Origin of the sequence: Hydrotalea flava, from assembly GCF_001623405.1 — a bacterium.
Lineage (GTDB): Bacteria > Bacteroidota > Bacteroidia > Chitinophagales > Chitinophagaceae > Hydrotalea > Hydrotalea flava.
This window is the reverse complement of record NZ_LUHG01000041.1, coordinates 57672-115342: the sequence shown is the minus strand read 5'-3', so window position 1 is coordinate 115342 and position 57671 is coordinate 57672. Positions and strand designations below refer to the sequence as shown.

General features: G+C 35.7%; 52 protein-coding genes, 1 tRNA gene and 1 other RNA gene (2 of these 54 cut by a window edge). 32 read left to right on the top strand and 22 right to left on the bottom strand.

What is annotated here, in order from left to right; genetic code table 11:
- Window positions 1–3106 carry the 3' portion of a sensor histidine kinase gene (locus A0F92_RS04045; protein WP_167516794.1) on the top strand. It extends 656 nt beyond the left edge of the window, so the window shows 3106 of its 3762 coding nt (coding positions 657–3762); its start codon lies beyond the left edge, outside the window; the stop codon is at window positions 3104–3106.
- Here the strand turns inward: A0F92_RS04045 and A0F92_RS04040 are convergent.
- The 4 genes from A0F92_RS04040 to rplU all read right to left on the bottom strand — a co-directional run bounded on the left by A0F92_RS04040 (window position 3103) and on the right by rplU (window position 5757).
- Complete coding sequence (locus A0F92_RS04040) at window positions 3103–4785, bottom strand: DNA polymerase/3'-5' exonuclease PolX (RefSeq protein ID WP_068241941.1); 1683 nt, start codon at window positions 4783–4785, stop codon at window positions 3103–3105. The genes A0F92_RS04045 and A0F92_RS04040 overlap by 4 nt on opposite strands.
- A 90-nt stretch (window positions 4786–4875) precedes the next feature.
- Window positions 4876–5052, bottom strand: coding sequence for a hypothetical protein (locus tag A0F92_RS15490; RefSeq protein ID WP_167516793.1), 177 nt, complete (start codon window positions 5050–5052; stop codon window positions 4876–4878).
- A gap of 68 nt (window positions 5053–5120) precedes the next feature.
- Window positions 5121–5387 carry a 50S ribosomal protein L27 gene (rpmA, locus tag A0F92_RS04035; RefSeq protein WP_068241935.1) on the bottom strand — a complete coding sequence of 89 codons (267 nt, stop codon included), beginning with the start codon at window positions 5385–5387 and terminating at the stop codon, window positions 5121–5123.
- Window positions 5388–5451: 64 nt separating this feature from the next.
- Window positions 5452–5757 (bottom strand): 50S ribosomal protein L21, encoded by a 306-nt coding sequence (gene rplU, locus A0F92_RS04030; protein WP_068241933.1) that lies wholly within the window; start codon window positions 5755–5757, stop codon window positions 5452–5454.
- A 175-nt stretch (window positions 5758–5932) separates the two neighbouring features.
- On the opposite strand from rplU, the gene A0F92_RS04025 reads away from it, so the two are divergent.
- The 4 genes from A0F92_RS04025 to ssrA all read left to right on the top strand — a co-directional run bounded on the left by A0F92_RS04025 (window position 5933) and on the right by ssrA (window position 10625).
- Window positions 5933–7426, top strand: coding sequence for a GH3 auxin-responsive promoter family protein (locus A0F92_RS04025; RefSeq protein ID WP_068242014.1), 1494 nt, complete (start codon window positions 5933–5935; stop codon window positions 7424–7426).
- A 124-nt stretch (window positions 7427–7550) separates the two neighbouring features.
- Complete coding sequence (locus A0F92_RS04020) at window positions 7551–8711, top strand: 1-deoxy-D-xylulose-5-phosphate reductoisomerase (RefSeq protein ID WP_068241931.1); 1161 nt, start codon at window positions 7551–7553, stop codon at window positions 8709–8711.
- A gap of 92 nt (window positions 8712–8803) precedes the next feature.
- Window positions 8804–10171 carry an RIP metalloprotease RseP gene (gene rseP, locus A0F92_RS04015; RefSeq protein WP_068241929.1) on the top strand — a complete coding sequence of 456 codons (1368 nt, stop codon included), beginning with the start codon at window positions 8804–8806 and terminating at the stop codon, window positions 10169–10171.
- An 81-nt stretch (window positions 10172–10252) separates the two neighbouring features.
- Window positions 10253–10625: a transfer-messenger RNA gene (gene ssrA / locus A0F92_RS04010) on the top strand.
- Between the two features lie 286 nt (window positions 10626–10911).
- Here ssrA and A0F92_RS04005 read toward each other — a convergent pair.
- Window positions 10912–11280, bottom strand: a complete 369-nt coding sequence (locus A0F92_RS04005) for a hypothetical protein (protein ID WP_068241928.1) — start codon at window positions 11278–11280, stop codon at window positions 10912–10914.
- Window positions 11281–11320: 40 nt separating this feature from the next.
- The gene (locus tag A0F92_RS04000; RefSeq protein WP_068242013.1) at window positions 11321–11902 is read right to left on the bottom strand and encodes an RNA polymerase sigma factor; all 582 of its coding nucleotides are present in this window, start codon (window positions 11900–11902) and stop codon (window positions 11321–11323) included.
- 71 nt (window positions 11903–11973) lie between these two features.
- Here A0F92_RS04000 and A0F92_RS03995 point away from each other — a divergent pair, with 71 nt between their 5' ends.
- Window positions 11974–12741, top strand: a complete 768-nt coding sequence (locus tag A0F92_RS03995; protein ID WP_068241926.1) for a C40 family peptidase — start codon at window positions 11974–11976, stop codon at window positions 12739–12741.
- 24 nt (window positions 12742–12765) lie between these two features.
- Here A0F92_RS03995 and A0F92_RS15485 read toward each other — a convergent pair whose 3' ends face one another.
- The 8 genes from A0F92_RS15485 to A0F92_RS03960 form a co-directional block, all read right to left on the bottom strand.
- The gene (locus tag A0F92_RS15485) at window positions 12766–12924 is read right to left on the bottom strand and encodes a hypothetical protein (RefSeq protein ID WP_167516792.1); all 159 of its coding nucleotides are present in this window, start codon (window positions 12922–12924) and stop codon (window positions 12766–12768) included.
- Window positions 12925–12992: 68 nt separating this feature from the next.
- Complete coding sequence (locus A0F92_RS03990) at window positions 12993–13379, bottom strand: DUF1634 domain-containing protein (RefSeq protein WP_068241924.1); 387 nt, start codon at window positions 13377–13379, stop codon at window positions 12993–12995.
- 3 nt (window positions 13380–13382) lie between these two features.
- Complete coding sequence (locus A0F92_RS03985) at window positions 13383–14219, bottom strand: sulfite exporter TauE/SafE family protein (RefSeq protein ID WP_068241922.1); 837 nt, start codon at window positions 14217–14219, stop codon at window positions 13383–13385.
- A 51-nt stretch (window positions 14220–14270) separates the two neighbouring features.
- Window positions 14271–14813, bottom strand: coding sequence for an inorganic diphosphatase (locus tag A0F92_RS03980; protein WP_068241920.1), 543 nt, complete (start codon window positions 14811–14813; stop codon window positions 14271–14273).
- 18 nt (window positions 14814–14831) lie between these two features.
- Entirely contained in the window at window positions 14832–15236 is a 405-nt protein-coding gene (locus A0F92_RS03975) for a DUF4878 domain-containing protein (protein ID WP_167516791.1), read from the bottom strand.
- Window positions 15237–15464: 228 nt separating this feature from the next.
- Window positions 15465–18155, bottom strand: coding sequence for a TonB-dependent receptor domain-containing protein (locus A0F92_RS03970; RefSeq protein ID WP_068241916.1), 2691 nt, complete (start codon window positions 18153–18155; stop codon window positions 15465–15467).
- Between the two features lie 124 nt (window positions 18156–18279).
- Window positions 18280–18921 carry a DUF445 domain-containing protein gene (locus A0F92_RS03965; protein WP_167516790.1) on the bottom strand — a complete coding sequence of 214 codons (642 nt, stop codon included), beginning with the start codon at window positions 18919–18921 and terminating at the stop codon, window positions 18280–18282.
- A 13-nt stretch (window positions 18922–18934) separates the two neighbouring features.
- Window positions 18935–19008 (bottom strand) — tRNA-His (locus A0F92_RS03960).
- A 169-nt stretch (window positions 19009–19177) separates the two neighbouring features.
- Here A0F92_RS03960 and A0F92_RS03955 point away from each other — a divergent pair.
- The 6 genes from A0F92_RS03955 (at window position 19178) to A0F92_RS03930 (ending at window position 24934) form a co-directional block, all read left to right on the top strand.
- Window positions 19178–21319, top strand: a complete 2142-nt coding sequence (locus A0F92_RS03955) for a carboxy terminal-processing peptidase (RefSeq protein ID WP_068242009.1) — start codon at window positions 19178–19180, stop codon at window positions 21317–21319.
- 119 nt (window positions 21320–21438) lie between these two features.
- Window positions 21439–21957 carry a UpxY family transcription antiterminator gene (locus A0F92_RS03950; protein WP_253810126.1) on the top strand — a complete coding sequence of 173 codons (519 nt, stop codon included), beginning with the start codon at window positions 21439–21441 and terminating at the stop codon, window positions 21955–21957.
- A gap of 20 nt (window positions 21958–21977) precedes the next feature.
- Window positions 21978–22469 (top strand): KdsC family phosphatase, encoded by a 492-nt coding sequence (locus tag A0F92_RS03945; protein ID WP_068241910.1) that lies wholly within the window; start codon window positions 21978–21980, stop codon window positions 22467–22469.
- Between the two features lie 9 nt (window positions 22470–22478).
- On the top strand, window positions 22479–23501 hold the full coding sequence (locus A0F92_RS03940) for a Gfo/Idh/MocA family protein (RefSeq protein ID WP_068241908.1): 1023 nt from the start codon (window positions 22479–22481) through the stop codon (window positions 23499–23501).
- Between the two features lie 187 nt (window positions 23502–23688).
- On the top strand, window positions 23689–24153 hold the full coding sequence (locus A0F92_RS03935; RefSeq protein WP_068241906.1) for an acyltransferase: 465 nt from the start codon (window positions 23689–23691) through the stop codon (window positions 24151–24153).
- 46 nt (window positions 24154–24199) lie between these two features.
- Window positions 24200–24934: a tyrosine-protein phosphatase gene (locus tag A0F92_RS03930; RefSeq protein ID WP_068241903.1), complete on the top strand. Its 735-nt coding sequence runs from the start codon at window positions 24200–24202 to the stop codon at window positions 24932–24934.
- A gap of 3 nt (window positions 24935–24937) precedes the next feature.
- Here A0F92_RS03930 and A0F92_RS03925 read toward each other — a convergent pair whose 3' ends face one another.
- Together A0F92_RS03925 and A0F92_RS03920 are read right to left on the bottom strand one after the other, a co-directional pair.
- The gene (locus tag A0F92_RS03925) at window positions 24938–26071 is read right to left on the bottom strand and encodes a glycosyltransferase (RefSeq protein ID WP_068241901.1); all 1134 of its coding nucleotides are present in this window, start codon (window positions 26069–26071) and stop codon (window positions 24938–24940) included.
- Window positions 26047–27150, bottom strand: coding sequence for a glycosyltransferase (locus A0F92_RS03920; protein ID WP_253810124.1), 1104 nt, complete (start codon window positions 27148–27150; stop codon window positions 26047–26049). The genes A0F92_RS03925 and A0F92_RS03920 overlap by 25 nt, the downstream gene beginning before the upstream one ends.
- A gap of 203 nt (window positions 27151–27353) precedes the next feature.
- Here A0F92_RS03920 and rpsO point away from each other — a divergent pair, with 203 nt between their 5' ends.
- The 7 genes from rpsO to A0F92_RS03885 all read left to right on the top strand — a co-directional run bounded on the left by rpsO (window position 27354) and on the right by A0F92_RS03885 (window position 34016).
- Window positions 27354–27623: a 30S ribosomal protein S15 gene (gene rpsO / locus A0F92_RS03915; RefSeq protein WP_068241899.1), complete on the top strand. Its 270-nt coding sequence runs from the start codon at window positions 27354–27356 to the stop codon at window positions 27621–27623.
- 159 nt (window positions 27624–27782) lie between these two features.
- Window positions 27783–29939: a polyribonucleotide nucleotidyltransferase gene (gene pnp, locus A0F92_RS03910; protein ID WP_068241897.1), complete on the top strand. Its 2157-nt coding sequence runs from the start codon at window positions 27783–27785 to the stop codon at window positions 29937–29939.
- A 77-nt stretch (window positions 29940–30016) separates the two neighbouring features.
- Window positions 30017–30832 (top strand): 50S ribosomal protein L11 methyltransferase, encoded by an 816-nt coding sequence (prmA, locus tag A0F92_RS03905; protein WP_068242002.1) that lies wholly within the window; start codon window positions 30017–30019, stop codon window positions 30830–30832.
- Window positions 30833–30987: 155 nt separating this feature from the next.
- A complete protein-coding gene (gene plsY / locus A0F92_RS03900; protein WP_068241895.1) occupies window positions 30988–31635 on the top strand; it encodes a glycerol-3-phosphate 1-O-acyltransferase PlsY in 648 nt (215 codons plus the stop codon).
- A gap of 190 nt (window positions 31636–31825) precedes the next feature.
- Entirely contained in the window at window positions 31826–32665 is an 840-nt protein-coding gene (locus A0F92_RS03895; protein ID WP_068242000.1) for a M48 family metallopeptidase, read from the top strand.
- Between the two features lie 130 nt (window positions 32666–32795).
- On the top strand, window positions 32796–33485 hold the full coding sequence (locus A0F92_RS03890) for a YdeI/OmpD-associated family protein (RefSeq protein WP_068241893.1): 690 nt from the start codon (window positions 32796–32798) through the stop codon (window positions 33483–33485).
- 3 nt (window positions 33486–33488) lie between these two features.
- A complete protein-coding gene (locus tag A0F92_RS03885) occupies window positions 33489–34016 on the top strand; it encodes a class IV adenylate cyclase (RefSeq protein WP_068241892.1) in 528 nt (175 codons plus the stop codon).
- A gap of 1 nt (window position 34017) precedes the next feature.
- Here the strand turns inward: A0F92_RS03885 and dnaG are convergent, their stop codons facing one another.
- Window positions 34018–35946, bottom strand: coding sequence for a DNA primase (dnaG, locus tag A0F92_RS03880; RefSeq protein ID WP_068241890.1), 1929 nt, complete (start codon window positions 35944–35946; stop codon window positions 34018–34020).
- Between the two features lie 84 nt (window positions 35947–36030).
- On the opposite strand from dnaG, the gene A0F92_RS03875 reads away from it, so the two are divergent.
- The 4 genes from A0F92_RS03875 to A0F92_RS03860 all read left to right on the top strand — a co-directional run bounded on the left by A0F92_RS03875 (window position 36031) and on the right by A0F92_RS03860 (window position 42330).
- On the top strand, window positions 36031–36777 hold the full coding sequence (locus A0F92_RS03875) for a DeoR/GlpR family DNA-binding transcription regulator (RefSeq protein ID WP_068241888.1): 747 nt from the start codon (window positions 36031–36033) through the stop codon (window positions 36775–36777).
- A 279-nt stretch (window positions 36778–37056) separates the two neighbouring features.
- Window positions 37057–40137, top strand: a complete 3081-nt coding sequence (locus A0F92_RS03870) for a SusC/RagA family TonB-linked outer membrane protein (RefSeq protein ID WP_068241886.1) — start codon at window positions 37057–37059, stop codon at window positions 40135–40137.
- Between the two features lie 17 nt (window positions 40138–40154).
- Window positions 40155–41435, top strand: coding sequence for a RagB/SusD family nutrient uptake outer membrane protein (locus A0F92_RS03865; protein ID WP_068241884.1), 1281 nt, complete (start codon window positions 40155–40157; stop codon window positions 41433–41435).
- A 205-nt stretch (window positions 41436–41640) separates the two neighbouring features.
- A complete protein-coding gene (locus tag A0F92_RS03860) occupies window positions 41641–42330 on the top strand; it encodes a DUF4197 domain-containing protein (protein ID WP_068241998.1) in 690 nt (229 codons plus the stop codon).
- Window positions 42331–42346: 16 nt separating this feature from the next.
- Here the strand turns inward: A0F92_RS03860 and A0F92_RS03855 are convergent, their stop codons facing one another.
- The 5 genes from A0F92_RS03855 to A0F92_RS03835 all read right to left on the bottom strand — a co-directional run bounded on the left by A0F92_RS03855 (window position 42347) and on the right by A0F92_RS03835 (window position 47591).
- Window positions 42347–42988 (bottom strand): J domain-containing protein, encoded by a 642-nt coding sequence (locus A0F92_RS03855; RefSeq protein ID WP_068241882.1) that lies wholly within the window; start codon window positions 42986–42988, stop codon window positions 42347–42349.
- Between the two features lie 52 nt (window positions 42989–43040).
- Window positions 43041–45266 carry a patatin-like phospholipase family protein gene (locus A0F92_RS03850; RefSeq protein ID WP_068241880.1) on the bottom strand — a complete coding sequence of 742 codons (2226 nt, stop codon included), beginning with the start codon at window positions 45264–45266 and terminating at the stop codon, window positions 43041–43043.
- Window positions 45267–45352: 86 nt separating this feature from the next.
- A complete protein-coding gene (locus A0F92_RS03845) occupies window positions 45353–45916 on the bottom strand; it encodes a hypothetical protein (protein ID WP_068241878.1) in 564 nt (187 codons plus the stop codon).
- Window positions 45909–46739, bottom strand: coding sequence for an N-acetylmuramic acid 6-phosphate etherase (gene murQ, locus A0F92_RS03840; RefSeq protein ID WP_068241876.1), 831 nt, complete (start codon window positions 46737–46739; stop codon window positions 45909–45911). The genes A0F92_RS03845 and murQ overlap by 8 nt, the downstream gene beginning before the upstream one ends.
- Window positions 46740–46748: 9 nt before the next feature.
- Window positions 46749–47591: an N-acetylglucosamine kinase gene (locus A0F92_RS03835; RefSeq protein ID WP_167516788.1), complete on the bottom strand. Its 843-nt coding sequence runs from the start codon at window positions 47589–47591 to the stop codon at window positions 46749–46751.
- Window positions 47592–47693: 102 nt separating this feature from the next.
- On the opposite strand from A0F92_RS03835, the gene A0F92_RS03830 reads away from it, so the two are divergent.
- The 9 genes from A0F92_RS03830 to A0F92_RS03790 all read left to right on the top strand — a co-directional run.
- Complete coding sequence (locus A0F92_RS03830) at window positions 47694–49274, top strand: S41 family peptidase (RefSeq protein WP_068241874.1); 1581 nt, start codon at window positions 47694–47696, stop codon at window positions 49272–49274.
- Between the two features lie 77 nt (window positions 49275–49351).
- Complete coding sequence (locus A0F92_RS03825) at window positions 49352–49576, top strand: GYF domain-containing protein (protein WP_068241872.1); 225 nt, start codon at window positions 49352–49354, stop codon at window positions 49574–49576.
- A gap of 52 nt (window positions 49577–49628) precedes the next feature.
- A complete protein-coding gene (locus tag A0F92_RS03820) occupies window positions 49629–50540 on the top strand; it encodes a dihydrodipicolinate synthase family protein (RefSeq protein ID WP_253810122.1) in 912 nt (303 codons plus the stop codon).
- Window positions 50541–50594: 54 nt separating this feature from the next.
- Window positions 50595–52070: an aldehyde dehydrogenase (NADP(+)) gene (locus tag A0F92_RS03815; protein WP_068241871.1), complete on the top strand. Its 1476-nt coding sequence runs from the start codon at window positions 50595–50597 to the stop codon at window positions 52068–52070.
- 109 nt (window positions 52071–52179) lie between these two features.
- Window positions 52180–53181, top strand: coding sequence for a 4-hydroxyproline epimerase (locus tag A0F92_RS03810; RefSeq protein WP_068241869.1), 1002 nt, complete (start codon window positions 52180–52182; stop codon window positions 53179–53181).
- Window positions 53182–53208: 27 nt separating this feature from the next.
- Window positions 53209–54459: an NAD(P)/FAD-dependent oxidoreductase gene (locus tag A0F92_RS03805; protein ID WP_068241867.1), complete on the top strand. Its 1251-nt coding sequence runs from the start codon at window positions 53209–53211 to the stop codon at window positions 54457–54459.
- A gap of 276 nt (window positions 54460–54735) precedes the next feature.
- Complete coding sequence (locus A0F92_RS03800; protein ID WP_068241864.1) at window positions 54736–55473, top strand: phosphoadenylyl-sulfate reductase; 738 nt, start codon at window positions 54736–54738, stop codon at window positions 55471–55473.
- 20 nt (window positions 55474–55493) lie between these two features.
- The gene (cysD, locus tag A0F92_RS03795; protein WP_068241862.1) at window positions 55494–56411 is read left to right on the top strand and encodes a sulfate adenylyltransferase subunit CysD; all 918 of its coding nucleotides are present in this window, start codon (window positions 55494–55496) and stop codon (window positions 56409–56411) included.
- 23 nt (window positions 56412–56434) lie between these two features.
- Window positions 56435–57671, top strand: the 5' portion of a protein-coding gene (locus tag A0F92_RS03790; protein WP_068241860.1) for a sulfate adenylyltransferase subunit 1. Its footprint extends 5 nt past the window's final position; only the first 1237 of its 1242 coding nucleotides appear in the window; it begins with the start codon at window positions 56435–56437; the stop codon falls past the right edge of the window.

The window sequence follows — 57671 nt, the reverse complement described above, 5'->3', positions numbered from 1 at the left end:
TATTTTACGAACCCTGAGTATCATACTCTTATTATTTTTTTTAAACGCTATTGCTATTGAATTGGCTGGCAATCAAAAAGATTTACTGGGTTTTATAATTTTATCAGTTACCGTTTTGGTATTGAGAATACTCAGTTACTATCTTCCTTTTCCCTTTAATTTTTCTCAATTACCGCTTTTTGATCCGGCTATCTATGCATCCAATGCCATCCATCCCTCATTAGGCGATTTATTAATTAATGTAGTGATATTATTCTGGCTGATTAATTTTTACAAGAACAATTTGCACCTACAGTTAAAACTTCATTTTTCTGAAACTGTTATAACCATAGTTGCATATGTGCAAATCATTGTTCTGGGTGCTATTTGCTTTCTGTTTGCAGGTATTATTAAAAGTCTGGTACTTGATTCTAAAATTTCATTTGATGTAGCAAACTTCTTTAGTCTGGATATATATACCGTAGTTAGTTTTGCCATTTTATGTTTACTTACGCTTTCATTTTTTTCTGTTGCTCAATTATTATTAGGAAGGGTGTATGCCAGAAAAATTCCACTGAATATTCAATTGTTTATTACAGCAGTAGAGGGTTTATTATATGCAAGTATAAAAATTGGGGGATCATCTACCATTACCAATATTGCAGTATTAGCCTGGTTATTGGTTTTTTTTATTATTTTCTATTACCGGCAACATGATATTGACAGACCATTGTATCACACTACATTCTTTATTTTTTGGGTAATGTTTTTTGCTGCATCGGTTGCAGCTATGGTCATGTATCAAAATAAACTGGTTGAATTAGAGCAAAGAAAACGTATTGCAGAAAAATTAGCATCGCAGGCCGATCCATCCGGAGAAAATTTGTTGAATATTGCCATGACCAATTTTGATGACCGGTTTTTATTACAAAATTTTGATCGGTTAGATTCTGATTTTACCAATAAGTATTTAAAAGATAGTCTTATCAGTAGTAATTTCTCTGGCTATTTAAATAAATATGAAACACACATCTATACTTACGATAGTTTATTCCATCCATTGTATAATGATGATTCAACCAACTATGCAACCATCCGCACCATTGTATTGCGCAGGGCAAAACCTACTTCTATTCCGGGTTTGTATACTTACACTACAAATGGCAATCGGTTAGGCTATCTTTTTGAAAAAGATATTAAATCATCTGAAAATAATGTGCTTGGTTATTTCTTCGTAATTGTGATTCCCAAAAAATTTGCCAGTGAAGCATTATATCCGGAATTGTTTACACAAATAGATGATTTTTCCAATGAATTAAATGGAAATTATGCCTATGCAGTGTACAACAATGGAAAAATAGTGAGTAGTTATAATGATTACAGTTTTCCTATACAGGTCAATAAACAAATGAATAGTTTGGCGCAGTTTAATGTAATCAATAAAAATGGTTATAATGAATTATGGTATAATGCCGAAAATGGCAGGCAGGTACTCATTGTTCGGAAAAATGAATGGATATTAGAATCACTCACACTATTTGCCTACCTGTTTTGTTCATTTTTATTATTAATATTTTTATTAAATACCGTTCAGTTTCTGTTGTTAAAAAGGTTTAGCTGGAAGGAAATTAAAACATCATTTGTTTTCGATATTCGTTCTCAAATCAACCTTACCATTATTTCTATTAGCCTGTTTTCATTCATTGTAATAGGTGCTGCCACCATTTCATTTTTTATAAACCGTTTTAATAAAAATAAAGAGGATAAACTGTTTAAATCGGTACAGCTCATCGGTACTGAAATTCAAAATAAAATAAATGCTGAAATGGTGTTTGATGATGGTGTGGGCGTGAATGATTTTACTACCGGTGGTGTGCGTGAAAAAAAGATTATTGACATTGCGGAAATGCATAATGTAGATATAAATTATTATGATGCTGCAGGAAATTTAAAAGCATCTACACAACCTTACATATACAATAAGCATTTATTAAACAGCAAAATGAATCCACTTGCTTATTATGAATTGCATCATCTAAAAAAATCTCGATTTGAACAAGATGAGCATATTGGCACCCTCAATTTTTTAAGTGTGTATACTCCCATTATTGATGAACAGGGCAATACCTATGCTTATTTAAATATACCATACTTAAATTCACAAGCTGAATTGAAGCAGGAAATCTCCGGTTTTTTAGCTACACTGATTAATTTGAATGCATTTATATTTTTAGTAGCCGGAGCCATTGCATTTTTAATTACGAATAGAATAACTGCCTCTTTTTCATTGATTGCTGATAAAATGAAGGCTATATCGCTTGGGAAAAAGAATGAAGAGATAACCTGGAAAAAGCAAGATGAATTAGGCGTTTTAATTCAGGAATATAACAGAATGGTGCACCAGTTAGAGGAAAGTGCCGATGCATTGGCTAAGAGTGAACGGGAGGGAGCATGGCGTGAAATGGCAAGGCAGGTTGCACATGAAATCAAAAATCCTTTAACCCCCATGAAACTAAGTATTCAGTTTTTGCAAAATGCCATTAGCGATAAACAACACGATCCGGTGCAACTGAATAGTTTAACCAATCGGGTTACGCAAACTTTAATTGAACAAATTGATCAGTTATCTAAAATTGCCGGCGATTTTTCACAATTTGCAAATATTGGTAATGTACAATTAGAAAAATTTGATGTTTCAGATGTGTTGCGCAGTTTGGTGCAATTACATAGTGCAGATAACTATGTAAAAATTTCATGGAAAAAAGAAATGGGTAATTATGAGTTGTATGCCGATAAAACGCAAATACAACGATTGTTTACTAACCTTATCAAAAACGCATTTGAAGCAGTAGAAGGTGTCTCCAACCCAACGGTGCACGTGTATCAGGCAAATGTTGCCAACCATATTTTAATTTCTGTAACTGATAATGGTTCCGGAATTCCGGATGAGTTTATCGGGAAAATATTTTCTCCAAACTTTACCACAAAATCATCCGGTACCGGATTAGGCCTGGCTATTTGCAGAGGTATTGTAGAAAAAGCAAATGGTAAAATTTGGTTTGTAACCAAACAAGGCATTGGTACTACGTTTTATGTTCAAATTCCTATTCATGCAGCAACAGATTAGCCATTTCTTTTTTTGTGTTGTTGTGCAATAAAACTTTCAAACTGTGCTAAAGAAAAACTACTTAGATTCTGTGCATGAGTTAATCCGGCTTTTTGTGCAACCAATACCCCATATTTACAATCATCAAAACCTTCAATTGCATGCGCATCAGGATCAATTGATATCAAAACGTTTTTTTGCAACGCTGCATCTATGTACCTCCAATCAATATCCAATCGTCTGGGGTGTGCATTTAATTCAATGGCTACCTGGTGCTTCGCACAGGCATCTATAATGGCAGCATGATTCACCGGATACCCCTTTCTGCTTAATAATAACCTGCCCGTTAAATGCCCTAAAATACTGGTGTATGGGTTTTCAATGGCCTTCAATAAACGGCTCATTGCTTTTTCTTCCGTCATTTTTAAATTAGAATGAATGGATGCAATTACAATATCAAAAAGTTGCAGAATGTCATCTGAATAATCCAATGATCCATCATTCAGGATATCGCTTTCAATACTTTTAAAAATTTTAAATGGTGCTAATGATTGATTTAAAACATCAATGGCTGCGTGTTGCGCCCGAACACGTTCTTCCTGTAATCCATTGGCATAAAATGCAGATTTTGAGTGGTCGCTAATTACCAAATATTCATACCCTTTTTCTTTGGCAGCAATGGCTATCTGCTCAATGGTATGTTGCCCATCACTCCAATTGCTATGGCTGTGTATAATACCTTTAATGTCATTGATCTGTATAGGTGTTGCAATTTTTGTGGTTTTATATTGTTGGATAATTTCCGGAAGTTCTCTTTGATAAACTGGTATTACTGCAATACCGGCTGCTTCAAATATTTCATTTTCATTTTCATAGTATTTGTCATCTTTCCATACAAATTGTTTTCTCCATTCCACTAAAAATTCATTACTGCAACTGGTAATAAAATAATGGTAGGTGAGTTGTTGCTTAGAAGTTAAATAAAAAATTAATTTTATATTTTCGGTTCCTTTAAATATTAATTTATCGGGTGTGTCAACCTCAATGGTATATTGGTTTGTTACAAAAAAATTTTTTAAGGCATCGGGTTTTGTTGTAGTAACCCATTCTGCGGCATCAATGGTTTCTAATTGCCGTTTGAAAGCGCCGGTTAGTACAAATGAATCTTCTGGAAATACTTTAGTTAATTTTTGATGATAAGCCTGAATATAAGTTTCAACTTGTTGATACAAAAAATTACCCAGATTATTTAAATAATAATTGATGTTTTCTTTAATACTTTCCTGCGTTTTTGCGCCAAAGCCTTTTAATAAGGTTAGTCTGTTTTCGTTGCATGCATACAACAATTCACCAATAGTTTCTATTTCTAAATTTTTCCAGATGCTGTTAATTTTTTTTGGTCCCAATCCTTTTATTTGCAGCATTTCAATAATGCCGGGCGGTGTTTTTTGAATATATTCCTGTAAAATTTGTAATGATCCAGTTGTTAATTGTTCCTGAATTTTATTACCAATGGCTTCACCAATACCTTTAATATTGAATATTTTATTGGCAGGTAATTGAGAGAGTTGTTCGGGTAATTTTTCTATTACAAAAGCTGCATTGGCGTACGATTTTGATTTGAAACTGTTTTCTCCGTGTATGTCAATTAATTTAGAGAGTAAGGTAAAATTATCTGCTATGGCATAGTTGTCTAACATGAACTGAGTAGTTAAAAATGAGTGATAAATGTAATAAAAAAAGTCCCGATTTATCGGGACTTGTTAGTTGTTACTTCTTTTACAAGAAGATTACTTCTTTTTTGCAGCGGCCTTTTTAGGAGCGGCTTTTTTTGCAACTGCTTTTTTAGGAGCAACTTTTTTTGCAACGGCCTTTTTAGGGGCGGCTTTTTTTGCAGCAGCTTTTTTAGGAGCGGCTTTTTTTGCAGCAGCTTTTTTAGGAGCAGCTTTTTTTACAGCTTTTGCCATAAGTTGAAATTTAATGGTTAGTTAATAACCTAAAATTAACAACTATTCTGGTATTGCAAAATTTTTTTTTATGCAGTAGCTTCTACAGGCAAAACTGAAATGATGGTTTTGTTATTTCTAGACTTTTTAAATTCAACAATTCCATCTGTTAATGCAAAGATGGTAAAGTCTTTTCCAACACCAACATTTTTTCCGGGATGGTAACTGGTACCGCGTTGACGTACGATGATGTTTCCGGAGATAGCCGGTTGACCACCAAATATTTTTACCCCTAGGCGCTTACTGTTCGAGTCGCGACCATTTTTTACACTGCCTTCACCTTTTTTGTGTGCCATAACTTTTTTGATTTTGAAAATTAAAACGGCATCAGATTATGAAGTCTGAAATTGTTTTAACAATTTAAGCAATACTTTCAATTTTAATTTGAGTATAGTGGGTACGGTGACCATGCTTTTTACGAAAACCTTTTCTTCTTTTCATTTTAAAAGCAATAATCTTATCTCCCTGCACCAATTCATTTATAATTTCAGCTTTAACTACAGCATTCACTGCATTACCTACTGAAAGTGTGCCTGCATTATCTACCAGTAAAACGTCTTTAAATTCAACTTTATCACCGGTTTTGGCTGCTAAGCGGGGAACATACAAACTATCTCCTGCTTGTACTTTAAACTGTTGACCTGCGATTTTTACAACTGCTAACATAACTATCCAAAATTAGGACGGCAAAGGTAATGTTTCAATACCAAAAATTGCAAATTTTTTCAAAATAATTGTTCTTCAACCCTTATTTTCTGATAAAATTAATACCTTCTTTGGTAGAAAGGTGTTGTATAATGCTATTTTTGTGCTTTTTATAGTAGATGCATATCCCTCCATTATGAATTTAAAATCGTTATTAGCTCGCCCGTTTGCTTTTCATATTCATAAAACCATTCGTAAAAGTATGCTCAGTGCTGTGGCTGATCAGGAAGCCATTTTCAAAATGCTTTTAAAAGTGGGCAAAAACACCAAATTCGGTAAAGATCATCAAATGCAGGAAATTAATAGCTATGCCGAATTTGTTGAAAAAATTCCGATTCGGGATTATGAGCAGTTTAAACCCTACATCGAAAAAATAAAAGAAGGTACCCAAAATGTTTTGTGGAAAGGCAAGCCTATTTATTTTGCAAAAACCAGTGGCACTACCTCGGGAATTAAATATATTCCCATTACCAAAGATTCTATTCCTAACCACATTAATACTACCCGTAATGCTTTATTATATTACATGGCCGAAACCGGAAATTTTGATTTTGCAAAGGGAAAGATGATTTTTTTAAGTGGTTCGCCGGTTTTGGAAAGGGTAGGCGGTATTCCTACCGGCCGGCTAAGCGGTATTGTAAACCATCATGTACCCAGGTATTTAAGAGCCAATCAATTACCCAGCTTTGAAACCAATTGTATTGAAGATTGGGAAATGAAATTAGATAAAATAGTAGAAGAAACCCTGCATGAAAACATGACACTGATTAGTGGTATTCCACCGTGGATGCAGATGTATTTTGACAGGCTCATTGAAAAAACAGGCAAACCTATTGCTGAAATATTTCCCAACTTCAGTATTATGATTCAGGGTGGGGTAAATTTTGAACCTTACAAACAAAAATTGTACAACAGCATTGGTAAATCCATTGATTGTTTGGAGTTATTTCCAGCCAGTGAAGGTTTTTTCGCTTTTCAAGATGATCCACATACTCCCGGTTTATTGCTGAACACCAATAGTGGCATATTCTTTGAATTTGTTCCGGCCAATGAAATTTTCAATGAAAGGCCTACCCGGCTTACCCTTGCTGATGTAAAGATTGGTGAAAACTATGCTTTAATTATTAGCAGCAATGCTGGATTATGGGCTTATAATATTGGTGATACGGTTAAATTTATCAGTACCAATCCATATAAAATTTTAGTAACCGGACGTATTAAACATTTTATCTCTGCTTTTGGGGAACACGTTATTGGAGAAGAGGTAGAATATGCTTTAATGGAAGCAGCCAATGAAGAAGGAATAAAAGTTATTGAATTTACAGTTGCGCCCAACATTGCAAAAGAAAAAGGCAATAGTTTTCATGAATGGTATATTGAATTTGAAGAAACGCCGAAAGATATGGCGGCATTTGCCTTAAAAGTTGATAATAATTTACGCGCCAAAAATGTATATTATGATGATTTAATTAGAGGAAATATTTTGCGTACATTAGAAATAAAGCCCTTACAAAAAAATGCATTTATTGATTATATGCGTTCCATTGGAAAACTGGGAGCGCAAAATAAAGTGCCGCGTTTAAGTAATGATAGAAATATTGCAGATGCATTACAAGCTTTTGTAAAATAGAAAAATCATTTGCTAAACAACGGTATGCACCAAAATATAGATACACAAAATGCCTGTTAGTGCATATTTGTGGTAAATACCTTATTTTGTACTTCTTTGTGTACTGTTTTAATTCTAAAATTCAATGACAATAAAAAAACGAATTGCTTTATTTGGCTCAACAGGCTCAATTGGTACACAGGCATTAGAAGTGATTGCAGCTAATCCTGATAAATTTTCTGTTGAAATATTAACTGCCCAAACCAACGATACATTATTGGTGCAACAGGCAATTCAGTTTAATCCAAATTGTGTAGTAATAGCTGATGAAAGAAAATATATTGCAGTGAAAGAGGCATTGGCACATACTCCAATAAAGGTTTTTGCAGGTGAAAAAGCTTTGGAAGAAGTGGCAGCCATGAATTGTTATGATATGATGTTGGCTGCTATTGTGGGTTATGCAGGATTAAAACCCACACTCACAGCCATTAAGTATCAAAAAGCCATTGCACTGGCTAATAAAGAAACATTGGTAGTAGCAGGAGACATCATCATGCAAAAAGCATTAGAAAATAAAGTGCCTGTTATTCCGGTTGATAGTGAACATTCAGCTATTTTTCAATGCCTTATTGGCGAAGGAAGAAATAAAATTGAAAAAGTGGTGCTTACTGCAAGTGGTGGCCCTTTTTTGGGAAAAAAACCAAATTTTTTGGTGAATGTAAAAAAAGAACATGCATTGCAGCATCCTAATTGGTCAATGGGTGCAAAAATCAGTATCGATTCTGCAACTTTAATGAATAAAGGTTTGGAAATGATTGAGGCAAAATGGCTCTTTAATTTAAATGCCGACCAAATTCAGGTAGTTATACATCCCCAAAGTATTATTCATAGTATGGTGCAGTTTGAAGACGGGAGCATCAAAGCGCAGATGGGCCTGCCCGATATGAAACTACCTATTCAATACGCATTGGCATTTCCGCAACGAATTCCCAATAATTTTCCCCGTTTTGATTTTAAAAAAGCAGCAACACTTCAATTTGAAGAGCCTGATTTACGCACCTTCCGCAATTTGGCATTGGCAACGGAAGCACTATTTAAAGGCGGTAATCTTCCCTGTGTAATGAATGCAGCCAATGAAATTGCAGTATATGCTTTTTTAAGAAACAGGATTGGATTTTTGGATATTACTGAAATGATTGAGCAAACCATGAATAAAATTACCTTCATTGCCCAGCCCACCCTGAACGAATACTTTGACAGTGATGCCGAAGCGCGTAATTTTGCAGCTTCTTTAATTCAGATGTAATGGAACTTATATAAAAATAGGTTCAAATAATCAACTGAATGGCAATCGTTTTGTTGTATAAAAATTAAAAGTCAACTAAATATTAAAATTGAATGAGTTTTTTAGTAATTGATTGGAGTGTAGCGGGAATTAAAGCAGGACAATTTATCCTGTCGTTTTCTATCCTTGTTATTTTGCATGAATTGGGGCATTTTTTACCTGCACGTTGGTTTAAATGCAGGGTTGAAAAGTTTTTCCTTTTTTTTAATCCCTGGTTTAGTTTATGGAAGAAGAAAATAGGTGAAACGGAGTACGGTATTGGTTGGGTACCTTTTGGAGGCTATGTAAAAATTGCCGGCATGATTGATGAGAGTATGGATAAAGAGCAAATGAAAAAACCACCTGAGCCTTATGAATTTCGTGCAAAGCCCGCCTGGCAACGGCTTATTATTATGCTGGGTGGCGTAACGGTGAATATTTTATTGGCCATTGTTATTTTCGTAGGAATTATGTATACCTGGGGCGAAAAATATATACCTGCTCAAAATTTAAAATATGGGGTGTATGTAGATAGTCTTGGGAAAAAAATTGGAATGCAGGATGGCGATAAAATAGTGGCTGTTGCAGGTAAGCCCGTTGAAAAAGTAGGAACTGTAGGTTCATTAATTATTCTCAACCAGGCCAAACATATTACCATTGAAAGAAATGGAAAAGATACCATTTTAAATCTACCCTCCGGATTTATTGAACATTTAAACAAAAACAAACTGGGTGGGTTTACTTATGTACGTATCCCATTATTGGTAGATACTGTGCTTCCCGGTACTAAAATAAACAGTAATGGATCAATACACAAAGGCGATAGGGTTATTGCCATTAATCAAATACCTGTTTCGTATAACAACCAGGCATTTGATGTTTTGAAAGATTTAAAAAATAAAGATTCCATCCATTATACGCTGGTTCAAAACAACCGCGATACCATTCAGGCAACTATTGTAAATAATATCAAACCTAAAATTAAAGCCGGTATTGGCTTTCAGGCACCGGATGAAGTATTGGGTACCGTGCAAATTAAATATTCATTTTTACAGGCTATTCCAGTTGGCATTGAAAAATGCTACAGTACGCTCATTAATTATATTAGCAATCTTAAATTATTATTCACTTCTAAAGAAGTAAAAGTAAACGATTCTTTAGGAAGTGTAATAAGTATTGGTAGTATATTCCCTGGTGTGTGGGACTGGCAGTCGTTTTGGACATTAACTGCCATTTTTTCAATCATCCTTGCATTTATGAACGTGTTACCCATACCGGCTTTAGATGGCGGCCATGCCTTGTTTACATTGGTAGAAATGATTACAGGAAGAAAGCCGGGCGATAAGTTTATGGAGTATGCGCAGATGGTTGGCATGATTTTGTTGTTAAGTTTAATGGCTTATGCACTTGGCTTGGATTTTTTACGAATTTTTAGTCATTAAAATTTTAAATAGCAGGTGTTTACAGAATAAAGTACCTTTGTATATGAAATTGAATAAGTTCTTTGATTTTTTCAACTACCCGGGCCTGTATTGGTTTCGACAGCATAGGTTACGGTAAGTGGAAGCATGCAGTGCGTTGGGTAATTAGCACTTAAATCTGAATACTCAAACTTTAAATGGCAATACACAGTATGCCATGGCTGCCTAATTAGTAATTAGTCAGTCATTCGGGCCGCCGCACAGGTTTACCTGTTACCAGGTGCCGCCGCCGACTCAAAACAAACACAGGTTGCTGCAATAGAAGGCTGTGACTATTGCAAAAGAATATACAGCTAAGCATTGAATTGGTTTGTTCATTTCCGGTTCATTGCCGACAATTAATAATGAAATAAGCATGTAGAAGACTTATGGTAAATATGTTTGGACAGGAGTTCGATTCTCCTCAGGTCCACCTGAGGCGGTTTTTGCGAAGAAATCGCCTTTTTTTTGAATATCAAGTAGGTTTTTTTCCTTGAGTATCAATGAGTTATGAGCGAACAATGGCATAATCCAAAAAGTTCGATAACACCCCTGAAAATAGTGTAGTTTTCTATCGAACAATTTATTTATGAGCTGTTGCTTCTCAGGCAGAGCTGCTGATTGGTATACATAATTTAAGTCGGTACATTTTTCAATATTGTTGTTTAATATGAAATATGATTGGTCTAAATTACCGGTTAACTTATTGATACGGTCACTGACTATTTTAATAACGGGTGAAGCTTTAAAAAATGAACCACAACAACGCCAAGAAATATTAATAATAGTAATGCTACAATAAGGATGATGTTCTGAAACTGATGTTGTTGGAAAAGCTGGTATCTTTTTTTTCTGGTATGCTCTGTTCTTCTTCGTAATTGTTTTTGTAATTGTTTTACTGATGCTCTTAACGCTTTTTTATCAGTAAAAGTTTCTAAACCTTCTATGGCTTCTCTTAAAAAAGCTGAAGATTCCATTTCTTCTTCAAATGCATGCATGGCCTCATCTGAAAGATTGCCTTCAAGATAGTGAAGAATTGTTTCTTCAGTAATTGGGAGCTGGTTATTTGTTTTAGTTGTTTTTTGTGTCATGGTATCGCATCTTTAAATGAAATCAGCTTTTGGTAAAATACTATTCAGGCTGTTTTCCCGATGGTGTATGTTGTTTTTTTTCAACCAATAATTTTAAATTTCTTTTCCCATTTTGTATATGGCTTTTTACTTGTAATATGCTGTATCCGGTTATTGCGGCAATGGTTCTGTAACTTTTCTTTTCCAAATAAAAAAGGGTTATGCATTTTTTTTGTTCTTCATTTAAATCATCTAACGCATTTTCAATGCATTGCAATAGTTTTTCTTTTTCTAATAATTCAGCCAAATTACCTTCAGCTTCAAGTAGTGGTGCTTCTTCCTGTAGTGTATAAGTAATTTTTTTATCTCTTAATTGCATCAGGCAATAATTTCGGGCAATCATGTATATCCAACTTTTAAAATATTGTACTTTATATTTTGGCATTTCTGTCATCACTTTCAAAAATATTTGCTGAACAGCATCTTTAGCTGCTTCCTGATTTTTTAAATATTTCATACAGGTACCCAGTAAGAGTATGGTGTACCGTTCTAATAAAATACCTATCCATTCTGTATTGCCATCAGCATAAAACTCTTGCAGCAAAGCTTCATCGTTAATATGTTGGTATTTATTCAACTTCACAATTTTAAAATAAGCATTTTTATTTAGATGCGCATTTATCTTTAATCCATAAATTGCAAAAAATTGATTCAATGAGTTTTGCAGTTTGTATAGTAGCCATTGCACCTGTAAGAATAGAACCTACGCATAAAAGTGAGATGGTAACTGAGTTGTTATTTTTAGAATCTGTTACGGTGTTAGAACGATTACAGGATTTTATAAAAGTGAAATGCCATTATGATGGGTATGAAGGTTGGTGCCAGCAAATACAGTTGGTTGAAACAGCATTTTTACCCGAAACATACGGATGGCATCATCAACCTATTAATGAGGTAATCATCAACAATCAGTTAACGAGAGTGAGTATGGGTACACCCTGGAATGATACAAGTATATCCTTACCTCCGTTTGATATTTCATTTAAAGAGGCAAAACCACCCGCTCATTTTGATTTTACGGAACAAAATATTCAACGAATTACCCGTGCTTTTTTGGGAACACCGTATTTGTGGGGTGGAAAATCTGTTTTTGGAATTGATTGCAGCGGATTTACCCAACAGGTGTTTAAGCTTTTCAATATAGTTTTACCGAGAGATGCCTATCAACAAGCAGCATTGGGTAAAAGTATTGGTTTTTTGGAGGAAGCCAATTGTGGTGATCTCGCATTTTTTGATAATGAAGAAGGGCATATTACCCATGTTGGTATTTTATTTAATACACACACTATCATTCATGCATCGGGTTATGTAAAAATTGATGCAATAGATGCGATGGGAATTATATCAACACTACATTCAAAACGCACTCACCGTTTGCGATTAATTAAACGTTTTAAGGAAAAATTCCCTTGCCTGTTATAAACAGGAATTGCAGTATAAAAAAATTTATATGATATCTAAAGCTTTTACAAAAAATGTTAAAACCAAAGGCAAGGCTAACCAGAAATAGGGGCGTACATCCGGAGAAATTAGCATAAAAATAATCAACACCAAAGAGAGTAAAAATAATATCCAGTATTTTCCGGTTGAAGTTTTATTTTCCATTTTGATGAATTTTTAGCAAAAATAAGGTTTCAGGAATTTATAAATCAAAAAGATTCTTTTACTTTTTTTCATACAATATTGGTACCGGCTAATAAACTAAAGGTGATAATTGCAAGTACAATAAGAGTGAGTAACATGTATAGCAAATCTTTTTCAATTAAAAAACCGATAAAAGAAAAAACAATTCGTGCAATCGGTGTAAAAATCAATACCATAATGCCTAATTGTATAATAGCCTGCCCTTTCCATTCTTTTAGACCCTTAAATATTTTTGTAACTGCATTAAACATGCTTTTATCACCTGTAAAAGTTGCATACTCAGGAATTTGCATACCATGTTTGTATAAGTAAATGATACCTCCAATTACAACAATGATGGATGAAATAATTACGCCCAATCTTAAAAGATTACCCATTGCAAATTCCAAATCATCATCTTGTAGAATCTTACGCATGGTTTAAAATTTTTTTGTAAAGCCGTTGTATAACATTTCCAGCGCAATGGCAATAATTACAAAGGCAAAAATATTTCTTAATCGGCTGGTTTTGGCGTTTGTTAAAAATCTTGAGCCAATCCATGCGCCACCTAATACACCCAATGTAACGGGTAAACAAAGACCCGGATCAATATAGCCTCGGTACAAATAAATGCCGGCGCTGGCTGCAGCAGTTACACCAATCATAAAATTACTGGTGGTGGTAGATACTTTAAAAGGAATACGCATAATATTATCCATCGCCAATACTTTTAATGCGCCAGAACCAACACCTAACAACCCTGATAGTAAGCCTGCACCAATCATTGTAAAAAAACCGCCAACTACATTGGCTACAGTATATGCAATTTCGCCTTCAGGTGTAGGGTAGGTGCCATTTAATTTAAAAGTTCTGGCTAATTTACTTTTATCAGTTTGTTGTATGGCTTCACTTTTCTTTTGTAAAGAAACATATGCTGAAAAAATAAGGATACATCCAAATATAATGGCGATTGTATTAGTAGGTGTATACACTGCAACATAAGCGCCTAAAACGGCTCCGGTAGTAGTGGCAATTTCAAGAAACATGCCCAGTCTGATATTGGTAATGCCTTCTTTAACATACGCAGCAGCTGCACCTGATGAAGTTGCAATAACTGCTACTAACGATGCGCCAATGGCATACCGTATATCTACACCAAATAAAAGTGTTAACATGGGGATGATGACAAATCCACCACCCAAACCGGTAAGTGAGCCCAGAAAGCCTGCCAATAATGATCCTAAAAAAATAAGTAAGGTAAAGGTTAAAATAGTCATTGAATGCACATGTATGATTAAGCGATAGAATTAAGAAAGTGAAAAGATGGGTTATTTACCGAATTTAATCTTATAACCTTCTATCGCTTCTTCAATTACTTTTAGTGCTTTGGTTTTATCGCCAAATTCCTCTACTACTACTGTTTTATTTTCTAATTTTTTATATTCTTCAAAAAAGTGGCGGAGCTCATCAAAAAAATGCCGGGGTAATTCTTCAATGTTGTTATAATGGTTTACACTTGGATCGTTGGCAGCAACGGCAATGATTTTATCATCCGCATCACCACTATCAATCATTTGCATTACACCAATCACTTTAGCTTCCATCAATGTTAATGGGGTAACAGGTAGCGAGGTAATGACCAGAATATCTAATGGGTCTTTGTCGTCGCCATAAGTTTGTGGTATAAATCCGTAATTGACAGGGTAATAAAATGAAGAATAAATTACCCGGTCTAATTTCAATAAACCGCTGGACTTATCTATTTCATATTTACATCTGCTGCCTTGTGGAATTTCAATCACTGCAGTTACAACTCTGGGTGCATTTTCTCCATAATGAACGCCATGCCATGGGTGAAGTACTGTCATCATATTCAATGGTTATCTTTTTTATAAATTGCCGTCAAGTGTATATTTTAAATCAACCTGCCATTTCCCGTCTTTTAAAATCACTTTTACTTTATGCGCAACATTATCGTACGAGTTGGCATAATTAATAATGGTTTCTGTGGGCGAAACATCTTCTATGCTATTTATATTAATTGAAGCAGTTTGATATTGGTTCCTGATTTCAGTAGACTTATTTTTGTATGTTATTTCAACTTTTTTTAGGATAGCAGTGTTTTCAGCATCCTGCAGCATGTAAAAATTAGCCCTTTTAAAATCACCTTTTAAATAAGCATCAATAAATTCTCGGCCCGCATCAAAAGCATTTTCTGCTGCGGGGTAATTTTTATTGGAATTGGATTGGCAGGATATCAATACCAATGTAAAAATGAATAATAAATATTTCATATTGATTGAATGCTGTAAAGGTATGGTTTGATTTGCATACAAAATTAGTAGGGCATTCCGTTTCTGAGCAAAGAAGCAGAATTTTAACCTATTGAAACTTGAGAATTGAATAGGAGATATCCGGTTTTCAAAAATTAATCATGTTTTTATTCTACAGAATTGATAGTACATACAAGAGGCTGCAATGAAGCAGCCCCTTGTATACATTTCGATTGGTAGTGGAATTATTTAGTTGCCGCCACCCATCATATCCATGCTGCCGGTATCGGGGGTTGATTTCAAGTTTTTTCTTTTAAACAGGCTGGCATCAAATTTGCCGAAGCGATAACTGAATGTTAAACGCAAAATTTGCGGGTTGCTGATGCGTCTGTTATCCTGATTAAATAAACCGGTTTGTTCTGAAAATGATTCCTGATAGTTTGTTCTAAATATATCATTCATACCCAGTGTTAAAGAGCCGCTTTGCCCTTTTTTCCAAGTCCAGTCTTTTCTAATGGCAGCATCCATGCTCCAGCGTGGTAATAAATAGCCTTGCGCTGTTGTTTGAACCTGGTTAAATGGCCCACCGCCTCCACCATTATTACTTTGGGGCAAAACAGTTTTTGACTGATAGTTGCCACTGATTTGAAGAGAGTAACCTTTTCCTAATTTAAAATTATTGTTTATTTTAGCAAAATAGCTCAATATAGAATTGGTAGCTAATGCCACTTCGCCACTGCCATTATTGGCATTTATATTATTGGCATTAATTTTTGAATTGAATAAATTTAGATTCAGCAACAAATCCCACCACTTGGTTACAGGCATATTGTTGGTTAATTCCAAACCATAAGATATACCGCTATTGGCATTAATGTAGGTTGAATAATAAATACTGTCGGAAGTATTGGGGTTTAACTGGTCTTTGCCTCTGTATATGTATTGCGTAATTAAATTGGTGGTGTATTTAAAATAAGCTGTTGCCAGAAAATTGGCTTTTGGTTTGTAAGCATTGTTATAAGATAACTCCATTGAATTGGTGAATTCAGGGTTTAATACCGGGTTACCCACACTTACAGAAACAGGATAATTACTGTAATTAGGGAATGGAATTAACTGAAAGAAGTTGGGCCTGTTCACTCTTCTGGAATAATTAATTTGTACATCCTGCTTATCTGTTAATTTGTAGGTTAAGAAAGCACTGGGGAATAAGCTAACCGGATATTTAACAGAAAAATTAGAAGAATCTGCGCCATTTACGTTTAATAAAGTTCCGGTGTAACTGGAGCTTTCCGCTCTCAAACCAATTTGATAGCCTAATTTGTTGATTTTGCCTTTGTAATTAACATATGCGGCATACACTTGGTCATTGAATTTATAATTGTTGCTGATACCGGGTAATTTATCATAATTGCCGGTATTGTTGTTGTACTTTAACTGGGTGCTATTGTTTCCAAAGTCTCTGATAGCTGCTCTTAAGCCTGCTTCAAACTTTTTGCTGTCTGAAATTGGATTCTCATAATCTGATTGTATAGTATAATATTTCTGAGAACCATCTGTTAGGGTTTGCTGCAGCAATGGTGGTTGTTTTTGTGTAGTTGTATTTGGGAAATAAGTATAGATATTATTATTCGAATTACTATAATTGGTGCTCGCATTGTAATTTAAATCAGCAGTCAGGTTTTCTCCATTTTTGGCAAAATTGTGTTTATAGCCTAATTGTGCACCTTTGTTTTCAAAACTACGGTCTGCATTACTGATGCCTTGGTTATTGGCGGCATAAATAGAACTAATTGTAGAGTCTAAATTTAGAGTAGTATTCGAATTGAATTGGCCTCTTACATAGTTACCTGCAATGGTAATGGTATTTCTGTTATCGGCTAAATAATCAAATCCACCGCGAATAAACTTAAATTCACCATTGTTTACAGCATCCTGAGTGGAGTATACATTACTGGGAGGATTGAAGAAATTATTCTGATCAGTGGTGCCGTTTGATTTGAATTTTCTCTGGTTATAACTAAAATTCACGAAGGCATTAATTTTACCCTGACGAACATTTAAATCACCACCTCCGTTAAATTTACCATAAGAGTCTGCACCTGCTCTAATTCCGCCATTATATCCGGTTTTTTTATTCTTTTTCAAAATAATATTTATAATACCGGCATTGCCACCGGAAGCATCATATTTAGCAGAAGGGTTGGTAATAATTTCAATTTTATCAATAATGTCAGCAGGTATTTGATCTAAAGTAAGTGTAGTGGGCCTGTCGTCTATAAAAATGGTTGGTGTAGCATTTCTTAGGGTAACATTTCCATCAATATCTACATTTACAGAAGGTATATTTTTCATTACCTCTGTTGCGGTTTGCCCGGTGCTTTCTAAGTTTTTATCTACATTAAAAATTTTGCGGTCAATACCCAGTTCAAACTGTTGTTTAAGAGGAGCGGAAACGGTTACATTGCCCAAATCGTTTGATTCAGATTCCATTTTAAGGTTACCCAAATCTTTATCTACCATACCCAGCATTTGTTGCATAAAGTTGGGATCCTGAGTAGCACCTCCTGCTGGAAATTTAATATCAAATGATAAATTTTGTGATAAGGCTTTATAACCAATTGCAGTTGCTGATAATTTAAAAGTTCCAAAAACTGGTAAATTTTCTAAGCTAAAATCGCCATTTGGTTTGGCTAGTACAGTTGCCAAAATTACTTCCTTCATTTTTTTAGTAACTGTATCAAATTTGTTTCCAATCAATTGTACGGTTGCATCTGCAATGGGTTTATTGGTCTTGGCGTCTACAAGTTTTCCATAAAAATGGCCAATATTTATATTTTGGCCGCCCATTCGTCCGCCACCTGGCCTGCCTGCCGGAAACTGGCTGTATGCAATTACAACAATAATAATGAAGCTAAGTGTTAAGGTAATTTTCCTCATGGTGTTTGTAAATTTCAATTGCAAATTTCAATTACGTTTTTATATAAAATGTGCTAAGTATATATAAACGGTAATAAGACAATTTTGAATGGAATAAGTTCAACACAGTTACCGATGAAAAGCCTTAATGTACCGATGAAATGCTATAAAGCAGCAAAAGTTGGATACAGCCGATCAAAAAACCACTTATCATTCCCCACCACTGAAAAACTGCAACAACAGGTGTATTTTTACGAATCGCCATTTCTATTGTTTGGTTGTCCATCTTTTTGAAATATTCCTGCAATAGTTGTGTTAATTGTTCTTTATGATTGAACTGTTGCATGTACTTCGTTATCATGGCAGGCAGCAGGGTGTTTAGCTCATCAATAAAAATGTTTTTCAATTCGTTAATTAATCGGTCGCTGACAAACATTAACAGCATGGGCATTTTCTCCACTAATTTTTTTCTTAAAAATTCATCAATGGCACTTTCAGCCAAAGGCATCATGTTTTCAATACTTTCTTTCGATGTACTTTTTTTTATAATGCTTTCTATGGGTAATCGTTCAATAATATGCTGGGCTAATAAAACGCATATTTTTTCTTTTTTTGAAGGCAAAATGCCTTGTATGGAAAAGAAAAGTACCTTTTTGAGTTGGTAAGGTCTAAATAAATATTTTAATAAAATGCTATTAATACACCAACCGGTTAGTGCAGTAATGATAGGAAGCAGGTAATACCAGGTATGCATCGTATTGTTTTCAAAATAAAAACCCTCCTTCATGGAAGGAGGGTTGGGAGAACGATGGGTCTCGAACCCACGACCTACAGTGCCACAAACTGTCGCTCTAACCAACTGAGCTACGCTCTCCGTTTTATTGGGCTGCAAAAATAAGATAATTCAGCATTTCACAAAACACATTTTTTATTTCATGGAAAGTTTTAGATTCCAAAACCTTTGTTAATAGGGAAACGTTACTTTTACCACAGTTGTAATTCACCTATTTTTGAAGATTAATATGCAAAATTTTATAAAATTTATGAAGAGTCCTAAAGGAGTATTAGTAGCATTATTGGTTTTATTCGGTGCTTCTTTTGTAGCATTTACTACATTAAGCGCAAAAAATGACCTCACTATTAATCAAAAGCAAAAATTATTAGTAACAATTGGGCAACTGTTAGAAACGGAACATTACAGTCCGCAAAAAATCAATGATTCATTCTCCGTAAAAGTATTTAATAAGTATTTAACTGATATGTGGGCTGATGATGATAAAAGCATTTTTCTTCAAAAAGATATTGAAGCATTAAAAAAATATTCCACCATCATTGATGACGAAATTCATGGTGCACCCATTGCATTTGTACCAGCTGTGTCTGCCATTTATAATACCCGTGTGGCTGAAACTGTAGAATTATACAAGTCAATTTTATCACATCCATTCACTTTTACTAATCAGGATTCTATTATTACCAATGTAGATCAGTTAGATTATCCCCGAAATGAAGCTGATAAAAAAGAAAGATGGTATAAAAAATTGAAATATATTACGCTTAACCGGTTTTATGATTTGCAAAACCAGCGCCAAAAAGCTGTGGTTGATTCTATTAAAAATAAAACCGACCACCAGTTGGAGGCCGAGGCCAGGCAAAGTGTGTTGCGAACTGAAAATAAAATTTTTGAGCGTATTAAAGTTAAATTTAACGATGATGAACGGTTTAATTTATTTCTGAACACCATCTGCAACCTGATGGATCCGCATACTGATTATTTTCCCCCAATAGAAAAAAGAGAGTTTGATGAAATGATGAGCAACCGGTTTTTTGGCATTGGTGCGCAGCTCACAGAATCAGATGGAAATATTAAAATTGTAAATATTCAAAATGGCGGTGCAGCCTGGAAAAGCGGTCAGTTGATGGCCAATGATATTATTTTAAAGGTTGGCCAGGGCAATGCAGAACCGGTTGATATTGCAGGTTATGATGTTACAGATGCTGTTAAATTAATTAGAGGCGATAAAGGAACTGAAGTAAGATTAACTGTGAAACATCCGGACGGGAGTATTAAAGTGGTATCATTAATCAGAAGTGAAGTTGTATTAGATGAATCATTTGCCAGAAGTTTAGTTATCAATCAAAATGGAAAAAAAATAGGATATATTTATTTGCCGGAGTTTTATGCAGATTTTGAACGTGCAAATGGTGCTCGTAGCTCGGAAGATGTGGCCAAAGAAATAAAGAAATTAAAAGACCAGCATGTTGATGGTATTGTGATGGATTTAAGGTTTAATGGCGGTGGTTCTTTGTATGAAGTGGTGCAAATGGTGGGTTTGTTTATTGGTCAAGGCCCTGTTGTTCAGGTACGGGATAAAGATGGCAGCTCAACAGTATTAACTGACAGAGATAATTCCGTTTTATACGATGGCCCATTGGCTGTTATGATTAATGAAGGAAGTGCTTCTGCCAGCGAAATTTTTGCCGCAGCCATTCAGGATTACAAAAGAGGTATTATTATTGGAAGCCGCTCTTATGGAAAAGGTACCGTTCAAAAAAATGTTCCGTTGGGTAAACCATTGGATAATTTTTCGGGCAGAACTGAAAATGGTGCAGTGAAATTAACTTTTCAGAAATTTTACAGAATTAATGGTGGCTCAACACAATTAAAAGGTGTTACACCCGATGTAATCATCCCTGATTTGTATGATTATATGAAAATGCGTGAAAAAGATAATCCATCTGCATTGCCATGGGATGAAATTGCAAAAGCTGCTTTTCAAACCTGGCAGGAGAATTATGACCGCAATGCGCTTATCCAAAAAGAAAATGAGGCTATCCAGGCCAATAAAATATTTAGTTTAATCAATAACAATACAAAATGGCTGGCACAAAAAACAGATGCGCCGGTTGAGATGAATTATGAGGTATTTAAAAAAGATCAGCAACAAATTATTGCAACTGCAGAACAAGACAATAATTTATTGAAATTAAAAGCGCCAATGGATTTGCAGGTACTTCCATCTGATAAGGATATGTATTACAACAATTCCGATACAGCCAAAGGGAAAAGATACCAGGAGTGGTTAAAAGATCGTACAAAAGATATGTACATCTACCAGTCAGCAAAAGTAATTGCAGATATGATTGATGCCGGAAAGGCACAAACAGCCATGAAGCAACATTAAAACACAAAAAAATATTTAGGGGGTTGCTATTCAACAGCAGCCCCTTTCTTTTTAAAACATTCAAGGAATTGTTGGATAGTAGTGTTTGAAAAAAGAACTAATCTTACATTTGTAATTGAATGCAAAGCACTATGTTATCCAGAGAAAGAAAATGGTATGCAGTGTATACTAAACCCCGGTGGGAAAAAAAATCAGATAATATTTTATTACAGAAAGGAATTGAAAGTTGGTGCCCGGTGCAGAAAGTAGAACGGCAATGGTCGGATAGAAAAAAAATTATAGAAGTGCCATTATTCCGCTCTTATGTGTTTGTCAGGATTAATGAAATGGAACGTATTGCTGTTTTAGATACAGATGGCATCATCAATTTTATTCATTATTTGGGCAAACCTGCCATAATAAGAGATGAGGAAATAGAAATCATCAAACAATATTTATTGATGCCCGGAACAACCATTCAGGTAACCGGAATACAGGCATTAAAAGAAAAAACAAGGGTAAAAATTAAAGGCGGTGTTTTTATGGATAATGAAGGCGAAGTATTACGAACCGGCAAGAAAAAAGTATATGTTCAGTTAGATACACTTGGACAGGTTTTGGTGGTTGAATTTCCAATTGAATACCTGTTGCCCATATAATAATGCATTAAAAATATTTTATGTATAAAAAAATTAAGTTGTTTTTGTCAGATGTAGATGGAGTAATGACTGATGCCGGCATGTATTATACTGAAAGTGGCGATGAATTTAAAAAATTCAATACCCACGATGGGATGGGTTTTAATTTGTTAACCAAGGCGGGTGTTAAAACAGGCATTATTACTACCGAAGCAACTAAAATTGTAGAACGCAGGGCCGCAAAATTAAAGATTGATTATGTTTATCAGGGTAGAGGTTTCGGCAATAAATTAGATGCAGCTTTAGAAATATGTGAAAAAGAAGGTATTTCCATGAAAGAAACTGCTTATGTTGGTGATGATATTAATTGTATTGAACTCTTGAAAGCAGTAGGAGTAGCAGCATGCCCCGCTAATGCAGTCGAGCAGGTTAAAAATATAAAAGGCATTATTCATCTCGAGAAAAAAGGAGGTGAAGGTGCTGTAAGAGAATTCATAGAAATGTTGTTTAAGCAGGGTTTAATCGACGCTTAATTTTTTATCATGACATCTGTAAAGTTTATTTTGGTTGGATGCGGAAATATTGGTGTTCGGCATGCTGCTCTGATGCATCAGTTTGGTAAATTGGAAGGCGTTTGTGATGTGGATGAAAGCAAAGCCAAACAACTCGCAGAACAATATCATTGTAAGGCATTCGGTTGTTTGAATGATTTGCTTACAGCATGTAAAAATGCAGCAGTATTGGTAATCTGCACGCCGAATGCTTTACATGCTCCTCAGGCAATACAGGGCTTAGATGCAGGGTTTCATGTACTGGTAGAAAAACCGATGGCACTTTCTGCTATGGATTGCCGTGCAATGATTGATGCAGCTTCTAAGGCAGGAAAATTGTTAATGGTGGTAAAGCAAAACCGCTTTAATCCACCTGTGTTAGCAGTTAAACATGCCATTGAACAGGCACTATTGGGTAAAATTTATTCTGTTCATTTAAATTGTTTATGGCATCGGGACGAGGCGTATTATATGCAAAGTAAATGGCGCGGAACAAAACAATTAGATGGTGGAATTTTGTTTACACAGTTTAGTCATTTTATTGATATTTTATTGTGGTTTATGGGTAGTGATGTGAAAGTTGTAGCCGCATCAGCAGCCAATCTGGCACATCAAAACATCATTGAGTTTGAAGATACCGGTGTTGCGCAGTTGCAGTTTGCCAATGGTGCACTGGGCAGTATTCATTACAGTATTAATGCTTTTCAGCAAAATGCCGAGGGCTCCATATTACTGAATGCAGAAAACGGTATTATTAAAATTGGTGGAAAATATTTAGACAATATTGCATTCCAAACCTTGAAGCATGGAGATATTGCCTGCACTGAAACATCTGCCGAAGCGAATGACTATGGAAGTTATCAGGGTTCAATACGTAATCATGATAAAGTGTATGCCCATTTTAGAGAAATATTACTGCACAATAAAGCATCCATCATACAAAATGAGGAAGCCATGCAAACAGTTGCATTAATAGAAAGCATTCACCAATCCATTCAGCATAATTCTTTTTAAAACAAATCTTTTTAATGCATTGCTATACTATTCAAGGGGTGATTGCTAAAAATAGGATGGTGCATGAACTTTATAAAATACCTGATTGTGTTTCTTTTTATAAAAAAATAGGCTATAGCTGTATCTTATCATTAATTTTCATTACAGTAACTTTAAAATTATAAAGCAAGTAGAAACTTACAGATATATGCCATTTATTGCTAAAAAAGTTGCCATTCGCAATGTTCAGTTTGGAAGAAATGTTCAAATTGTAGAGCCTTGTAATTTATACAATTGTTTTATTGGGGATGATTGTTTTATAGGGCCATTTGTGGAAATTCAGCAAAATGTAATAGTAGAACACAGCACAAAAATTCAATCGCATAGTTTTATCTGCGAAATGGTAACAATAGGTCATCATTGTTTTATAGGGCATGGCGTCATGTTTATTAATGATGTTTTTGTAAATGGCCGGCCAGCAGAAGGCAATAAAAATTTATGGAAAAAAACGAATATTGGTAATCATGTAGTTATTGGCAGCAATGCCACTATATTACCGGTATCTATTTGTGATGGCGTAGTAATCGGTGCAGGTGCAGTGGTAACAAAATCTATCACCCGCCCGGGTGTGTATGTAGGCAATCCTGCTAAGAAATTAAAAGACATCACTTAAATTTGAAAGATCAATCAAGCTATTATTCTCTTTTTACAACGCTGTTATGTTTTCAATATTCAAAAAAAAGGTTTTGGGCGATTTTTCTTTTCTGCAAACTGATTTGCACAATCATATTTTACCGGGGGTAGATGATGGTGCAAAAAGTATCAACGATTCTATTGAACTACTGCAGCAAATGCAGCAGTTGGGATATAAAAAAATAATTTGTACCCCTCACATTTTAGGAAATATATATCCTAATAATCCAACTACCATTTTACCTGCATTGGAGAAAGTGAAGCGTGTATTGAATGAAAACAATATTGCTATGCAGGTAGAAGCTGCAGCAGAATACATGGCCGATGAAAATTTTGTAGAAGCAGTTGAAAAAAAGAAACCATTTCTTTGTTTTGGCGAAAAAAAATTTATTTTAATTGAAATGAGTTATTTAGCGCCATCCCCTTATCTGGAACAATGTGTATTTCAATTAATTCTGGATGGTTATCAACCTGTTTTGGCGCATCCTGAGCGATACAATTATTATCATAAACAAATGAATAAATATGAACAATGGAAAGAAAAGGGTTGTTGGCTACAGTTAAATGCACTTTCACTAACCGGATACTATGGTAAGCATGTAAAGCAAACAGCAGAAAAATTGTTAACCGCTCAATTAATAGATTTATTGGGTACTGATTTGCATCATGCACAACACATGGCTGCGTTACATTATTTATGTACCACCCCTTATTATAAAATGCTTAGTCAGTATCCGCATTTTAAAAATGCTACTATTTAATGCTTATTTTCCCCAAATCCATGCTACCTGTTGTTGTGCGTTTTGGGTGTTATTGAACATTTTTTCCAAAACTTTTTTTCGCATCTGGCTACAATCTTCTTTAAATGGGGCATTGAATAAATTGGAAATAGCCTCACAAAAATCTGAAGCATCTGTAGCTATATGGCATAGTGTTTCCAGTCCGCTTCCTTTTACACATGTTGCGTTAGCTACACAATGCCTGCCATTAAAAAGCGCATTGAGTAATTTGAGTTTAATGCCAGCATCACTTTCAGCATAAATTACATGAATATGTGCTTTTGCAATCATGTCCTGCATTTCTTTTTCAGTAGGATTACTTACCAGACAGCAATGGGTATATTGATAAATTTTTGATTGGAGTAATTGAGATGGATTTTTGCCGGCTATTACAAACGGAATTTTGATTTTACTGAAAACATTTTTTAATAACCACAATACCGCCTGTTCATTAATAGAAACACTGAGATCGCCTTGATAAAGGCAATAACTACCCATGGCTGAAAGTGGTTTAACAACCCATGTATCGGGTAAATACACCGGTAGATAATCGATAGTAGTACAATGAAACTGTTCTCTGAAAAAATTTACATCCTGATGAGTAACACCCCAAAAAGCATTGGCTTCATTTACAATAGAAGCTTCATATTTTTTTAAAAGTCGGCTCTCTCTTAAATAATACATTTTTTTTAAGTAGGAATGACTGGCATTGGCTAGATCCCGATAATACAAATGCTCGATGTTATGAATGCGAACAAATTTTTTTCTTGCATTAAAGCGTTTATCCTTCAGTAAATAAGTAGTGTGAATGCCCTCCATTAAAATTGGGTAATCATTTTGCAGTAATGCTTGCAACAAGTCTTCATTTACCCTGCTGCTAACAATATATGGAAATTGCATAGATAGTGCCTGATGCCCGGTTAAGCGTGGATAATAATGAACCGTGTTGCAAAATTGCTTCAGAATATCCTGTTGCATATTGTTATATAAAAAACAATGCAAATGTATTTGGACTTCCTGTTGTTGCAAAGCAGGTAATTTGTAAAAAAGGTCAAACAACCCGCCATGTGTAACAGGGTAGGGTACTGTAAAATCTATGATATGCAAATGTTTTTCCAAAATAATAATAATTTAATTTCTTCTTTTTGCCAATTCAGTTCCTTTCTTGCTATATAGCATTGTTGTTGTAACTGATTATACAAAACAGTATCATTCAATAACTTGTTCATTGCTGCTGCCAGAGTATCTTCATGGGTATCATCTACCATATATGTTACGGGATATTTTTGTTGAATGGCAGCATAAGCCGGAAAGTTCACACAAATTTGTGGAATGCCTGCCATGATGTAATCAAAAAACCTGTTGGCGAGCGAATGTTTTTGATTGAGGCCATTTGCTTCAAACAGGGTTAAGCCCAAATACGCGCCGGGTGTAATTTCCTTGAGCTTTTCCGGCAATAGTGCACCGGTTAGTATCACTTTTTGGGTTAACTGATGTGCTTCAATCAGTTGTTTGGCTGCATCAAAAAAGTTTCCGGTGCCAATAATCCATAACTGTGCATTCACCTGCTTCATGGCAGGAATTAAAGTTTCAAAACATCTGCCATGGTTCACTGCTCCCTGGTAAAGAATTACTTTTGTATTTGCCAATGGTGTATTGTTGGATGGATAATCAGCAGGTTGTATGGGCAGATTTCTGATGATGGTATAGTTAACGCCAAACTTATTTTGAAAAGTTACTTGCAACAATTCATTCACAGTATAGCCATTTTTAAATTGCGGAATGCACCATTTTTCAATGCGTTGCCATACCCATTGCACCCGCTTTCTGATTACAATTTCTTTTTGTTCTGAAAAATATTCATGTGCATCATACACTCTTTTTACTTTTTTAAGTCGGGAATAAAATAGGCAGGGCAATAGGGTATCTGCATCAATGGCGCAGATGATATCCATTTTTTGGGTAAGTAAATAAAAAAACAGCCGAATATTGTACTCTGCATAAAATAAGATCGTTTTTGAAAAAAAACAGGTTAGCAAGATGTTGCGGTAAGCCGTTTTTTCCGGCAATGGATCACTTTTTAATTTCCGGCCAATTAAAGTAACTGCATAACCATTGTTAGCCAGCGAGGTGCATATTCGTTGCATACGCTGATCATACACTAATGAATTAGTAACTGTAAAATAGATCCTGGTCAATTTGTCAGGTTAAGGTTAGGCAGCAAATATATCATTCCGTCTGTTTTTGGGTTTTGTTTTCTTTAAAATATCCCATGTTCAAATATATTTGTGCAAAGCACATAATAAAATAAAACAGGCTGCTAATATTTTAGAAAATAATTATTACCTTCGCCGCCATAATATTTCAGAAAAAATAATCAAGACGCAAAAAAGAAATTGAGATGCCAATCACAAAAGAAAAAAAAGTTACTATTTTAACCCAATTTGCCGGAAAAGAAACCAATACCGGTTCTATTGAAGGTCAAATAGCTTTGCTTACTGAGCGTATTGCTCAAATCAGTGCTCATTTGCAGGTAAATAAAAAAGACCACTCTACCCAGCGCGGTTTAATGCAACTGGTTGGTAAAAGAAAACGTTTACTGGCTTATTTGCAAAAAACCAATTTGACTGGTTACAGGGCTTTAATTGAAAAATTAGGGCTTAGAAAATAAAATGACATGTTTATAAAGCTATTCCTGACTGTAAATTATTCGGTTGGGAATAGCTTTTTTTAAAGCAGTTACCTGCATTTACTTTTTCTCATCTATTGCAATTTAATTGCATGCCATATATTAACAGGCCGGCTAAATTTCAATACAAATCAACGTATTATGTTATCACAACCTATTCAAGTAAGCTTTAATTTGCCCGGCGGTGCCGAAGTGGTTATAGAAACGGGTAAACTTGCACGTCAGGCAGATGGTGCGGTTACCGTTCGTCAGGGTAATTGTATCCTGTTAGCAACAGTTGTTGCCAATAAAGAACCAAAAGAAGGGCAGTCTTTTTTTCCGTTAAGTGTTGACTATCAGGAGAAATTTGGTTCAGCCGGGCGTATTCCCGGTTCTTTTTTCAAAAGGGAAGGCAGATTGAGTGATTACGAAATTTTAATATCACGGTTGGTTGACCGTGCATTAAGACCCTTATTTCCCGAAGATTATTTATGCGATGTGCAGGTGTTAATCACCCTCATATCTTCAGATAAAGAAGTATTGCCTGATGCTTTAGCTTGTTTGGCAGCATCTGCAGCCTTGGCTGTTTCTGATATTCCAATTAAAGAAATTATCTCTGAAGTAAGGGTGGGCAGAGTAAATGGTAATTATATCATTAACCCTACAAGAACAGAAATTGAGCAGGCTGATATGGATTTTATTGTAGCAGCTACAGAAAAAAACCTGATGATGGTGGAAGGTGAAGCAAAAGAGTGTCAGGAAGAAGATTTGGTAAAAGTGTTGGAATTGGCGCATAATGCCATTCGTGTTCAAATTGAAGCACAAAAACAATTAAGAGATAAAAAGGGAATTACTGCTAAAAGAGATTATCCTAAACCTTTACAGGATGAAAATATTCAAAAACAAGTACATGCATTTTGTGCAGAAAAAATATTAGAAATTGCCCGTAGCGCCAGCAGTAAAGACCAACGTTCAGAGGCATTCAGCATTTTGAAAAAAGCCTTGGTTGAACAATTAGGTGAAACAGCAGATGATAATACCAAAGCATTGGCCAAAAAATATTTTGATGATTTGCAATGGGAACTAGTTCGAAACATGATGCTGGACGAAAGAAAAAGATTAGATGGCCGCCAGCTTACAGAAATTCGCCCGCTTGCAATGGAGGTTGATGTTTTACCTTCACCGCATGGCTCAGCGCTTTTTACCCGTGGCGAAACGCAATCACTAACTACTGTAACACTGGGTACGCCATTAGACCAGTTGTTAATTGAAAGTGCGGCTAAATCAGATTACTCTAAATTTATTTTGCATTATAATTTCCCTCCATTCTCAACCGGCGAGGTAAAACCTATGCGTGGTCCGGGTAGAAGAGAAGTGGGGCATGGAAATTTAGCCATGCGCTCATTAAAACAAATGATGCCAGGTAATGAGTATCCTTATACCACTCGTATTGTGAGCGATATTTTAGAATCAAATGGCTCCTCATCTATGGCTACAGTTTGTGCGGGTTCTTTGGCACTGATGGATGCAGGTGTACCCATCCCAAAACATGTGAGTGGTATTGCAATGGGTTTAATTACCCGTTCAAGCGATAACAAATATGCCATTCTTACCGATATTTTAGGAGATGAAGACCATTTGGGCGATATGGATTTTAAAGTAACCGGCACTCGTGATGGTATTTGCGGTGTACAAATGGATATAAAAATTGACGGCTTAAGTATGGAGTTAATGCGTGAAGCATTGAATCAGGCTAAAACTGCAAGGTTACATATTCTGGATGCGATGTATGCTACTATTCCTGCTGCTCGTCCTGAAGTGAAACCGCATACGCCAAGAATGGAAAAAATAATTGTTGACAAAGAATTTATCGGCGCCATTATTGGCCCTGGTGGTAAAGTTATTCAGGAATTACAACGCGAAACCGGCACTACCATTAATATCGAGGAAGTTGGGAATACCGGCGAGGTAAGTATATTCTCTGCAAATAAAGAAGGATTGGAGAAAGCTGTAGCCAAAATTAAAGCCATTGTGATGGTACCTGAAGTAGGTGAAGTTTATGATGCAGTGGTAAAAGGCATTAAAGAGTTTGGCGCTTTTGTAGAATTTTTACCTAAAAAAGAAGGATTATTACACATTAGTGAAATAAGCTGGAAGCGGTTAGAAAATTTAGATGGTGTTTTAAAAGAAGGCGATAAGTTAAAAGTAAAATTGATTGGAATTGATAACAAAACCGGTAAGTTTAAACTAAGCCGTAAAGTATTGATGCCCAAGCCTGATGCCAATAACAAACAGGCAGAAGATGTAAACAATCAATAATTAGAAATTAGTAGGAGGATAAAGCTGTTTACTTTTGAAGTAAGCAGTTTTTTTTTAATAAAAACCAAATGTTAGCAATGGTTTATATAAAAGTAAATATAAAATTACCCGATACTGAACTAACTGAAATGCTCATTGCACAACTTGAAGCCATTGGTTTTGATGGGTTTGAAGAAAATGCAGGTAGCTTATTGGCCTATATTGCTGAAAACAATTTTAATGAAATCCAATTAACTTCTTTATTAAATCAATATGCCGTACAATTTACCATTGAAACAGTTCCGGAACAAAATTGGAATGCCAATTGGGAAGCGAATTTTTCACCGGTTGTGCTTGAAAATTTTTTAGCGATACGTGCCAGTTTTCATGATGCAATTTCGAATGTTGAGCATGAAATTATCATTACCCCCAAAATGAGTTTTGGTACCGGCCATCATCCCACTACCTTTTTGGTAATGCAGTTAATGCAGCAAATAAATTTTTCCCAAAAAGCGGTATTCGATTTTGGAACCGGAACCGGCATTTTAGCCATTTTAGCAGAGAAACTGGGCGCATCTTCTGTTTATGCCGTCGATTGCGATGCATGGAGTATTCAAAATGCCGTTGAAAACTTTGCGATGAACCATACCAAAAATTGCAACATTCAGCAAGCCAATAATGCCGCAACTGATCAAAATTTTGATATTATACTGGCTAATGTTAACAGAAACATTATTTTAGATAACCTACATTATTTTATCAATTGCTTATCACCAAAAGGCCTAATTTTATTAAGCGGTTTACTGGTTTCTGATGCACCTGAAATAAAGAATATGATTCAACATAAATCAACTTGGCAACAAAAAGCAATATTGGAAAAAGAAGGTTGGATAGCTTTTTTATATGAAGCATAATTTTGTATGTTGTTTTTCGTTATAAAATATTTGTGAATTTTTAAGTAGGGTAGGTTATATTTGACATCCCAATTTCAATAGTTTACTGTAAAGTATGATTATGATAAAATGCATATTTTAACTGAAACTAATAAGTATAGAATACATTGACACACATGAAAGAGATCATACTCATCATAGCAGCCTATTTAATTGGTTCTATTCCTACATCAGTTTGGGTAAGTAAACGTTTTTTTGGAATTGATATTCGGGATTATGGCAGCGGTAACGCCGGTGCTACCAACACCTACAGAGTGCTGGGCAGTAAATGGGGCACTTTTGTGATGATAATGGATATGTTGAAAGGCGTTGTTGCTACTTCGCTCTATATACTTTACCCTGAATATTTAACCAATGAATTGCATCGTACCAATTTAATGATTGGATTAGGATTGGCTGCAGTACTTGGCCATATTTTCCCCATTTGGGCGGGATTTAAAGGAGGGAAAGGTGTAGCTACTTTGTTTGGTATGGCATTGGCCATTCAACCCATTGTTGCAGTAAGTTGTGTAGGCGTGTTTTTAATTGTATTGTATTTAACTCGTTTTGTTTCTTTAAGTTCCATACTGGCAGGTGTTGCTTTTATGGTTTTAATTCTCTTTATTTTTAATGAAAAAGAAACCTTGTACCGCATATTCGCAGTTATTGTTGCACTGATGATTATTTTAACGCATCAAAAAAATATTTCGCGTATTATTAAAGGTACTGAAAGCAAAGTGCCTATCTTGAAACACAGAGACAAGCGAAAAAAAAGGAATGAATAATGCTTTTGTTTGCCTTCATCCTTTCACCACTTTTTCAATTTTTTCTACACAAACGCACTTTATCTTCTGTCAATTCTGCTGATTTGTATGTTTCGGCATTATTTTAGTGATTATATTTGTTTTAATGACATACTTCAAATAAAAGTAATTGTTAGATTATACCAATTATCGGGTTAAATATTTAGTTTATATGAAAACAAGGCTTTTTATTGATGCTGCAAAAAAATATTTTTTTATTGCCGGTACAACTTTGCTTATTTCAATCATTAGTGGTTGCAGCCGTAATTCAATTACCGGAAGAAGCCAGTTAAGTTTAGTGCCTGAAAGTGAAGTTCAGGCTTTGGCCATTACACAATATCAATCATTTTTGTCATCTAACAAAGTAGTGCCTGCCACAACGAAAGATGCAGAAATGGTACAAAGGGTAGGGCATAGAATTGCCGAAGCCATTCAGAAATATTATACGGAACATGGACAACCCAACGCACTGAAAAATTATCATTGGGAATTTAATTTGGTGGATAGTAAAGAAATTAATGCCTGGTGTATGCCCGGTGGAAAAGTGGTAGTATATACCGGAATTTTACCGGTTACGCAAAATGAAACCGCATTAGCCATTGTTTTAGGGCACGAAATTACCCATGCGGTTGCAGGGCACGGTCGTGAAAGAATGAGCCAGCAACTTTTAGCACAAGGTATTGAAGTAGCCGGAAATGTGGCTTTGGCAACCAATACAAGAGCAGTTAATTTATTTAATCAGGTATATGCCCCTACCGCTCAGGTAGGTGTTTTATTACCCAACTCACGAAAACAGGAATATGAGGCCGATCATTATGGCCTCATATTCGCTGCAATGGCAGGATATGACCCTCGGGAAGCGATACCATTTTGGAAAAGAATGGAGGCTTTAGGAGGTGCCAAACCACCCGTTTTCCTGAGCGATCACCCGGCAGATGCAGACAGAATTCAAAAATTAGAGGCTTTAATGCCCGGAGCATTAACTTATTATCATCCTGTATCAGGCAAATAGGCGGTATTAATTGGTAAATATTTGCCTGTTTAAGTTTCATTCTTAGAAATATCGGCAAAAACAGATTATTTTCATTAATTTTGCAATCCTGTTCATCTCCCAATTACATCACCTGAAATTTGTTTTAGGCATGTCAAATCAGAGTTTATTTGAAAAGTTAGAATTAAATAATGAAAGGGCAATTCTTATACAAGGACTGCCTTCTTCCATTGAAAAACAATTCGTTAAGCTATCTTACGCAAAAAATGTTACACCTTTATTAAAGTCGAAAAAGGTTGATTTTGCACTCATTTTTGCCATTAATATTTGCCAGTTAAATACTATTTTAAAAGAAGTATTTGCAGCTTTACACATGGAAAGCAAACTTTGGATAGCATTTCCAAAGCAAACCAGCAAAATTGTAAGTGATTTAAACAGAGATTGCAGTTGGGCCTGTTTAACTGATAAAGGGTATGAAACAATTGATCAGATAGAAATTGACCATGTATGGAGTGCGATGCGGTTTAAAAAACTTGCCTCTGCCGTTGTGGTTGAAGAAACCGTTGTTTCTGTTACCGGTGTGGTTGAAAATGAACCAAAAAAAGAAACCAACAAGAGAATTGATTTTGATAAGAATTTAATTGTGCCGCCTGTTGAATTAGAAAAAATTTTTACGAAACATAAAAAAGCAAAAGAAATTTTTGCTGCATTGCCGGTTTCTCATCAAAAAGAATATGTAAGCTGGATTGAAGGGGCAAAAAAACAAGATACCAGACAGCGCAGGCTGGAAGCTGTTATTGAAAAATTAATGGCGGGTAAGAAAAATCCGCTCGAAAAATAAATTATGGCATTTATTAATATAGAAATTAAAGCAAAATGCTTTCACCCCGAAAAAGTGGAAGCATTTTTAGTTAGTGCAGGTGCTGATTTTAAAGGTATTGACTTTCAGAAAGATACTTATTTTAAGGTTGAAAACGGCAGATTGAAATTGCGTCAGGGAAATATTGAAAATAATCTTATTTATTATGAACGCTCCAATCTGTCAGGCCCCAAACCATCTTATTTTCAATTGGTACAGGTAAAAGATAGTAATACGCTGTTAGATATGTTAACCCGTGCAATTGGTAAAAAAATTGTGGTTGATAAAAAAAGAAAAATTTTCTTCATTGAAAATGTAAAATTTCATATAGATGAAGTGGTTGGTTTAGGCTTTTTTGTAGAAATAGAAGCCAGTAACTTATTACATCCCGAAAAAACAGAACAGGAATTGCAGGCACAATGTGCTGCTTATATGGATGCGCTGAATATACATGAAGAAGAATTATTGCAATATAGTTACAGCGATATGCTGATGGAGATAGATCTGCAATAATTTATTTTAAAATAACGGTACCTATTTTCTGTGTAAGTTCCCGTTCAATTGCTTTTAAATGCTTGTGCACTTCTATTAAACGTATTTGCTCCTCCATACTTGCATTTTCCATATCTTTCTGGTTTTGCACAAACATTTTTTTTATTTTCCTAAGTTTAAAATAATCAACGCTTAATAAAATATCCTGATGTGCTACATCCCGGTTGGTAATATTCAGGCCTTCAATTTTTTCATCCCATTTCTGGCTCAGTTCAAATGGCGAAACGGTGGTGGTAATTACCAACTGCCTGATGGCATTGTTTTCATGGTACAAAAATGTTTTTGCATCGGGTTGTTTATCCTGTTCATATAACTGCCTGTACTCTTGAATGGTTTGGTTAATTAAAGCATTTTCAATTTCAAAATTTTCAATTTCCTGAAAAACAAAATCAGCCATCGTCATGGTTTCATCCCATTGCTTTAAACCATGCTCCAATAAGGCACGCAGTAAATTACGTTCCTGTAATTCATCCTGTTGCAGCAACGAAATTTCTTCGGTTGCAGTATTGGGTTGTAATGGCAGTGTAGACGTGGTTGAAGCATCAGCAAAACTATTTTTCTTTTCTGCTTTTGATATTTCATTTCTTTTGTAGGTATTAATCAGGTTATATAAACCTGCCTCATCTACATTTAGTAATGCAGCACTTTGCTTTATATAATGTTGCTGTTTAGAAAAATCTTCAGCTTTATTAATTTTACTGAGGCTTTCCGCAATTTGATTCACCACTGCATTTTTTTTTGCCACATCATTCCCCGCCTCTTTCAGCAATAACTCTAATTGAAAAAGAATAAAATCTTTTTTATTGGCAGCAATAAATTCATTAAAGGCAACGGATCCCAATTGGCGAACATAACTATCGGGGTCTTCATTATCCGGAATCAGTACCAGTTTTACATTCAGGCCTTCTTCCAGCGCCATATCCAATCCTCTTAACGCTGCTTTAACACCGGCAGCATCACCATCATAAATAATGGTTAAGTTGTTGGTGTATTTTTTAATGTTGCGCAATTGATCGATAGTGAGGGAAGTGCCACCACTGGCCACAACATTCTCAATACCTGCCTGATGCAGACTAATCACATCTGTATATCCTTCCACCAATAAACATTCATCAGCCTTATCAATAGCCTGACGGGCAAAATAAATACCATACAGTACTTTGCTTTTAACGTAAATTTCGTTTTCAGGTGTATTGATGTATTTGGGTGCTTTATCGTTTTTGCCAATAATTCTGGCCCCAAAGCCAATAATTTTTCCGGTATTGTTGTGGATGGGAAAAATGATTCTGTTCCGGTAATTATCCACCCAGTCAGATTCATTTCTTCGAACAACCAATCCTGACTTCAACAAAAGTTCGGGATTGAACTGATAACTGATTAAATAGTTGGATAGTGGATGATTGGTGGAAGGATTATATCCCAACTGAAACTTTTCGATAATCGCATCGGAAAAATCTCTTTCATACAAATAACTCAGTGCAATTTGCCGGCCTTCATCAGTATGAAACAATGCATTTGAAAAAAACTTCTGAGCATGGCTGTTGATGATGTACAGACTATCTGCAGTATGCTGCTGTTGAAGCTGTTCGGCACCTACCTCGGTTTCTTCAATGGGTACATGGTATCTTTCTGCCAGCCATTTTAAAGCCTCAACATAACTTAATTTGTTATGTTCCATTAAAAAAGTAATGGTATTGCCGCTTTTACCACATCCAAAACATTTGTACAGTTCTTTAACCGGCGAAACGGTGAAGGAAGGAGTTTTTTCATTATGAAAAGGGCATAAACCTAAGTAATTGGCACCCCGTTTTTTGAGTTTTACATAATCGCCAATTACATCGAGTATATCGATACGGTTTTTAATTTGTTCTATGGTTTGTGGGGTAATCATACAATTTACAAATACGAATATCTGCAATTAGCAGGTGGTTTAAAAAATTTATTTGTAGTTTAGTGGCCTTACAAAAATATTAATATGTTAAAAAAGGAAAGGCAGGCATATATTCTGCAACAAATTAATATCCATAACAAAGTATTATCGTCTGATTTAAGCGTGCAAATGAATGTAAGTGAAGATACCATTCGGCGCGATTTACAGGAGTTGGATGAGCAGGGTAAAATAACCAAAGTACATGGTGGTGCATTATCGAAAGCCTTCCATTTTACTTTACAGAGCAATGTGGTATACCAGCAAACAGAAAAGCGTATGATTGCTCAAAAGGCCATTGCTTTATTAAGAGATGGCATGTTTGTACTCCTGTCAGGTGGCACTACCATTGTAGAAATGGTGAAAATTTTGCCCAAAGAATTGAATGTTACATTCATTACCGTGAGCCTTCCGGTAGCATTGGAGTTATTAAACCACCCCAACAGTCAGGTTATTTTTCTGGGGAATTTACTGTCTAAAAACGCACAAATAGCTGTTGGTGCAGAAGTAGTTACCCGTTTAAGCGAAATTACCGCCGATATCTGTTTTTTAGGTACCAATAGCATTGACGCGGAAAAAGGCATTACTGATTTAGAATGGGAAGTAATTGAAGTAAAAAGAGCCATGATTAGCAGTGCGTTAAAAACGGTTTCATTAGCTATTTCAGAAAAAGTAAACACGGTACAACGCTTACAGGTTTGTAAATTAGATGCTATTCATACCCTTATTACTGAATTAGAACCCACAGATACTCGATTAGAGTCTTATAAAACAGCCGGTCTTCAAATTTTATAAGTACCATCTCAGGTATTTTAAGGTGTATTATGCTGCTTTAATGTTGCAACATTTTGCGTTTTTTAAATAAAAATGTAAGATTTTGCCGATTTTTATTTTTTTTCTTAAAATTTTCTTTGTAACTATGTGATGCTATTGGTAAAAGGCATCTTTACATTTATGTAGATAAAAAATAATTTTATTACTGCGTTTTATTGCGTTATTCTACATTTGTTCATGTTTTTTATAAATAGATTACGGCTACTTTCAGGAAATATTTAATTAACCAAAACTCTATTTATGAGAAGAAGAATTAAAAACTGCTTATTCTTTATTTTGTTTCTTACTTTCATTTTAGGAAGTATTCAAGAACTGACAGCGCAAACATCCATTATTTCGGGAAAAATTTTAGATGCCGAAAGTAAATTACCGTTAGAAGGTGTTACAATCAAGGTTCAAGGAACAAACATATTTTCACAGTCTGACGAGAATGGTGCTTTTTCTATAAAGGCAAGGATTGGGCAAACTTTAATGGTAACACATATAGGGTTTTTAAATCAGAACATTAAAGTAAATGCAAAATCTGTTGTAATTATATTAAAAAGTACAGCATCACAATTAGATGAAGTAGTGGTAACAGGTACTTCTGAAGGAACTACCAAGCGTCAATTAGGAAGTTATATTGCAACTGTAAAATCAGATCAGTTGGCTAATGCTATAAGTGGCAATGTTTTAGCTTCTTTGCAGGGAAAAACAGCAGGGGCACAGATTACACAAAATTCAGGTGACCCAGCGGGAGGTATATCTGTAAGATTGCGGGGAATTAGTACTATTTCTGGTTCATCTGAGCCACTTTACATAATAGATGGAGTAATTGTTGATAATTCAACAAACAGAGTTACAAATACAGATCCAAGTTATTCCGGGCAAAATTTTGTAGGTACAATAGGTACGAATAGACTAGCTGACATAAATCCTGAAGACATTGATCATATTGAGGTTTTAAATGGTGCTGCTGCAACTGCCGTTTATGGATCACGTGCAAATGCAGGCGTTATTCAAATTTTTACAAAAAAAGGAAGTATCGGAGCGCCTGTTGTTAATTTTTCAACAAATGTTGGAATTAATCAGCTTCGAAAACAAATACCGATAAACAATGCGCCTGTTAAATTTGGCGGAGATCCTATGTTGCAAACCCAAACTATTTTAACGCCATCTATAACAAACACTACTGCTGTTCAACGTTATAATTATCAAGATTATATTTTTCAAACTGGGTTAAGGAATGAAAATAATATTTCTGTTTCCGGGGGTAAGGATAAAACTAAATACTATGCATCGGCTGGGTATTTATATAATGAAGGTATTATAAGAAACACAAATTTTAACAGATATAGTTTTCGATTGAATTTAGAGCAAACAATGACAAAATGGATGTCTTTTAATTTAACCACAAATTATATTTACGATTTTGATAATGAAAAGCCAGATGGCAATACATTTTTTTCGCCAACTAATGCTGTAACTATTATTGGTAATTATTATGATATTCAGAAGAGAGATGCATTAGGGAATATTCAGGCTGTTGGTGAAAGAGGAAGGGTAAATCCTGTTTCAGTAATTGAAGATTTTAAACAAAAGCAAACTGTTAGCAGAATAATAAGTGGTATTGGGTTTAAAATAAATCCAATTAAAAATTTATCTTTTGATTATCATATGGGAATCGATAATTATGCTCAAAATGGAATTACTTATTTACCTCCTTATGCTTATAATGTAAGTACTGCATTTTATGGTGGCGGGCCAACATTAGATCCCACATTAAATGGATATGCAAGTACAGCCACAAATACTTATTTTCAAATTAATCATGATGCTAATTTAACTTATCGGTTTAATATCAATAAAAATCTTTCATCAGTAACTCAGCTTGGCTATTCTCAACAATATTTTAAAAATAATTATACATTGTTGCAGGGGAGAGGCTTACCACCAAGTGTACAATCGGTAGGTGGAGCAAGTACTTTGTTACCAGGTTCTGATCAACGAAGTGAGGTTTCAATTTCCGGAGAATTTATCCAACAAAATTTTAAATACAGGAATCAATTTTTTGTTACCGGGGCAATAAGAATAGACGGTTCTTCAGTTTTTGCCACATCGCAAAGAAATCAGGTATATACAAAACTTAGTGGAAGCTATGTTATTTCCGGTACTGATTTTTGGGAAAAACTTAGATTATCAAATTGGTGGAATCTGTTTAAAATCAGGTCAGCTTTCGGTGAATCAGGAAATTTAACAGGGATACCTGCATATGGAAGGTTTAATACATTATTTGCTTCTCCATTTTTAGGGAGAGCTTCTTTCCAAACCGGCAGTGCATATACAAACCCAAATATAAAACCCGAAAGACAAAATGAGATTGAAATAGGAACTGATATGGCATTCTTTAATAATCGTATAAATGTAACTTTTAACTACTATAATAAGAAAGTGAACGATTTAATTATAAATCGTTTAATTGCACCTACAAATGGTTATTCGAGTTTATGGGATAATATAGGTTCACTTAAAAATCAGGGTTACGAACTTGTCTTAAATCTTGTTCCTGTTCAAAAGAAAAATTTTACTTGGGAGGCTACAATAATTTATAATCACAATAAAAATGAAGCTACCAATATCGGCCAGCAACTTATTTTGTATAATACCAATGGAGGTGCTCCGGTTGCAATTATTGCTGGACAACCTATAGGTGTTTTTTATGGAACATTCTTTGCCAGAGATAACAATGGCGCTTTAATAAAAAATACTTCCGGAATACCACTAACTGAAGCAGGAACACAAAATTCAGTACTGCATTATACTCCGGGCAGAAACCAGTCTGGCCTCCCCTCTGGTGCTGTATTACAGAAAGTAATAGGTAATCCCAATCCAAAATACACAGGAACAATTACAAATGATTTTACCTATCGAAAGCTTTTATTGCACATACAAATAGATGCCGTACAAGGAGTTGATGTATTTAATGCTGATTTTAGAACACGACAGGGGGTAGATAATGGTGTTATAGCTCAGCAAGAAGATTTAGGGCAAATACCTCGCGGTTATATTGCTGGCGTGTATCCAATACAAGAATGGAGAATTGATAATGGTAGTTTCGTAAAACTTAGAGAAATTTCAATTGCTTATCGAATTGGAAATATAAAATATTTTAAAGATTTAACTGTGAATTTAAGTGGACGAAATTTAATTTCATGGGATAACTATAAAGGATATGATCCCGAAGTAAATGCCGGCGGGCAAAGTACTATTCTACGTGGTATTGATTTTGGTACTGTGCCAATTCCTAAAACATTCAGTATAGGAATTAATACTAAGTTTTAATTTTTAAATTTAATTTTATGAAAAATAATATAAATGTATTTTTATTTGTATTTGTAATTTTAATTACTTCATGTTCAAAAAATTTTACGGATCCTTCCGGTCCATCTGTCCAACTGGCTTTTAATTCTCCTCAATCCCTTACTGCCGTTGCTGTAGGATTGCAAAATTGGTATACTGCGGGCAGAGGAGGTAATGTATACAATTACATCTCAACAAGTGGCCTATTGGCAAATGAATTGTTTGTTGTAAATGCAGGCAATACAGATGAGCAGCAATTTTATGCAGGAGGTAATTTTGTTTTAAACACCAATGGAATTGCTACAAGTATGTGGTCTGTTTCTAATAAAATTATAGCTGATGCAAATAATATCATGAATAATTTATCTGTTGTAAAAGACCCAGGCTATGCAAGTGGGTTATTGGCTTATGCATCAATATTTAAAGCTTTAGCTATGGGAAATTTAGCAACTTTTTGGAACAATATCCCTGATACTATTGGCTCTAAGGTAAATTTTATAAGTAGTAATGATGGATTTAATAAAGCACTTGGTGTTATAAATAATGCTATTAATGTAATCAATACAACACCTCCAAATACTTCTTTTTTGAACAATATACCGGCAGGTATAGATTTACTGAATACTTTATATGCATTAAAGGCAAGATATTCTTTATTTGTTGGTAATTATTCTGATGCACTTTCAGCAGCTAACTTAGTTAATTTAAGTACTAAATCTGTTTTCAATTATAATACTATTACATTAAATCCAATTTTCTCAATTGCTGCCTCAACAAATAATGTATATCAGCCAACAGATGGTAATCTTGGCCTACCAGCAGGTATTCAGCCAGAACCAGGTGATGCTCGTCTACCATTTTATTTATCTACAAATGCCATTGCACCAATTTATAGAATAAAAGGCTTTTTTAATACTTCCACCGGTAGTATACCTGTTTATTTGCCAGGAGAAATGACTTTAATTAAGGCAGAAGCTTATGCCAGACTAAATGACTTGCCAAATGCTTTAATTCAACTAAATATTGTTGTAACTAAATCACCTTCTTCAGATCCATTCGGGATTGGTGCTAACCTTCCACCGACTAGTTATACAGATCAAAATGATTTATTAAACAAAATTTATAAGAACAGATGTATTGAACTTTATATGTCTGGTTTAAAATTAATAGATGAAAGAAGATTTAACAGAAACGTTTCTGAACGTAAAAGAAACTATTTACCTTTTCCATTTGTAGAAAGAAATGATAATCCAAATACGCCTAATGATCCTCCATTTTAGTATAACTCAATTTTAATTATTTTTAACAGCGATTCAAATAGGTTTTTGTATCGCTGTTTTAATTTGTTGTTATAAAAATTAGTAGCAAATCAAGTCATTAATCATGTTTATATTTGGTAAAATTTTTTATAATGAAATTGATTTTAGTGTTTCTTGGTTTTTTTTTTCAGTATTTTCCTCCCAAGCCCAACTTTTAAAAGGCTTATTGAAAAATAATGCCAAAGATTCAAGTGCTGCGAATGGCGTTGCTGCGCTGGAAAATTTGGTAAAGGGCAATGGTTCAGGTACCGAACTTTCTAAAGATGATATTATTGATGGCTTAAAACAGGCGTTGGAAGTGGGTGCGAATAAAAGTGTTACACAACTTTCGTCACTGGATGGTTATTTTAAAAACAATGCTATTAAAATTTTAATGCCACCTGAGGCTCAAAAAGTTGAAAATACATTGCGTAACATGGGCCTGGGTAACGAAGTAGATAATGCTATTTTAACCATGAACCGTGCTGCTGAAGATGCTGCAAAGAGTGCTGCTCCTATTTTTGTAAATGCCATTAAAGGCATGACCATTCAGGATGGTATGCAACTTTTAAAAGGAGGAGATTCTGCAGCTACCCATTATTTAAGAGAAAAAACAACCGCATCATTAACCACTTCTTTTAAACCCATTGTTAAACAATCGTTGGTGAAAGTGGATGCTACCAAATACTGGAATAGCGTTTTCTCAACCTATAATAAAGTTCCGTTTGTAAAAAAAATAAATCCTGATTTAACAGGATATGTTACCGAAAAAGCGCTGGATGGTTTGTTTTATCAGGTTGCACAGGAAGAGCAAAAAATCAGAAAAGATCCTGTTGCCCAAACCACCGATTTGCTAAAAAAAGTGTTTGCCCAATAATGGTTTCAGCCGCTTTTTATGCAATTGAATAGATACCAATACAGATTAAAATAGCGGCTAAAAGGGCTACAAAAAATTTATATTTATCCCAATAATAAAGTCGTTTCTTTTCCTGCAATTGTTTTTCTATTGCTATTTTTTGTGCATACCCTGCAAAGGGCAGTCTGGTTTCAATGGTTTCATACAATTGTACACTGTTTTTATAGTTCAATACGTGTAGAAGTTCAATGAGTTGACTACGTATTTTTTCTATTGAAATTTTATTTGATTCTTCTTTTAAAATCAACAGATTATTGGCTGATAAAATAATTTCACTAACCATTAATACCACTGCTTCTTCATTAACATTATCGGCTTGTTGTAGTACTTTTTTCTGTAGTTGTATACATTCAGCCAATATTGAAGCGCCATTTGTAATGGTATATGCAGGTAAATGTGCTGCGTAATATTTTAAATGAAAGGCCCTGCGTTGATCAGGATTGGAAAGAATAGTATAGGCCTCATTTATTTTTTTAAAATAACCATCCAACATTTCTGAATTGCCGGTTTTATCGGGATGATACTGCATGGCTAATTTTCGATACGCTTTTCTGATGGCTCCATCACTGGCATTGGGTGCAACCCGTAATATTTGATAATAATCTTCCATCCAATTCATTCATTGTTTGTTGGCTATAAGTATAACAATCTGTTCAGCTGGTTGTTGGGTATTAAAATGGAATACCCAGATTAATGTAAGGAAGCAACATTTTACTCTGATCAGAATACATAGCACTGATTTCTAATGGTCCTAATACAAAATTATAGCCAAATGAAATAGAGTAGCCCGATAAAAATTTGGCTTTTTCAGGCATAAAATTTCCATCTACAAAATCATAAAAAGCACCATTGGCTTTTGTGATGATATAGCCATTGTTAAATATTTGATAACGCAATCCAACCTGCATGGCTGCAATGCTATTGGTAACAACGGATCCTTCTGCCAATCCTGCAAATGTAATTTGGTTTTTATACACATTTGTTAAGCCGCCCACATTAAAGGCATTAATTACATCACCGGTATTTCTCCAATTCAATCCGCCCTGAAATTGGGTAAATAATGTTTTTCGTTTGGTGAGTGGAATATATTTTTCGGCATTTACAAACGCTCTGTAATAACTTTTGTAATGAATGCCAAGTGAATCGGGATTGGGAATTTCATTGCCATTTAAATAATATTCTACATTGGGGTTTTGGTTATTTATCTCTCCAAATTCTATATCTGTTTTACTGCCATTTTTCGGGTAAATGGGGTTGGTTAAAGAATTGGCTTTGATAAACAAATAAGGGTTCAAATAACTGATGCCTCCCCTGGCTTCAAAGGCTGCGGGCAATTGTGGACGATAATTTAAATTTTCAAATCGGGTGCCCGCACCTAACGAAAGTTCACGCGTTGGCGAGAAGCGTAAATTAACATCAGCCAAAAAATAGCCTTGTTTAAATAATCCCTGTTTGGTAAAATTATTGTAACTGTTAATGTTTAATGATTCAATTTGTGTAGTGGCAGTCAATGAAAATAATTTGTGTTTACCAAAATATTGAATATGCTCACCGCGCAATCTCATATTCTCCCCAATATTTACTGTTACCTGACTTTTAGAATAGGGCGTAAAAAAATCGCGACTGGTAATATTGGCAATTAAACTAATGCCTGTAAACTGATTGTAATTCACGCCAAGTTTGGCAAATGTTAAGGGATTTTCTTCAACATCAAATACTATTTGTGCCGTACTATCTGTAATGGGCAGCAATGAGTATACAATTTTATTGTAATATCTTGTGCCAAAGGCTTTGCGAATATGTTCCGACAAATCAACTGCAGTATACCATTGGTTCAGCGTAAACTGCATTCTTTTTAAAAAGAAATTGGCATCTGTTTGATGCAGGCCATTTATACTAAATGCAGTAATTTTTACTGCACGTAGGTTGGGCAATGCCTGTTTTTGAAAATGCAGATTGCCATACAAAGCTTGCAGCGAATCGGCAAGATGTTTAAAAACGGGATAATATTTTTCACCGGTTTTATCACCTGTATCAATAATTTCATCAGCCGAGCCAAAACTGCCCATGTTGTAATCTTCTAAATCATGCGGAATATAAATATTGCAAAGTGCTTTCTCTTTAATGGCATCTTCATCATTTCTGAAAAATGCTATTTGTAGCAGTACCTGAATAATATTATTAATTTTATCTTTCGGTAATAAGCCACTGGCTACATTACTGCCAATTAAAAAATCTGCTCCCATTTTTTGTGCATCAATTACCGGAAAGTTTCTTACCACGCCACCATCTACTAATTTTTTCCCCTGATAATTTACAGCAGTAAAAACAGAGGGTATGGCCATGCTGGAACGAATGGCATATACAATTTCGCCACTGTTTAATACCACGCCATCGCCGGTAGAAATGTTTGTGGCGATGCATTCAAACGACTTTGAAAATTTTTTAAAGTTTTTTATTTTATAAGCAGGAAAGTACAATTCATTTAATTTAAGCCATAACTCTTCTGATTCAATTACGCCACTGGGTAGTCGGAAGCTATTGTTTACCCAGGGCAGTTCAATGGCATATTTGCCATAATCTGTTTTTTCCTGCATGCTGAAGGATCGGAGCGAAATATTGTTGGAGAGTAATTGATCCCAATTGGTTTGCCTGGCTATTTGTTCAATGGTATCTGCCGAGTATCCCAATGCATATAAAGAACCAATTACAGCACCCATACTGGTGCCTGTAACATATTTGATAGGTAGTTGAGCCGAATCGATTGCTTTTAATACGCCAATATGGGCTAATCCTTTTGCGCCACCACCACTTAAGGTTAATCCTACTGCAGGATGTTGCGCCAACAATTTGGTGGAAAGTATAAAAAGCAGGAAAAAAAATGTAAGGACTTTCATACCATGAATGAAATGTGAATTTACAGGAAACCATGCGAGTAACAAAATGGGTATTAGAATCCTTTGAATGGAAGTGTGGTATTTTGTTATTCCAAACGTTTTTGAAACATATCATCAATTTTCCTAAATAAATGTTGTGGTTTAAAAACGCGCCATTCAGGTATATCTAACAGTTCAATGTAATAATTTAATTTTTTCTTTCTAAAATCCTGTTGCGTGGCTTCAGGCATATTTAAAGCTACAATCCAGCCGTTTTCTTCGGTAACCTCATCAAACCATTCCTGATAATACTCCCTGTCGCTGCTATGGAAATTCAATACATTTTCAGTAATTAAAATGTATTTGGTAATGTGTTCCGAAAATAATGGGTCTAATACTTCCCGCTTCAGTTCCATAATATCGTTTTCAATGGCATCATTCCATTCGCCTATCATTTCAATTATGGCATAATGACAGTCGTAATCTGCAAAAAGTATTTTAAGGTACAGTGTTTTACTTCCAAAATCGTCCCATTGTGGATGAATATAATAGTTATAGATGGTTTGTGAATATTCAAATTCACTATATGTTCTTCCGTAGAAAGGAGAGTGTTTGTCTTCTTCAGAAATATAAATATGCCGCCAGTTATAAAAAGGTTCAATATTATGCATGGTGATTTGTTCTGGCGGCCTCAATTGCTTTTTTTACGCTGCCATACTGCAATAATAAAGATTTTGCTTGTTCGTAGTTATGGTTGTGCAAATGTTCCATTACCATTTTTGCACCTCTGTCTACCAGCTTGGCGTTGGTGAGCTGCATATTTACCATTTTATTGTCTTCAACTCGTCCTAATTGAATCATTACACTGGTTGAAATCATATTCAATACCAGTTTTTGGGCAGTGCCACTTTTCATACGAGTGCTGCCGGTAACAAATTCGGGGCCTACAATTACTTCAACCGGATAATCAGCTATTGAACTGATAGTAGAGTGAGGGTTACAAGAAATACTTCCGGTGGGTATATTTCTTTTTTTACAGGCTTCTAAAGCACCCACTACATAAGGGGTTGTACCACTGGCAGCTAAGCCAATTACAAAATCATTTTTTGTTACCCGGTAGCTTTCTAAATCTTTCCAGCCCTGTTCTAAACTATCTTCTGCATTTTCTACGGCGTGGGTAATGGCTTTATCGCCCCCGGCAATAATGCCTACTACTAATCCGTAAGGAACGCCAAAAGTAGGAGGACACTCGCTGGCATCTAATATACCGAGGCGACCACTGGTGCCGGCACCCATATAAAATAAACGGCCGCCGGCAAGCATTACATCTGTAATGGCAGCTACCAATTCTTTTATTTGTGGAATGGCTTTTTCAACAGCAAGTGGAACGGTTTTGTCTTCCTGATTAATTTGTTGTAATAATTCTTTTATAGACATTTTTTCTAAATGTCTGTACGGCGAAGGTTGTTCTGTAATTTTCGTCAATTCACTCATAAAACATAATTATCGGTGGTATTCAATCAGCCCCTGCATGGGTTTTTGCAGTATTTTGCCAATTTGTATTTCGTATACCTGGCAAAGTTCCTGCAAAATATCGCTAAATCCAAATGCAACACTGCCAATAAAATTAATAGGATATTCCCAAATTTCCTTGTATTTTAATAAATGCTGGTAAAAAAAATCATTCAATCCATCCTCTATAATATTTTCAATCATATAATGGCCGCGGTTTTCTGCAAGAAATAAAGCAAACCCGGCTAAATAACGATTGGCCAAAGGTTGTTGGTATACATTTTCTAAAATTTCTTTTGGTGTTAAGGCATATTTTTGGTTAAAACGATCCATTAGGTCGGCATCAAATGTTTGGTATAAATAATATTGAATTACCTTTTTGCCCAAATAAGCGCCACTGCCTTCATCACCTAAAATATATCCTATACCCGGACTGTTCTTGATAATTTTTTTGCCATTAAAATAACAGGAGTTTGAGCCGGTACCCAAAATGCAGGCAATTCCTTTTTCATGGCCACACAATGCTCTGGCGGCAGCCAGAATGTCGGTATTTATTTCAATAGCAGCCTGTTTAAACAGGGTTTTTAATACTGCCCGCATCATTTTAACATGATTTATATTGCTTAAACCTGTGCCATAAAAATAAATTTCATCAATTGCCTGTGCTTGTTTTAGATGGGGTAAAACTTCTGTTTGTATAATTTTAATCATGGTGCCTTTGGACAGAAAATACGGACTTAGCCCCTGTGTTGTAAAAACTGTTTTTTTGCGAGGTTGAATCAGGCACCATTCGCATTTGGTAGCGCCACTGTCTGCAATCAATTTAATAGCCATAACAAATTGTTTTTTACGGTAGTGTTGAACAATGAATCAGTCATTTCAACATTAATACGGATATTCGCAATCTTGAATTAAGATACAAAGAAGCAGCATATTATGTCAGGAAAAAAATTAAGTATTTGGTTGCCATTGTTATTGTCTGTTATTTTAGTGATTGGTATGGTTCTGGGTTATCAACTCAATCAAAGCACATCATCCGGAAGTTTTTTGCACAATGGAGGCCCTTCTTCTGTGCAGGAAGTAATAGATTTAATTAATAACAAATACGTTGATGCCATTCGTCCGGATAGTTTTAAACAAGCGGTGATTGAACAATCATTGGCGAATTTGGATCCGCATTCTATTTATATTCCTCCTAAAGAAGTGAAAGAAGTAAACGAAGAATTGATGGGTAATTTTCAGGGAATTGGTGTTGAATTTCAAATTTTTAATGATACTATTAATGTAGTAAGCGTTATTCCGAATGGGCCGGCTGCACAAGCAGGAATAATGGTAGGCGATGCATTGTTAAAAGCCAACGATTCTATTGGGTTGGTAGGCAACATGAATCCTGACAGCATCAAAAATAAATTGCGTGGTCCATCAGGCTCATTGGTAAAAATTACTTTGTTGCGCAACGGTCAATTCAAAAATATTACGGTTAAACGCGGAAGTATTCTGGTGCCTTCTGTTGAAGTGGCGTACATGGTTACATCCGAAATTGGTTATATTAAAATTAACCGTTTCGGCGAACGTACTTTTGAAGAATTTATGCAAAAATTGGAAAGTTTGCAAAAGCAGGGGATGAAAAAACTAATACTTGATTTACGGGGTAATGGCGGCGGAATATTAACAGAAGCTACAGCTATTGCCGATCAGTTTTTAGATGATGATAAATTAATTGTATATACCGAAGGTGCTCATTCTCTCAGAACAGATTATCGCTGTAAAAGAGATGGAATTTTTGAAAAAAATCCATTGGTGGTTTTGGTTAATGAAACCACTGCATCGGCCAGTGAAGTGTTATCAGGTGCATTACAAGACTGGAACCGCGCTACCATTATTGGACGTAGAACTTTTGGTAAAGGGTTGGTGCAACAGCAATTTCAACTCAGTAACGGAGGGGCACTTCGGTTAACTGTAGCACGTTATTACACCCCGCTGGGAAGAAATATTCAGAAGCCTTATAATAAAGGCAAAGAAGCTTATGAAGATGAACTGATTAACCGCTTTCATGATGGCGAATTGCTAAAATTAGATTCTTCTAAATTAAATGGACCCGCCTACAAAACACCCAATGGGCATTTGGTATATGGCGGCGGTGGAATTACCCCTGATATTTTTGTTCCGTATGATACTACTTTGTTACGTTCTTCGCTGAATAAAATTTTTTCAAAAAACACCATCAACTGGTTTGTGTATAAATTTTATCTAAGGAATAGAAGTTATTTTGATAATTTTAAAACTATTCTTGCATTTGAACAGGCTTTTCAATTGAACAATGCCCAGTGGAGTGAACTGGAAACCTATCTTAAATCAGATAAACTGAAGATGCCTCAATCGGATATTGCAAAAAAGGAACTGGCTTTACGCATCAAGGCTTTAATGGCACGTCAGCTTTTTGGCCCTGCAGGTTATTATGAAATTATGAATGCAAATGATGAAACCTTTGAAAAAGCAGTACAACAAATGCAATAGTTTTTTAAACGAATTCGTTTTTGAGAGAATAAATTTGATTAGATTGCTTTGCCTGATTGAAAAAAAGTATTTACTGAATGGGAGAAATTTATATTTTAAGAGAAGGTAAATTGATTATAGGCCCTTTTAACTTAAAAAAAATAAAAAAACGCGGTTTAAAAATATCAGACAAAGTTTGGTATGAAGGCTTATATGACTGGACGCCGGTAGAAGAATTATCGCATTTGGCGCCATGTATTGTTGCAACCGGCAATCGGAATGATTTATCGTTTTTTCAACGGGTATTTTCCTTTTTAAAATAATTGTTCTGAACTGTGTTTTCAATTCCTTTAGTTCCTTAGCTTTATAAAAAAAATGATGGCAGTAACAGAATGGAAAGGTATTTTTCCTGCACTAACTACTCCTTTTACCGCAAATGATACTGTAGATCTGGAGCTGTTATCCAAAAATATTCATGCGCAATTAGCTGCCGGCGTAAATGGTTTAATTGTTGGCGGGTCATTAGGTGAGGCAGCAGTGCTAACTTTGGATGAAAAGCAAATTTTATTGCAAACTGCAGCGGCTGTAAGCAACCGAACCGTTCCGGTATTATTGAATATTGCAGCGGCAACTATCAATGAAGCGATTCAACAAGTTGAGCTTGGTACAAAAAATTTTGTTAGTGGTTTTATGTTGTTGCCCCCTATGCGTTATAAAAGCGATGAAAGGGAAACAATTTATTTTTTAAAGACCGTTGCAGAAGCTACTTCATTGCCAATAATGCTATACAATAATCCGGTTGACTATGGTACAGAAATTACTATCGAAATATTGGAAGCGCTGGAACCAATAGCCAATATTGTGGCTATTAAAGAATCTACCCGAAACGTTACCAACGTATCAAGGCTGAAAAATCATTTCGGTAACCGGTTCTCCATATTGTGCGGTGTAGATACCATTGCTGCAGAATCTTTCATGATGGGTGCAGATGGATGGGTTGCCGGATTAGTCAATGCTTTTCCAAACGAAACGGTTGCATTATATCAATTGGTAAAAACAAAGCGTTATGATGAGGCGGTTGCACTGCATCGTTGGTTTTTACCTTTATTGGAATTAGACATTCATCCTAAATTAGTGCAATATATTAAGCTGGCGCAAATGGTAACCGGTTTAGGCAGTACCTATGTTAGAGCGCCACGTTTGGTACCTGAAGGTGCAGAATATGAGCAACTGCTGCAATTAATTCATCATGCCATTGCCACGCATCCGGGATTGCCCAAATTTTAAAATGCAGGCGTTGGCAAAAAATGGCCAATTCTAATCCATTCAAATTACAGAACTATGTTAACCAATTCCATTCATGAAGTGTTAGAAAATGCTGCTGCAGCTATGCAGGCTTTGAAACAATACGTACCGGAGCAGAAAGCTGTTTTTCTTCGATCTGTTGCAACAGAAATAGATGCACTTGGTGATGCTTTATTGCAACAGGCCGTAACAGAAACCAATTTATCTATTGAGCGTTTACGTGGCGAACGTGCCCGAACCACCGGTCAATTGAATCTGTTTGCAGATATGTTGATGGAAGGAAGTTGGGTGGAAGCGGTAATTGATACAGCCCTACCAAACAGAACTCCGCCAAAGCCAGATTTGCGCAGAATGTTGTTTCCTATTGGCCCCATTGTTGTTTTTGGTGCCAGTAATTTTCCATTTGCCTATTCCACAGCCGGTGGCGATACGGCCAGTGCCCTGGCAGCGGGTTGCCCGGTAATTGTAAAAGCACATCCTGCACATCCGGCCACTTCACAAATGGTATTTCAGGCCATACAAACGGCCATACAAAAAAACAATATGCCCTTGTATACCGTACAACATGTAACGGATAGTTCATTTGAAGCCGGAAAGGCATTGGTGCAACATCCGCTAACGGCAGGTGTTGGTTTCACCGGTTCACTAAGTGGAGGCCGGGCTTTGTACCATTATGCTGCTGAGCGCGAAAAGCCCATTCCCGTTTTTGCAGAAATGGGTAGCATCAATCCGGTACTGTTATTGCCTGATGCCATGAAAGAAAAAGCTGCAGCTATTGCAAAAGAATATGCAGCTTCTATTGTTTTGGGTATGGGGCAGTTTTGTACCAATCCCGGTTTAATACTTTGTATTAAAAATGAACAGCTTAATATTTTTTTACAGGAATTAAGCCGTCAAATTGAAGCCTCTATACCTGCAGCCATGTTGCACCAGGGTATTCATCAGGCTTATTTTACCAAAATGGAACACGCATTGGCACAAAAAGGAGTAACGCTGGTACAGCAGAGTAAAGCTGTGTTACATGAAATGGATGCATTGCCAACTGTGGCAACAGTTACTGCTACCGTTTTTTTAAACAACCCATTATTAAAAGAAGAAGTATTTGGGCCTTATTCATTGGTAGTGCAATGTGCCGACATGCAGGAATTATTGGCTGTTTGGAAAACTGTTAGCGGGCAGCTTACCACTTCTATTATGGGTACCGAAACTGATTTTGAAAATTTGCCGGAGATAACATGGTTTGCTACAGAAATTGCAGGAAGAATTGTTTTCAATGGTGTACCTACCGGTGTTGAAGTATGTCCGGCAATGGTACATGGGGGGCCATATCCTGCCTGTACCGACAGTCGTTTCACTGCTGTTGGTATTCATGCTGTAAAACGATGGGTAAGGCCAGTGGCTTTTCAAAATGCGCCGGAATCATTATTACCGGCTGAATTAAAGAACAGTAATCCATACAAAATTTGGCGCATGGTCAATAATCAGCTTACCAAAGAGGCTATAGTTTCTTAACTGTGTGCTTATATTCATGGTGTTATTTTTTTATTGATTTGGATACATGGAATTTGCAAAAATTTTCCTTTTCGGTATTTAATATTCATAACAGGAGCTCCTTCTATATATGAAAAAAACATTTTTTTGTATTGATGCGCATACTTGCGGCAATCCGGTACGGTTAATAGCCGGAGGTGGCCCTGTTTTACAGGGAAAAAATATGAGCGAAAAACGACAGCATTTTTTGCAGGAATTTGATTGGATTAGAAAGGGTTTGATGTTTGAGCCCCGTGGACATGATATGATGAGCGGTAGCATTTTATATCCACCCCATCATCCCGAAAATGATATGGCTGTGCTGTTTATTGAAACCAGTGGCTGTTTGCCCATGTGCGGCCATGGTACCATTGGCACTGTTACCATTGCCATTCAGGAGGGATTAATTGTTCCCAAACATCCTGGGCATTTGCGTTTGGAAACGCCGGCAGGAATTGTGCCAATTGAATATACAGAAGAAAACAAAAAAGTTACCAGCGTTAAATTAACTAACGTATCCTCATTTTTGGCAGCGGAAGCCATTGCAATTGAATGTGATGGGTTGGGAAGTTTATGGGTAGATGTAGCCTATGGAGGAAATTTCTATGCAATTATTGATGTGCAGCAAAACTTCAAAGGGTTAGAAAATTATACTGCTGATCAATTAATTTATTTTGCCCGTTCCATCAAAAAAGCGGTGAATGCGCAACACCATTTTGTACATCCGGAAAATGAAACCATTAAAGGCTGCAGCCATGTGTTATTTACAGGTGCAGTATTGAATCATGATTCAACAGCCCGTAATGCAGTTGTATATGGCGAAAAGGCCATTGACCGCAGCCCTTGTGGTACCGGTACTTCTGCAAGAATGGCACAATGGTACACCAAAGGGTTATTAAAAAAGGGTGATATTTTTGTGCATGAAAGTATAATCGGCTCCATATTTAAGGGTACTATTGAAGAAGAGCTGATGATAGGGGGCAAACCTGCTATCAGGCCGGGTATTGAAGGCTGGGCAAAAGTATACGGCTATAATACCATTCAAATTGATACGGATGATGATTCTTATGCATTGGGTTTTCAGGTTTTGTAATTTTAAATAAATTAAATAAAAGCAACCATGAAAATAATTGTAATTGGCGGTGGCATTATTGGTTTAAGTAGTGCTTATTTTCTGCATCAGGCCGGGCATGAAGTAACGGTAATAGACCAAACAGATATGCTGAATAACTGTTCTTACGGCAATGCAGGATATGTATGTCCCAGTCATTTTATTCCGCTGGCAACTCCGGGTATTGTAAAACAAGGGTTGCAGTGGATGTTGAATGATACCAGTCCGTTTTATGTTCAACCCCGTTTCAGTAAATCGCTCATTGAATGGGGTTGGCAATTTATGCGAAGCGCTACACCGGAGAAGGTTGAAAAAGCTGCCGTTCCATTGCGTGATATTGCTTTATTCAGCCAGCATATCTACGAAACCTTAGCAGCACAACCCAATTTTCATTTCTCTTATGAACACAAAGGTCTGTTAGAAATTTTTCAAACCGAAAAAGGAGCTGACCACGCAAAACATACCGTTGAGAAAGCACATCAATTGGGCTTAATGGATACGGAATTGTTGGATTATAGTGCATTACAGGCCAAAGAGCCACAAACAAAAATCAATGCACTCGGCGCTATTTATTTTAAGTGCGATGCACATCTGTATCCCAATAAACTTATGGCGCAATTACTGCAATATTTAAAAAATAGCGGAGTAGCATTGTTGACAAATGAAGCAGTAAAGGGTTTTCATACGGAACATCAACAAATAAAATCTATTGTAACTGCAAAAGCAACTTATGAAGCCGATGCATATGTTTTGGCAACCGGTTCCTGGAGCCGTGAATTGGCGGCACAATTGCGTTTTTCAATTCCATTGATGCCGGGTAGGGGATATTCTGTAACGCTTGAAAATTCGCCTTACCATATTAATTATCCCGCAATTCTATTAGAAGGCAGGGCGGCATTAACACCAATGGACGGCAATAAAATTCGTTTTGGTGGTACCATGGAAATTACCACAACCTCAACACCACCTAAAATAAAACGTGTTGCCGGTTTGTTACAGGCAGTACAACGCTTTTATCCTTATTTTAAGATTCCTGTGCCACCCGTTGAGCAGATTTGGTATGGTTTCAGGCCTTGTTCTGCCGATGGGTTGCCTTATATAGGCAGGCCCAAACAATGGAAAAATTTGGTGGTTGCAACCGGTCATTCTATGTTGGGGCTCAGTTTGGGTGCCGGAACCGGTAAATTGGTAACTGAAATCATCAATGAACAAAAATCATCCATTGCGCTGGATGCATTCCGGGTAAATCGGTTCGATTAATACTGCATTTTTAAGTTTTTACTACAATGTTTCAAATATTTTATTATTGCATAACACTTGTTTTTATTGAGTTTCAACCTACTGAAAGCTTGGTTAATAAATTTTTAATCTTCAATTTAATAATCTATAAAAATGGTAGACTATATTTGCCTACTAAATTAGTAGACTAATAATTTCAATTCATGAATAAATACCCTTTCAATATGTGCAATTGTTGTTGTTGAAGCAGAAGCCGTAGCCGCATTTTATTTCAATTCATTCAAACAATTGCAAATCATGGAATCAGTAAAAATATCACCCAACCTTCAACATTTTCAAACGCAACTTCAGGGATTATCAGAATTGGAAGCACTGCAATTTTTGGCAGCTCAATTTCCGGGTAAAGTTGTTTTTTCAACCAGTTTTAGTATAGAAGATCAGGCCATTACTTATTGGATTCTAAAACATCAACTGGATATTAAAATATTTACCTTAGATACAGGAAGGCTTTTTCCTGAAACCTATTCCGTATGGGAAAGAACAAAAGAAAAGTACAATGCGCAAATAACCGCTTATTATCCTGAGGCAAACACATTGCAAAACTTTGTAACCCAAAATGGTCCCAATGCTTTTTATGCTTCGGTCGAAAACCGAAAACTATGTTGTTTCATCCGCAAAGTGGAACCCTTACAAAAGGCATTGCTGGGTAATGCAGTATGGATTACCGGTTTGCGTGCCGAACATTCGCCCGATAGAAAAGATTTACCCATGTTGGAATGGGACAGTAGTCATGCAATAATTAAATTTCATCCCATTTTACATTGGACAACTGAAACAGTCAAAACTTTCATTCAGCAACACGATGTTCCTTATAATCCTTTGCATGACAGGGGCTTTGTAAGTATTGGTTGTGCACCTTGTACCAGAGCTGTACAACCTGGTGAAGATTTTAGAGCCGGAAGATGGTGGTGGGAGGATGCCACAAAAAAAGAATGCGGTTTGCACGTACATGCTGACAATACTGTTCATCGTTAAAAAATTTTAAAGTAGTTGTTATGGAAAAATATCATTTATATCATTTAGATCATTTAGACCAATTAGAATCGGAAGCTATTCACATTTTTAGGGAAGTTGCCGGTCAGTTCGAGAAACCGGTATTATTATTTAGTGGGGGAAAGGATTCCATTACTTTAGTTCACTTGGCTTTAAGAGCATTCAGGCCGGGCAATTTTCCCTTTCCTTTATTACATATTGATACCGGACATAATTTTCCGGAAGTATTACAATTTAGAGATGCATTGGTGCATGAAATAGGTGAGCAATTAATTGTTAGAAAAGTGGAAGATACCATGCGTTCTAAAAATTTACCTGAACCTAAAGGCAAATTTGCCAGCAGAAATGCATTGCAAACCTTTACACTTTTAGATGCTATTGAAGAATTTAAGTTTGATGCATGTATTGGCGGTGCACGCCGCGATGAAGAAAAAGCACGTGCCAAAGAAAGAATTTTTTCTGTGCGGGATGAATTTGGGCAGTGGGATCCCAAACTGCAACGTCCCGAGTTATGGAATATCTATAATGGTAAAATTCATAAAGGTGAAAATGTTCGGGTATTTCCCATTAGCAATTGGACAGAGTTAGATATCTGGAATTATATAAAGCGGCATCAGATAGCACTGCCTTCTATCTATTTTGCACATCAGCGTGAAGTAATTGAGTATGAAGGACAATTGGTTGCTGTTTCGCCCTTTATTCAAATTGCAGAAGATGATTGTATTACAACAAAGCAAGTACGTTATAGAACAGTTGGGGATATGTCATGTACTGCCGCAATAGAATCAACTGCCACCAATATTGATGATATTATTGCAGAAATTATTGCCACCAAAACCAGTGAACGTGGTGAAACCAGAATTGATGACAAGGTTTCTGAAGCTGCAATGGAAGACCGTAAAAAAAATGGATATTTTTAATAATATAACCAAAAAAATAATTTATGGATATTTTGAGATTTATTACTGCAGGTAGTGTGGATGATGGCAAAAGTACATTAATTGGTCGATTGTTGTATGATAGTAAATCTATTATGATTGATCAGTTAACAGCCATTCAGCAACAAACCAAACACAAAGCATTGGGTGAGATTGATTTGGCATTATTGACAGATGGCTTAAGAGCAGAAAGAGAGCAAGGTATTACCATTGATGTGGCGTATAAATATTTTTCAACCCCTAAAAGAAAGTTCATTATTGCAGATGCACCCGGCCACGTACAGTATACCCGCAACATGGTTACCGGCGCATCGAATGCGAATTTGATTATCATTCTCATTGATGCTCGTAATGGGGTAGTAGAGCAAACCAAACGTCATTCCATCATTGCTGCATTGTTAAAAATTCCGCATGTCATTATTGCCATTAATAAAATGGATATGGTGGATTATTCAGAAGATACCTTCAATAACATTGTAATAGATTATGCCGCAGTAGCTGAGTCATTAGGATTAAACAATATTACTTATTTACCTATCAGTGCCTTGAATGGCGACAATATTGTTGAAAAATCAGAATTATTAAGCTGGTATGATGGACCGTCTTTATTATCACTTTTAGAAAATATCTCCATCCATCAGGATGTAAATTTGAACATAACCCGCTTTCCTGTTCAATATGTTATACGGCCACAAAGCCCTGAATGGCACGACTATCGCGGTTATGCAGGCAAATTAATTAGTGGAATACTCAAGCAGGGTGATGCCGTAACGGTGCTTCCGGAAGGACTCACCACCACCATCGATTATATTGAACACAATGGTAAAAAAGTGAACGAAGCTTTTGCACCACAAAGTATTGTGTTACATTTGAAAGACGATATTGATGTAAGCAGAGGAAATTTAATTGTTCCTTCACATCAGTTACCAACTGTTTCTAAAGAAATTACAACTTTAATTTGCTGGATGGATGCAAAACCATTGCAAAAAGGAAACCGTTATTGGCTTCAGATAAACAGTACAATGGTAAAATGTATGGTTAGCGAAATACAGTATGCTTTAGATGTAAATACATTGGAACAAAAAAACAATGTATCATACATTGGACTGAACGAAATTGCTAAAATTGTTTTGAAAACAGCATCACCACTGGCTTTTGATAGTTATAACACACTTAGCGCAAATGGAGGTGCTATATTAATTGATGAAGCAACCAATGTTACAGTAGGTGCCTGTATGTTAC

Bases quoted from the DNA above. Each gene is read 5' to 3' on its own strand.
- A0F92_RS03940 (WP_068241908.1), top strand. From the start codon at position 22,479: ATGACATCTGTAAAGTTTATTTTGGTTGGATGCGGAAATATTGGTGTT.
- A0F92_RS03935 (WP_068241906.1), top strand. From the start codon at position 23,689: ATGCCATTTATTGCTAAAAAAGTTGCCATTCGCAATGTTCAGTTTGGA.
- plsY (WP_068241895.1), top strand. From the start codon at position 30,988: ATGAAAGAGATCATACTCATCATAGCAGCCTATTTAATTGGTTCTATT.
- A0F92_RS03830 (WP_068241874.1), top strand. From the start codon at position 47,694: ATGTCAGGAAAAAAATTAAGTATTTGGTTGCCATTGTTATTGTCTGTT.
- A0F92_RS03825 (WP_068241872.1), top strand. From the start codon at position 49,352: ATGGGAGAAATTTATATTTTAAGAGAAGGTAAATTGATTATAGGCCCT.
- A0F92_RS15485 (WP_167516792.1), bottom strand. From the start codon at position 12,924: ATGGAAAATAAAACTTCAACCGGAAAATACTGGATATTATTTTTACTC.
- A0F92_RS03805 (WP_068241867.1), top strand. From the start codon at position 53,209: ATGAAAATAATTGTAATTGGCGGTGGCATTATTGGTTTAAGTAGTGCT.
- A0F92_RS03945 (WP_068241910.1), top strand. From the start codon at position 21,978: ATGTATAAAAAAATTAAGTTGTTTTTGTCAGATGTAGATGGAGTAATG.
- A0F92_RS03980 (WP_068241920.1), bottom strand. From the start codon at position 14,813: ATGATGACAGTACTTCACCCATGGCATGGCGTTCATTATGGAGAAAAT.
- A0F92_RS03855 (WP_068241882.1), bottom strand. From the start codon at position 42,988: ATGAATTGGATGGAAGATTATTATCAAATATTACGGGTTGCACCCAAT.
- A0F92_RS03895 (WP_068242000.1), top strand. From the start codon at position 31,826: ATGAAAACAAGGCTTTTTATTGATGCTGCAAAAAAATATTTTTTTATT.
- A0F92_RS03800 (WP_068241864.1), top strand. From the start codon at position 54,736: ATGGAATCAGTAAAAATATCACCCAACCTTCAACATTTTCAAACGCAA.
- A0F92_RS03850 (WP_068241880.1), bottom strand. From the start codon at position 45,266: ATGAAAGTCCTTACATTTTTTTTCCTGCTTTTTATACTTTCCACCAAA.
- rplU (WP_068241933.1), bottom strand. From the start codon at position 5,757: ATGTTAGCAGTTGTAAAAATCGCAGGTCAACAGTTTAAAGTACAAGCA.
- A0F92_RS03810 (WP_068241869.1), top strand. From the start codon at position 52,180: ATGAAAAAAACATTTTTTTGTATTGATGCGCATACTTGCGGCAATCCG.
- cysD (WP_068241862.1), top strand. From the start codon at position 55,494: ATGGAAAAATATCATTTATATCATTTAGATCATTTAGACCAATTAGAA.
- A0F92_RS03970 (WP_068241916.1), bottom strand. From the start codon at position 18,155: ATGAGGAAAATTACCTTAACACTTAGCTTCATTATTATTGTTGTAATT.
- A0F92_RS03815 (WP_068241871.1), top strand. From the start codon at position 50,595: ATGTTAACCAATTCCATTCATGAAGTGTTAGAAAATGCTGCTGCAGCT.
- A0F92_RS03870 (WP_068241886.1), top strand. From the start codon at position 37,057: ATGAGAAGAAGAATTAAAAACTGCTTATTCTTTATTTTGTTTCTTACT.
- A0F92_RS04040 (WP_068241941.1), bottom strand. From the start codon at position 4,785: ATGTTAGACAACTATGCCATAGCAGATAATTTTACCTTACTCTCTAAA.
- A0F92_RS03820 (WP_253810122.1), top strand. From the start codon at position 49,629: ATGATGGCAGTAACAGAATGGAAAGGTATTTTTCCTGCACTAACTACT.
- rpmA (WP_068241935.1), bottom strand. From the start codon at position 5,387: ATGGCACACAAAAAAGGTGAAGGCAGTGTAAAAAATGGTCGCGACTCG.
- A0F92_RS04020 (WP_068241931.1), top strand. From the start codon at position 7,551: ATGACAATAAAAAAACGAATTGCTTTATTTGGCTCAACAGGCTCAATT.
- prmA (WP_068242002.1), top strand. From the start codon at position 30,017: ATGGTTTATATAAAAGTAAATATAAAATTACCCGATACTGAACTAACT.
- A0F92_RS03955 (WP_068242009.1), top strand. From the start codon at position 19,178: ATGAAGAGTCCTAAAGGAGTATTAGTAGCATTATTGGTTTTATTCGGT.
- A0F92_RS03835 (WP_167516788.1), bottom strand. From the start codon at position 47,591: ATGGCTATTAAATTGATTGCAGACAGTGGCGCTACCAAATGCGAATGG.
- murQ (WP_068241876.1), bottom strand. From the start codon at position 46,739: ATGAGTGAATTGACGAAAATTACAGAACAACCTTCGCCGTACAGACAT.
- A0F92_RS03845 (WP_068241878.1), bottom strand. From the start codon at position 45,916: ATGCATAATATTGAACCTTTTTATAACTGGCGGCATATTTATATTTCT.
- A0F92_RS15490 (WP_167516793.1), bottom strand. From the start codon at position 5,052: ATGGCAAAAGCTGTAAAAAAAGCTGCTCCTAAAAAAGCTGCTGCAAAA.
- A0F92_RS03950 (WP_253810126.1), top strand. From the start codon at position 21,439: ATGCAAAGCACTATGTTATCCAGAGAAAGAAAATGGTATGCAGTGTAT.
- A0F92_RS03865 (WP_068241884.1), top strand. From the start codon at position 40,155: ATGAAAAATAATATAAATGTATTTTTATTTGTATTTGTAATTTTAATT.
- rseP (WP_068241929.1), top strand. From the start codon at position 8,804: ATGAGTTTTTTAGTAATTGATTGGAGTGTAGCGGGAATTAAAGCAGGA.
- A0F92_RS03975 (WP_167516791.1), bottom strand. From the start codon at position 15,236: ATGAAATATTTATTATTCATTTTTACATTGGTATTGATATCCTGCCAA.
- dnaG (WP_068241890.1), bottom strand. From the start codon at position 35,946: ATGATTACCCCACAAACCATAGAACAAATTAAAAACCGTATCGATATA.
- A0F92_RS04005 (WP_068241928.1), bottom strand. From the start codon at position 11,280: ATGACACAAAAAACAACTAAAACAAATAACCAGCTCCCAATTACTGAA.
- A0F92_RS03885 (WP_068241892.1), top strand. From the start codon at position 33,489: ATGGCATTTATTAATATAGAAATTAAAGCAAAATGCTTTCACCCCGAA.
- A0F92_RS03990 (WP_068241924.1), bottom strand. From the start codon at position 13,379: ATGCGTAAGATTCTACAAGATGATGATTTGGAATTTGCAATGGGTAAT.
- pnp (WP_068241897.1), top strand. From the start codon at position 27,783: ATGTTATCACAACCTATTCAAGTAAGCTTTAATTTGCCCGGCGGTGCC.
- A0F92_RS03995 (WP_068241926.1), top strand. From the start codon at position 11,974: ATGAGTTTTGCAGTTTGTATAGTAGCCATTGCACCTGTAAGAATAGAA.
- A0F92_RS03930 (WP_068241903.1), top strand. From the start codon at position 24,200: ATGTTTTCAATATTCAAAAAAAAGGTTTTGGGCGATTTTTCTTTTCTG.
- A0F92_RS03985 (WP_068241922.1), bottom strand. From the start codon at position 14,219: ATGACTATTTTAACCTTTACCTTACTTATTTTTTTAGGATCATTATTG.
- A0F92_RS04025 (WP_068242014.1), top strand. From the start codon at position 5,933: ATGAATTTAAAATCGTTATTAGCTCGCCCGTTTGCTTTTCATATTCAT.
- A0F92_RS03875 (WP_068241888.1), top strand. From the start codon at position 36,031: ATGTTAAAAAAGGAAAGGCAGGCATATATTCTGCAACAAATTAATATC.
- A0F92_RS03890 (WP_068241893.1), top strand. From the start codon at position 32,796: ATGTCAAATCAGAGTTTATTTGAAAAGTTAGAATTAAATAATGAAAGG.
- rpsO (WP_068241899.1), top strand. From the start codon at position 27,354: ATGCCAATCACAAAAGAAAAAAAAGTTACTATTTTAACCCAATTTGCC.
- A0F92_RS03965 (WP_167516790.1), bottom strand. From the start codon at position 18,921: ATGAAGGAGGGTTTTTATTTTGAAAACAATACGATGCATACCTGGTAT.